General features: G+C 35.0%; 61 protein-coding genes, 3 pseudogenes and 1 riboswitch (2 of these 65 running past the window's edge). Of the genes and pseudogenes, 16 read left to right on the top strand and 48 right to left on the bottom strand.

Features of this window, described 5'->3' with window-relative positions; genetic code table 11:
• Positions 1 to 904, bottom strand: partial view of an SDR family oxidoreductase gene (locus tag DN389_RS13335; RefSeq protein ID WP_149237240.1) — the 5' portion only. It extends 122 nt beyond the left edge of the window; only the first 904 of its 1,026 coding nucleotides appear in the window; its start codon is at positions 902 to 904; its stop codon lies beyond the left edge, outside the window.
• 169 nt (positions 905 to 1,073) lie between these two features.
• On the opposite strand from DN389_RS13335, the gene DN389_RS13330 reads away from it, so the two are divergent.
• On the top strand, positions 1,074 to 1,829 hold the full coding sequence (locus DN389_RS13330; protein ID WP_149237239.1) for a CPBP family intramembrane glutamic endopeptidase: 756 nt from the start codon (positions 1,074 to 1,076) through the stop codon (positions 1,827 to 1,829).
• Between the two features lie 183 nt (positions 1,830 to 2,012).
• Here the strand turns inward: DN389_RS13330 and DN389_RS13325 are convergent, their stop codons facing one another.
• From DN389_RS13325 to DN389_RS13310, 4 genes and pseudogenes are all read right to left on the bottom strand, one after another.
• Positions 2,013 to 2,954, bottom strand: coding sequence for a serine hydrolase domain-containing protein (locus DN389_RS13325; protein ID WP_149237238.1), 942 nt, complete (start codon positions 2,952 to 2,954; stop codon positions 2,013 to 2,015).
• A 24-nt stretch (positions 2,955 to 2,978) separates the two neighbouring features.
• Positions 2,979 to 3,869 carry an AraC family transcriptional regulator gene (locus DN389_RS13320; RefSeq protein ID WP_088063850.1) on the bottom strand — a complete coding sequence of 297 codons (891 nt, stop codon included), beginning with the start codon at positions 3,867 to 3,869 and terminating at the stop codon, positions 2,979 to 2,981.
• 48 nt (positions 3,870 to 3,917) lie between these two features.
• Positions 3,918 to 4,388: a GNAT family N-acetyltransferase gene (locus DN389_RS13315; protein ID WP_060487240.1), complete on the bottom strand. Its 471-nt coding sequence runs from the start codon at positions 4,386 to 4,388 to the stop codon at positions 3,918 to 3,920.
• A gap of 17 nt (positions 4,389 to 4,405) precedes the next feature.
• Positions 4,406 to 4,807 (bottom strand): annotated as a pseudogene (locus DN389_RS13310) (DUF3980 domain-containing protein).
• A 96-nt stretch (positions 4,808 to 4,903) separates the two neighbouring features.
• On the opposite strand from DN389_RS13310, the gene DN389_RS13305 reads away from it, so the two are divergent.
• On the top strand, positions 4,904 to 5,371 hold the full coding sequence (locus DN389_RS13305; protein WP_060487241.1) for an NUDIX hydrolase: 468 nt from the start codon (positions 4,904 to 4,906) through the stop codon (positions 5,369 to 5,371).
• 18 nt (positions 5,372 to 5,389) lie between these two features.
• Here DN389_RS13305 and DN389_RS13300 read toward each other — a convergent pair whose 3' ends face one another.
• Entirely contained in the window at positions 5,390 to 6,301 is a 912-nt protein-coding gene (locus tag DN389_RS13300) for a DMT family transporter (RefSeq protein WP_088063852.1), read from the bottom strand.
• Positions 6,302 to 6,426: 125 nt separating this feature from the next.
• Between DN389_RS13300 and pdxR the strand changes: the two genes are divergently transcribed.
• Positions 6,427 to 7,869, top strand: a complete 1,443-nt coding sequence (gene pdxR / locus DN389_RS13295; RefSeq protein WP_149237237.1) for a MocR-like pyridoxine biosynthesis transcription factor PdxR — start codon at positions 6,427 to 6,429, stop codon at positions 7,867 to 7,869.
• Positions 7,870 to 8,099: 230 nt separating this feature from the next.
• Positions 8,100 to 8,540, top strand: coding sequence for a YaiI/YqxD family protein (locus DN389_RS13290; RefSeq protein ID WP_060487244.1), 441 nt, complete (start codon positions 8,100 to 8,102; stop codon positions 8,538 to 8,540).
• Positions 8,541 to 8,626: 86 nt separating this feature from the next.
• Here DN389_RS13290 and DN389_RS13285 read toward each other — a convergent pair whose 3' ends face one another.
• The 9 genes from DN389_RS13285 to DN389_RS13240 form a co-directional block, all read right to left on the bottom strand.
• Positions 8,627 to 8,941, bottom strand: coding sequence for a DUF3892 domain-containing protein (locus DN389_RS13285; RefSeq protein ID WP_149237236.1), 315 nt, complete (start codon positions 8,939 to 8,941; stop codon positions 8,627 to 8,629).
• A 63-nt stretch (positions 8,942 to 9,004) separates the two neighbouring features.
• Positions 9,005 to 10,000 (bottom strand): sensor histidine kinase, encoded by a 996-nt coding sequence (locus DN389_RS13280; RefSeq protein WP_060487246.1) that lies wholly within the window; start codon positions 9,998 to 10,000, stop codon positions 9,005 to 9,007.
• On the bottom strand, positions 9,997 to 10,668 hold the full coding sequence (locus tag DN389_RS13275; RefSeq protein WP_048526234.1) for a response regulator transcription factor: 672 nt from the start codon (positions 10,666 to 10,668) through the stop codon (positions 9,997 to 9,999). The genes DN389_RS13280 and DN389_RS13275 overlap by 4 nt, the downstream gene beginning before the upstream one ends.
• Before the next feature lie 34 nt (positions 10,669 to 10,702).
• Positions 10,703 to 11,689, bottom strand: coding sequence for an alpha/beta fold hydrolase (locus DN389_RS13270; protein WP_060487248.1), 987 nt, complete (start codon positions 11,687 to 11,689; stop codon positions 10,703 to 10,705).
• Between the two features lie 105 nt (positions 11,690 to 11,794).
• Positions 11,795 to 12,619, bottom strand: a complete 825-nt coding sequence (locus DN389_RS13265) for a DUF2785 domain-containing protein (RefSeq protein ID WP_060487249.1) — start codon at positions 12,617 to 12,619, stop codon at positions 11,795 to 11,797.
• 130 nt (positions 12,620 to 12,749) lie between these two features.
• Positions 12,750 to 13,421, bottom strand: coding sequence for a nucleoside/nucleotide kinase family protein (locus tag DN389_RS13260; protein ID WP_149237235.1), 672 nt, complete (start codon positions 13,419 to 13,421; stop codon positions 12,750 to 12,752).
• A 173-nt stretch (positions 13,422 to 13,594) separates the two neighbouring features.
• Complete coding sequence (locus DN389_RS13250; RefSeq protein ID WP_060487251.1) at positions 13,595 to 14,338, bottom strand: metallophosphoesterase family protein; 744 nt, start codon at positions 14,336 to 14,338, stop codon at positions 13,595 to 13,597.
• Positions 14,339 to 14,351: 13 nt separating this feature from the next.
• The gene (locus DN389_RS13245; RefSeq protein ID WP_149237234.1) at positions 14,352 to 15,290 is read right to left on the bottom strand and encodes an aminoglycoside phosphotransferase family protein; all 939 of its coding nucleotides are present in this window, start codon (positions 15,288 to 15,290) and stop codon (positions 14,352 to 14,354) included.
• Positions 15,291 to 15,304: 14 nt separating this feature from the next.
• Positions 15,305 to 16,102: a VOC family protein gene (locus DN389_RS13240; RefSeq protein ID WP_097858961.1), complete on the bottom strand. Its 798-nt coding sequence runs from the start codon at positions 16,100 to 16,102 to the stop codon at positions 15,305 to 15,307.
• A 98-nt stretch (positions 16,103 to 16,200) separates the two neighbouring features.
• Here DN389_RS13240 and DN389_RS13235 point away from each other — a divergent pair, with 98 nt between their 5' ends.
• Positions 16,201 to 17,211, top strand: coding sequence for a sulfite exporter TauE/SafE family protein (locus tag DN389_RS13235; protein ID WP_149237233.1), 1,011 nt, complete (start codon positions 16,201 to 16,203; stop codon positions 17,209 to 17,211).
• Between the two features lie 39 nt (positions 17,212 to 17,250).
• On the opposite strand, the gene DN389_RS13230 is transcribed toward DN389_RS13235, so the two are convergent.
• Complete coding sequence (locus DN389_RS13230) at positions 17,251 to 17,700, bottom strand: GNAT family N-acetyltransferase (RefSeq protein WP_048547765.1); 450 nt, start codon at positions 17,698 to 17,700, stop codon at positions 17,251 to 17,253.
• A 385-nt stretch (positions 17,701 to 18,085) separates the two neighbouring features.
• Positions 18,086 to 18,278, top strand: a riboswitch (Lysine riboswitch).
• Positions 18,279 to 18,390: 112 nt separating this feature from the next.
• Here DN389_RS13230 and DN389_RS13225 point away from each other — a divergent pair.
• From DN389_RS13225 to DN389_RS13210, 4 genes are all read left to right on the top strand, one after another.
• Positions 18,391 to 19,857, top strand: coding sequence for an amino acid permease (locus DN389_RS13225; RefSeq protein WP_001083377.1), 1,467 nt, complete (start codon positions 18,391 to 18,393; stop codon positions 19,855 to 19,857).
• A gap of 113 nt (positions 19,858 to 19,970) precedes the next feature.
• A complete protein-coding gene (locus DN389_RS13220; RefSeq protein ID WP_141524283.1) occupies positions 19,971 to 20,276 on the top strand; it encodes an iron-sulfur cluster biosynthesis family protein in 306 nt (101 codons plus the stop codon).
• Positions 20,277 to 20,309: 33 nt separating this feature from the next.
• Positions 20,310 to 21,080: a DNA alkylation repair protein gene (locus DN389_RS13215; RefSeq protein ID WP_149237232.1), complete on the top strand. Its 771-nt coding sequence runs from the start codon at positions 20,310 to 20,312 to the stop codon at positions 21,078 to 21,080.
• 307 nt (positions 21,081 to 21,387) lie between these two features.
• Entirely contained in the window at positions 21,388 to 22,149 is a 762-nt protein-coding gene (locus DN389_RS13210) for a class I SAM-dependent methyltransferase (protein WP_098190456.1), read from the top strand.
• Between the two features lie 49 nt (positions 22,150 to 22,198).
• On the opposite strand, the gene DN389_RS13205 is transcribed toward DN389_RS13210, so the two are convergent.
• Entirely contained in the window at positions 22,199 to 23,056 is an 858-nt protein-coding gene (locus tag DN389_RS13205) for a PhzF family phenazine biosynthesis protein (protein ID WP_149237231.1), read from the bottom strand.
• 150 nt (positions 23,057 to 23,206) lie between these two features.
• Positions 23,207 to 23,392: an antitoxin VbhA family protein gene (locus tag DN389_RS13200; protein WP_060487260.1), complete on the bottom strand. Its 186-nt coding sequence runs from the start codon at positions 23,390 to 23,392 to the stop codon at positions 23,207 to 23,209.
• Positions 23,393 to 23,617: 225 nt separating this feature from the next.
• On the opposite strand from DN389_RS13200, the gene DN389_RS13195 reads away from it, so the two are divergent.
• Positions 23,618 to 24,241: a CmcI family methyltransferase gene (locus DN389_RS13195; RefSeq protein ID WP_033658741.1), complete on the top strand. Its 624-nt coding sequence runs from the start codon at positions 23,618 to 23,620 to the stop codon at positions 24,239 to 24,241.
• A 178-nt stretch (positions 24,242 to 24,419) separates the two neighbouring features.
• On the opposite strand, the gene lepB (DN389_RS13185) is transcribed toward DN389_RS13195, so the two are convergent.
• From lepB (DN389_RS13185) to DN389_RS13110, 16 genes are all read right to left on the bottom strand, one after another.
• Complete coding sequence (lepB, locus tag DN389_RS13185) at positions 24,420 to 24,941, bottom strand: signal peptidase I (RefSeq protein ID WP_060487262.1); 522 nt, start codon at positions 24,939 to 24,941, stop codon at positions 24,420 to 24,422.
• Positions 24,942 to 25,023: 82 nt separating this feature from the next.
• Positions 25,024 to 27,177 (bottom strand): peptidoglycan D,D-transpeptidase FtsI family protein, encoded by a 2,154-nt coding sequence (locus DN389_RS13180; protein ID WP_149237230.1) that lies wholly within the window; start codon positions 27,175 to 27,177, stop codon positions 25,024 to 25,026.
• Between the two features lie 241 nt (positions 27,178 to 27,418).
• On the bottom strand, positions 27,419 to 28,147 hold the full coding sequence (locus tag DN389_RS13175; protein ID WP_149237229.1) for an NAD-dependent protein deacylase: 729 nt from the start codon (positions 28,145 to 28,147) through the stop codon (positions 27,419 to 27,421).
• Between the two features lie 89 nt (positions 28,148 to 28,236).
• Positions 28,237 to 28,431, bottom strand: a complete 195-nt coding sequence (locus DN389_RS13170) for a hypothetical protein (RefSeq protein ID WP_048547791.1) — start codon at positions 28,429 to 28,431, stop codon at positions 28,237 to 28,239.
• 168 nt (positions 28,432 to 28,599) lie between these two features.
• Positions 28,600 to 29,247 carry a pyroglutamyl-peptidase I gene (pcp, locus tag DN389_RS13165; RefSeq protein ID WP_098191305.1) on the bottom strand — a complete coding sequence of 216 codons (648 nt, stop codon included), beginning with the start codon at positions 29,245 to 29,247 and terminating at the stop codon, positions 28,600 to 28,602.
• Positions 29,248 to 29,262: 15 nt separating this feature from the next.
• Positions 29,263 to 30,225: a DUF979 domain-containing protein gene (locus DN389_RS13160; protein WP_098191306.1), complete on the bottom strand. Its 963-nt coding sequence runs from the start codon at positions 30,223 to 30,225 to the stop codon at positions 29,263 to 29,265.
• A 1-nt stretch (position 30,226) separates the two neighbouring features.
• Positions 30,227 to 30,922, bottom strand: coding sequence for a DUF969 domain-containing protein (locus tag DN389_RS13155; RefSeq protein WP_000593392.1), 696 nt, complete (start codon positions 30,920 to 30,922; stop codon positions 30,227 to 30,229).
• Positions 30,923 to 31,094: 172 nt separating this feature from the next.
• Positions 31,095 to 31,856 (bottom strand): 5-oxoprolinase subunit PxpA, encoded by a 762-nt coding sequence (gene pxpA / locus DN389_RS13150; RefSeq protein WP_149237228.1) that lies wholly within the window; start codon positions 31,854 to 31,856, stop codon positions 31,095 to 31,097.
• A gap of 18 nt (positions 31,857 to 31,874) precedes the next feature.
• Entirely contained in the window at positions 31,875 to 32,864 is a 990-nt protein-coding gene (locus DN389_RS13145; protein ID WP_149237227.1) for a 5-oxoprolinase subunit C family protein, read from the bottom strand.
• On the bottom strand, positions 32,855 to 33,568 hold the full coding sequence (gene pxpB / locus DN389_RS13140; protein ID WP_088122510.1) for a 5-oxoprolinase subunit PxpB: 714 nt from the start codon (positions 33,566 to 33,568) through the stop codon (positions 32,855 to 32,857). The genes DN389_RS13145 and pxpB overlap by 10 nt, the downstream gene beginning before the upstream one ends.
• A 14-nt stretch (positions 33,569 to 33,582) precedes the next feature.
• Positions 33,583 to 34,335, bottom strand: coding sequence for an IclR family transcriptional regulator (locus DN389_RS13135; protein ID WP_149237226.1), 753 nt, complete (start codon positions 34,333 to 34,335; stop codon positions 33,583 to 33,585).
• 462 nt (positions 34,336 to 34,797) lie between these two features.
• Positions 34,798 to 35,631 carry a DNA alkylation repair protein gene (locus DN389_RS13130; RefSeq protein WP_087984559.1) on the bottom strand — a complete coding sequence of 278 codons (834 nt, stop codon included), beginning with the start codon at positions 35,629 to 35,631 and terminating at the stop codon, positions 34,798 to 34,800.
• A gap of 153 nt (positions 35,632 to 35,784) precedes the next feature.
• Positions 35,785 to 36,336 carry a signal peptidase I gene (gene lepB, locus DN389_RS13125; RefSeq protein ID WP_088063882.1) on the bottom strand — a complete coding sequence of 184 codons (552 nt, stop codon included), beginning with the start codon at positions 36,334 to 36,336 and terminating at the stop codon, positions 35,785 to 35,787.
• A 23-nt stretch (positions 36,337 to 36,359) separates the two neighbouring features.
• Positions 36,360 to 37,037 carry a copper homeostasis protein CutC gene (locus tag DN389_RS13120; protein WP_149237225.1) on the bottom strand — a complete coding sequence of 226 codons (678 nt, stop codon included), beginning with the start codon at positions 37,035 to 37,037 and terminating at the stop codon, positions 36,360 to 36,362.
• Between the two features lie 225 nt (positions 37,038 to 37,262).
• The gene (locus DN389_RS13115) at positions 37,263 to 38,408 is read right to left on the bottom strand and encodes a stage II sporulation protein P (protein ID WP_149237224.1); all 1,146 of its coding nucleotides are present in this window, start codon (positions 38,406 to 38,408) and stop codon (positions 37,263 to 37,265) included.
• A 219-nt stretch (positions 38,409 to 38,627) separates the two neighbouring features.
• The gene (locus DN389_RS13110; protein WP_097858943.1) at positions 38,628 to 39,356 is read right to left on the bottom strand and encodes an ArsR/SmtB family transcription factor; all 729 of its coding nucleotides are present in this window, start codon (positions 39,354 to 39,356) and stop codon (positions 38,628 to 38,630) included.
• A 69-nt stretch (positions 39,357 to 39,425) separates the two neighbouring features.
• Here DN389_RS13110 and DN389_RS13105 point away from each other — a divergent pair, with 69 nt between their 5' ends.
• Positions 39,426 to 39,896 carry a DinB family protein gene (locus DN389_RS13105; protein WP_097858942.1) on the top strand — a complete coding sequence of 157 codons (471 nt, stop codon included), beginning with the start codon at positions 39,426 to 39,428 and terminating at the stop codon, positions 39,894 to 39,896.
• 138 nt (positions 39,897 to 40,034) lie between these two features.
• On the opposite strand, the gene DN389_RS13100 is transcribed toward DN389_RS13105, so the two are convergent.
• The 8 genes from DN389_RS13100 to DN389_RS13065 form a co-directional block, all read right to left on the bottom strand.
• Positions 40,035 to 41,183 (bottom strand): acyl-CoA dehydrogenase family protein, encoded by a 1,149-nt coding sequence (locus DN389_RS13100; protein WP_149237223.1) that lies wholly within the window; start codon positions 41,181 to 41,183, stop codon positions 40,035 to 40,037.
• Positions 41,184 to 41,336: 153 nt separating this feature from the next.
• Positions 41,337 to 41,969: a YdcF family protein gene (locus tag DN389_RS13095; protein ID WP_060487279.1), complete on the bottom strand. Its 633-nt coding sequence runs from the start codon at positions 41,967 to 41,969 to the stop codon at positions 41,337 to 41,339.
• Positions 41,970 to 42,298: 329 nt separating this feature from the next.
• Positions 42,299 to 42,886, bottom strand: a complete 588-nt coding sequence (locus DN389_RS13090; protein ID WP_098191316.1) for a GNAT family N-acetyltransferase — start codon at positions 42,884 to 42,886, stop codon at positions 42,299 to 42,301.
• A 465-nt stretch (positions 42,887 to 43,351) separates the two neighbouring features.
• Positions 43,352 to 44,680 carry a YjiH family protein gene (locus DN389_RS13085; RefSeq protein ID WP_098191317.1) on the bottom strand — a complete coding sequence of 443 codons (1,329 nt, stop codon included), beginning with the start codon at positions 44,678 to 44,680 and terminating at the stop codon, positions 43,352 to 43,354.
• Positions 44,681 to 44,792: 112 nt separating this feature from the next.
• The gene (locus DN389_RS13080) at positions 44,793 to 45,671 is read right to left on the bottom strand and encodes an aminoglycoside phosphotransferase family protein (protein ID WP_098191318.1); all 879 of its coding nucleotides are present in this window, start codon (positions 45,669 to 45,671) and stop codon (positions 44,793 to 44,795) included.
• 4 nt (positions 45,672 to 45,675) lie between these two features.
• Entirely contained in the window at positions 45,676 to 46,188 is a 513-nt protein-coding gene (locus tag DN389_RS13075) for a GNAT family N-acetyltransferase (protein ID WP_149237222.1), read from the bottom strand.
• A 166-nt stretch (positions 46,189 to 46,354) separates the two neighbouring features.
• Positions 46,355 to 46,789 carry a ferritin-like domain-containing protein gene (locus DN389_RS13070; RefSeq protein WP_149237221.1) on the bottom strand — a complete coding sequence of 145 codons (435 nt, stop codon included), beginning with the start codon at positions 46,787 to 46,789 and terminating at the stop codon, positions 46,355 to 46,357.
• A gap of 189 nt (positions 46,790 to 46,978) precedes the next feature.
• Positions 46,979 to 48,181 (bottom strand): YhgE/Pip domain-containing protein, encoded by a 1,203-nt coding sequence (locus DN389_RS13065; RefSeq protein ID WP_179955892.1) that lies wholly within the window; start codon positions 48,179 to 48,181, stop codon positions 46,979 to 46,981.
• A gap of 149 nt (positions 48,182 to 48,330) precedes the next feature.
• Here DN389_RS13065 and DN389_RS13060 point away from each other — a divergent pair, with 149 nt between their 5' ends.
• Positions 48,331 to 48,948 (top strand): TetR/AcrR family transcriptional regulator, encoded by a 618-nt coding sequence (locus DN389_RS13060; RefSeq protein WP_149237220.1) that lies wholly within the window; start codon positions 48,331 to 48,333, stop codon positions 48,946 to 48,948.
• 55 nt (positions 48,949 to 49,003) lie between these two features.
• On the opposite strand, the gene ppsA is transcribed toward DN389_RS13060, so the two are convergent.
• Together ppsA and DN389_RS29325 are read right to left on the bottom strand one after the other, a co-directional pair.
• The gene (gene ppsA, locus DN389_RS13055) at positions 49,004 to 51,610 is read right to left on the bottom strand and encodes a phosphoenolpyruvate synthase (RefSeq protein ID WP_149237219.1); all 2,607 of its coding nucleotides are present in this window, start codon (positions 51,608 to 51,610) and stop codon (positions 49,004 to 49,006) included.
• Positions 51,611 to 51,730: 120 nt separating this feature from the next.
• A pseudogene (locus tag DN389_RS29325) lies at positions 51,731 to 51,865 on the bottom strand (YolD-like family protein); the annotation flags it as partial.
• Between the two features lie 205 nt (positions 51,866 to 52,070).
• On the opposite strand from DN389_RS29325, the gene DN389_RS13045 reads away from it, so the two are divergent.
• Positions 52,071 to 52,928, top strand: coding sequence for an MBL fold metallo-hydrolase (locus tag DN389_RS13045; RefSeq protein WP_149237218.1), 858 nt, complete (start codon positions 52,071 to 52,073; stop codon positions 52,926 to 52,928).
• 292 nt (positions 52,929 to 53,220) lie between these two features.
• The gene (locus DN389_RS13040) at positions 53,221 to 53,697 is read left to right on the top strand and encodes a YndM family protein (protein ID WP_149237217.1); all 477 of its coding nucleotides are present in this window, start codon (positions 53,221 to 53,223) and stop codon (positions 53,695 to 53,697) included.
• A 35-nt stretch (positions 53,698 to 53,732) separates the two neighbouring features.
• Here DN389_RS13040 and DN389_RS13035 read toward each other — a convergent pair whose 3' ends face one another.
• Both DN389_RS13035 and sasP read right to left on the bottom strand, forming a co-directional pair.
• Positions 53,733 to 54,248, bottom strand: a complete 516-nt coding sequence (locus DN389_RS13035; protein WP_060487339.1) for a DUF3231 family protein — start codon at positions 54,246 to 54,248, stop codon at positions 53,733 to 53,735.
• Positions 54,249 to 54,542: 294 nt separating this feature from the next.
• Positions 54,543 to 54,755, bottom strand: a complete 213-nt coding sequence (gene sasP / locus DN389_RS13030) for a small acid-soluble spore protein, SasP family (RefSeq protein ID WP_046959866.1) — start codon at positions 54,753 to 54,755, stop codon at positions 54,543 to 54,545.
• Between the two features lie 246 nt (positions 54,756 to 55,001).
• Here sasP and DN389_RS13025 point away from each other — a divergent pair, with 246 nt between their 5' ends.
• Together DN389_RS13025 and DN389_RS13020 are read left to right on the top strand one after the other, a co-directional pair.
• The gene (locus DN389_RS13025; protein ID WP_149237216.1) at positions 55,002 to 56,135 is read left to right on the top strand and encodes a zinc-dependent alcohol dehydrogenase; all 1,134 of its coding nucleotides are present in this window, start codon (positions 55,002 to 55,004) and stop codon (positions 56,133 to 56,135) included.
• Positions 56,136 to 56,370: 235 nt separating this feature from the next.
• Positions 56,371 to 57,225 carry a manganese catalase family protein gene (locus DN389_RS13020; RefSeq protein WP_149237215.1) on the top strand — a complete coding sequence of 285 codons (855 nt, stop codon included), beginning with the start codon at positions 56,371 to 56,373 and terminating at the stop codon, positions 57,223 to 57,225.
• A gap of 65 nt (positions 57,226 to 57,290) precedes the next feature.
• Here DN389_RS13020 and DN389_RS13015 read toward each other — a convergent pair whose 3' ends face one another.
• Together DN389_RS13015 and DN389_RS13010 are read right to left on the bottom strand one after the other, a co-directional pair.
• Positions 57,291 to 57,632, bottom strand: a complete 342-nt coding sequence (locus DN389_RS13015) for a YolD-like family protein (RefSeq protein WP_149237214.1) — start codon at positions 57,630 to 57,632, stop codon at positions 57,291 to 57,293.
• Positions 57,629 to 57,671 (bottom strand): annotated as a pseudogene (locus tag DN389_RS13010) (Y-family DNA polymerase) (it continues 1,223 nt past the right edge of the window). The gene DN389_RS13015 and the pseudogene DN389_RS13010 overlap by 4 nt, the downstream one beginning before the upstream one ends.

Genomic DNA, 57,671 nt, shown 5'->3' with positions numbered 1-57,671 from the left:
TAAAAGTAAGTCCTGCTTTAACAGCTCTCTCAATACTCATAGAAAAACCACCCTTCCACGGCTTCGTCTCACCTTCTAATGAAAAAGTTTCTGGAAGCCATAGTGGCATCTCTGTCCAAGGCTGTACTTTATGTTCATTCATAAATGATTCATCTACCCAAACGAATGCAGCATCACTATTCGTAACCTTTTTACAAGTATTTAATAGCCCTTCCATCGTCAATTCATAATTCGGACCTGTAACATTGAATATACCTACTTTATTATTTTCTGCCATGTTTAGTCCCCAGTTTGCGACGTCTTTTATATCAACTATCTGCACTGGACGGTCTTTTCTTCCTGGAACTAACACTTCTCCTCCCTTTGCTACACGCCCAATCCAGTATGGAAGTCGATCTGTATAATCAAACATCCCTGAAAGGAGTCCTGCTCTTACGTGTAAAACACGCCCCGGCCAATACTTCTCTGCTTCTTTTTCACACAATACTTTCAGCGCACCGTAATACTCATAAGGAGAAACTTCACCATTCTCCACAGCCTTTATTTGATCGCCCGTTGGTTCGGGTTGTAATATATAATCTTCTTTTATATGATGCGGAATCCAATCTTTATAAACGGAAAGACTTGAAATGAATATATAGTGCTTTATATTATCCCGTAACACTTCTCCGACATTTCTAATGTGATGCGGAGAAAATCCACACGTATCGACGACAACGTCCCATTTTCGATTTTCTAAACTTGAAACATCATTATTTCTGTCACCGATTAACTGCTCTATTTCTGGAAAAACTTCTTTATTCGTTCCGCGATTAAATAATGTAACTTCATGCCCTCTTTTTAATGCCTCTTCTACAAAAGCTCTTCCTAAAAATCGTGTACCACCTAGAATTAGAATCTTCATTGTTCTCCCCCATTCGTGATTGAAAATCCTTTCTTTTGTTAAACGATTTTTTGCTGTGTAAAGTTACGGGGTTAGTCTAACTTTTTCTACAAGTTCAACATATGTAATTTCCATTTCATATATAATTAAAATATCGGATATTTGATTAATCACTTATACATGTAAGTAGGTGAAAAATATAAATAGAAACATAGTTTATCTTTCAACATTATGTATGTATTGCCTTACATCGCTTGTATATATCATCTTACTGAACATAGAAAATGGTCGTAATTACTTAGGGTTTACGATGGTTATTCCGCTTTTAGCTGCTATTTTATATCAGAAATTATATAAGAAACAAAAAATAGTTCATACATTTGGAATTTCACGTCCAAAAATAAGAACTTTGATTTTCTCCATTTTATTCCCAATACTTCTAGGGCTATGTCTGCATTTCTATTTTTATATTTATAATATAAAATTCTTATTTAATTATTGTAATGAATTAGGATTTCTCCTACTCATTGGTCTTACAATTGCTGCTTTGTCTGCATTTTTAGAAGAAATCATATGGCGTGGAAATTTTCATTACCATTTACGAAAAAAATATTCATTAAAACAAACAGCAATCATTACTGCATCGCTTTGGTCTTTATGGCATTTACCAGTATCAATCTTTTATAAAAACTATGGATTATGGTTTGTAGGTATATTAAGCTATCTCTCGTTATTATTTATTTTATCTATAATTTTGACGTATACGAGAGAGTATAGCCGTTCTGTGATAACACCTGCAATTTTACATGGCATGTTCAATGTATTTTATTTAACAGATGGAGTAGAAACAAAATGGGATATTAGCCTAATGGAATTAATTAAATTTATCTTGCTGGTAATTGTGTTTGGCATGATGTATCTAATACATCAAAAAGTTAAAAAATAGTTAAGAGTACCTAAACAAATTATAAAGTACTTCAACACCTTGCAATTATTCAATAATCGTATAGGTGTTGAAGTTTTCTAATCTTAGTTGCTCAACTTAGTTAATACAACACTTTTTTCTATCATGAAGAACAAAACAAGTTTAACTAAAACTTTCATTCTTATTTTTATAAAAATAACCATATTAATCTTTTAAATAAGGAAATATGCACTCTTTAATTAACTTCCATCTATCCCCTGCATTCGGTATGACTTCAGAAGCAATCGCCACCACCAGTTCCTTCTCTGGTACGCAGCAAACCACATTCCCACCATCGCCCATTGCACAGTATGAAAAGATTCCATCCTCTTCTCGTAACCACCATAAGTAACCATATTGATTTTGGTTCATTGTTGTCGATCCTTTTATCCATGATTTTGATAGTATTTGTTTTCCATTATGAATACCTTCATTCAAATATAGCTGTCCAAACTTAGCCATATCTTTAACTGTTAACGTTAGTCCCCAGCCGCCTATCGAAATACCATTTGGATCATGAACCCATCCCTTTACATCTTTTCCGAATAAGTCATCAAATCCAAATGCTTTCATATTGTAGTTTGGAATTTCTCTCATGCCGAGTGGCTGAAATAAGTATTCATTCGCAAATTCACGGGCACCTTTTCCTGTTGCGCTCGTAATAATTGCTGATAGTACATGAGCTCCTGCAGATGAGTATTTAAAAGATCCGATTTCTCCGCCATTCCCCATTCTATTAAGTGTATACTGTACCCAATCCTCTTGTGTACATAATTCTTCTAGCGGTTCCTGCCAATCTGCATAAGGGTATGGAGCTGTCATAGTAAGTAGATACCGCACTGTTATTTCAGATGAATTACAATTATAGTCTGGGAAAAATTCTATTATTTTTTGATCAACGTTTTTTATATAGCCCTTATCTATACATATCCCAATTAACGCAGAGATTATCGTTTTTGTAACTGACGCTATATGAAATGCATCATTTGGACCGTGACCGTTATAATAGTTTTCAAAAATAGCATTACCTTTCTGTACTACTAACATACCATTAGTATTTTCATATTCTTCTTTTATAATCTGATCTAACTTTTCAGCAGTTTTCATTATTCATTCCCCTTTAACCCATGATTAAAAAGGTTCGATAGGTACATATATATCAACTATATGTTTATTTTCTGGGTGCTGCCTTGGGTCATTTTTATACATTTCAAAAGGATATGAATCTCTCGGTTTATATCCGCTATTGGGAAGCCACTCACCGTATAAGAAATCCCATGCTCCTTTATATTCATCTTGGAATATTTCAAAATGACCTACTGCATACTTTCCAGAAGGTATTACCATTATTCCAATGTCGCTCGTTTCTACTGCGGATTCATCCGGAATTGTTATACATAAACTAGTTCTTAAATGGTTGTCCTCAGTAAATTCATGATGGTCGTGGTAAATGGTTAATACTTTCGTATTCTCAAATACATAATAGTTTTCCTCCGCTGCGTAATGAAATAATTTCTCTATCATTTTTGGAAAAGCTATCGTTAACTCTTCATATGTACCGATATGTCTTATGTATGCGACGTTTATATCGTCCACTGTTACAATTTCAACATTTCCTCGAACCTTCTTACACTCATTGTATTGAGAAGCTCTCCTTACGTCTTTGCAATTCTTGCTATTATCGTTTCGATATTGCGACGGACTTACTCCGTAATAATTTTTAAATGTACGGGAGAAAACTGCGGAATCTGTGAATCCGAAGTGATACGCAATATGTGTAATTGTCATATCCAAACGGTATGTAAGTAAATTTGTTGCTCTTTCTAATTTTAATCGGTTTACATACCGTGATAATGGCTCCTCTACTATCCCCTTAAAAATACGATGAAAATGAAACTTTGAAAATCCTGCTACATCCGCCAGCTCTTCAATTGAAAGTGAATCATCTATGTGTGATTCTATATAATCTTGTACTTTGTAAATGCGTCGTATGTATTCATTTCTACTTTGTTTACTCTCCATATTATTATCTCCTCACAACAAAAAGGCTAACGTTAAGCTAGCCTACTTTTATACATTTTTTAAAAATAATACTCTACTACCGCCGTTCCCATCATAATTTGTATGTACCGATACACCCTCTACCTCATCATCCCCAGCCTCAATCCGAAAACCGATTTCTTGATGAAACTGTATCGACTTTTTGTTAATTGGTGACGTAATTGCTTTTACAACTTTACGGTTATTTGCACGAGCGGCATCAAAGAAATAAGAATACAATGTCGATGCGATTCCTCTTCTTCTATACTTCGGATTTACACCGATAAAATGAACGTATGCTTCATCTTTATATGTTTGTGAAAAAAATCCACATAAAAAACCTAACGTCTCGCCATCTTCTTCAATGATAAAACTCGTTTCTTGAAAGTGAACGAAGAACAGTTTTGGCAACATAGCAGACATATCTCTCCCGCCCCACCAATCATTTAAAACAGAATTAATCTTTACATAATCTTCCCCTTGGATGTTTCTAACTCGCATATGTTTCTCCCTCTCACTCACTTCATTTTTTCATATATTTTAATGACTGTTTCTACTAATAGGATGAATACGCATATCCCGCAAAATATAAGAACAGACTGGAATATCAATCCAATTATCATAACACCAACTGCACCTGTTATTGAAAAGGATATTCCACCAAGCCCTGGATCCTGTATAAATGCTCCAGCAGAAAAAGGGGTTATAATAGATACTATTAAATAAATAACACTCATTATTTTTAATATTTTTATAGAAAGATACGAAGTTTTTTCTTGCTCCACTTGTGATAATTCGATTTCCCCGTTCGCAATTCCTTTTTGCAAACAGTCCTCACATAAAAATTATTCCTTAATTTTTTTACCACCGTGCAGCGTACCTGTTATCTCTTTACACCTTGAACATTTTCGATTTATCATGTTGTTACCACTCCAATCTATTAAGATTATACTTATACCATTCTGCATTTACCTTAATATTCCTTTTATGTATTTTATAGAGAAAGGTCGTATTTTATGATTTCAAAACTTACGTTTGGCTTGAAAAAATCTACAGCTCATTATGTATTAAGACCTAGTTGTTATGCGATTATTTTCCATTCATCTTCTTCAATGATTGCTGTTATCCAAAAAGGAGACCGTTACTTTTTACCTGGTGGTGGTATGGAAGGTAATGAAACAAAAGAAGAGTGTTTGCACCATGAACTACTAGAGGAATTAGGATGGGCAATTGAAATTGATCAATATATTGGTAATGCGGCTCGATATTTTTATGCAGAAAAGGAAGATATATATTATTTAAATGACGGGTTCTTTTATATTGCGAACATGGTGCAGAAACAAACTGAAAACTGTGAGGATGATCATGTTCTAAGGTGGATGTCTCCCTTACTTGCTGTCGAACTTCTCCTTCACGATCATCAAAAATGGGCTGTTAAACAAACCCTTTTATTACGAAAACAAAAAGGATCTCCTTCTATATGAAAGAGATCCTTTTTACTGTTAACTTACTTTTTTCAAATTGAGAGCTGGCTTTTTCATTCCGCCTTTTTTTACAACATATAGACCCACAAAGATAATAAGTCCGCCAACGAGTTGCATCATATTAATTTGCTCCCCAATTGTTACTGCTGCAAAGATAACTGCGAATAATGGTACGAGATACATATAAACCATTACTTTTGTTGAACCTATTTGACTAATACCGACATACCACATTGCTAGTCCGAAGATGGTTGCAAAGATGATTGAATATGCTAGTGATCCCCAGCTTGGCGTATCTACTGGCCACGTTAAAGAATTTACGTTGAATAAACAGTATATAACAAGTGGTACTATCCCAATTAAAGTAGACCATGATGTGACTCTCATTGCGGAGTATTTTGTAATAAGAGGTTGCGCTAATATTGGATACCATCCCCACGCAATTGCTGCGACTAATCCAATTACATTTCCGAGCCACGCATATTCATAAGTAGCTCCTCCTGTATGTCCTGTTAATAAAACGAATGCTGCACCAATAAACGCTATTATTGAACCAATTTGTACTTTCATCGAAAAACGTTCTTGTTTGTGTAATACTGCTAATATCCCTGTAAATATAGGTGACATCGCAATTAATAATGAGGCGTTCGTTGCTGAAGTATATTTCACAGATAGCATAAACATCGTTTGATACATCGCCGTACCAACAATACCGACTGCTACTAATCGTAACCAATCTTTTCTTTCAATACGTAATGAACGTTCCATCATAAATGTAATAAGTAATAATACCGGAGATGCTACTAAAAATCGTAAACTATTAAATTGAATGGATGACATATATGCCACGCCATATTTTCCAATTGTATAATTTGCTCCCCATACTAATGCTACTGATACTAGGAGCCATTCCATTTGCCATCGTTTCATCCGAATCTCCCCTTCCATATTTAGCATAGTAAAATTGGCTGGATATAACACCGTCCAATTGGCTGTTTTTTTACCCAGCCAATTTGTTATACTTAATTGTATATAAGAGATGCGGAGGTGTTTGTATGGAATGGAAGCTAGATAACGACAGTAAAATTCCTATTTATCAGCAAGTTGTTGACTTTATTGAAAAACGTATTACATACGGAGAACTTCCTCCAGGTAGCTTCCTCCCTTCCGAACGGAAATTAGCTACACAGTTAAATGTAAACCGAAGTACAGTAACGACTGCTTATAATGAGCTACGCGCTATGGGAATTGTAGAAAGTACGACTGGTAAAGGGACACGTGTAAGTACACATATGTGGGGCGTTTCTCCAACATTAACGCCGAATTGGAGAAATTTCGTAGAAGGTGGCACTTTTTTACCAAACTTGCCGTTACTTCGCCATATTCGGGCGGAAGTACAACAAAATGAAAACATTATAGATTTTGCAAATGGAGAGCTCGGTTGTAACCTCTATCCTCACGATCAACTACAAACAATTTTACGAGAACAACCGTTAACGCATTCATTAAGTTACGATCATCCGCAAGGCTATCTTCCGCTAAGACAAGCGGTCGTAAAATATATGAAGGAATATTTAAAAGTTGAAGCAACTGAACAATCCATTATGATTACATCTGGCGCACAGCAAGCACTTCACCTTATCGTTCAATGTTTATTAAATCCCGGTGATGCAGTTGCTTTCGAAAGTCCTTCACACTGTTATTCCTTACCGTTATTCCAATCAGCAGGTATTCGTATTTTCCCGTTACCTGTCGATGAACACGGTATTAATCCAGATGATGTGCAAGAGTTATATAGAAAACACCGTATTAAAATGATCTTTTTAAATCCAAATTTCCAAAATCCTACAGGAACAATGCTGCATCCAAACCGTAGAAAAAAACTGTTATCACTTTGCGCAGACTTACGAATTGCAATTGTTGAAGATGATCCGTCCAGTTTACTTGCGCTAGAAAAAAAACAACCTTGCCCTACTTTGAAATCTATTGATGAAAACGGAACTGTCATTTATGTACATTCCTTATCTAAAATGATTGCACCAGGTTTACGAGTCGGCTGGCTTGTCGCCCCGCAGTCTGTAGTAGAAAGGTTATCCGACGCAAGACACCAAATGGAATTAGGTATGAGTATTTTCCCACAGTGGCTTATGCAACAATTTTTCGAAACAGTACCATTTCAATCTCATATCGTACCGTTACGAAAACAATTAGCAGAAAAAAGAGACGTTATCGTGCGCGCCTTAAATGAGCAACTTCACGATAAAATCTCTTTTTCAAACCCGACCGGCGGTATATACATATGGGGAAAATTAAAAGAACCGATAAACGAAAAACAACTTATTATGCAAAGTTTAAAACAAGAAATTGCATTTATGCCTGGTAGTATTTTCGGCGCGAAAGATGGTTATATTCGTTTATCTTATGGAAAAGTGGATATTGATCAAATTGAGGAAGGTATTTCTCGTTTGCGAGAAGCTATTTTAATTTGTGGAAAATGACTTTACATAAAGCTTTATCGTTTGACAAAAGAAAAATCTACCATTATTATCAACACGAACCTAGTTACCCCGCATTAACGGGCAATAAAACTCCCAGCTCAAAATTCAGCTGTAACAAAGAAGTTAGGTGGGAGATCAACTGCCCGTAAATGCCCGATTGGTTCAACTAATAATCAGTGGAGGATGAATCCCCCCACTGATTAAAGTTTCACTTTATAGGAGTGGTAAAAATGAAAATTTACGTTGATGCAGATGCTTGTCCTGTAAAAGATGTAATTATTTTTGAAGCTACGAATGCAGAAATCCCTGTAACCCTCGTTACTAGCTTTTCTCATTATTCTAATGCTCAGCAGCCTAAAGGTGTGGAAACAATTTATGTTGATTCCGGAGCAGATGCTGCAGATTACCGAATTATGCAATTAGCTCAAAAAGAAGATTTAATCGTAACGCAAGATTACGGTCTTGCTTCGCTCGCTTTAGCAAAAGGCTGTATCGTGCTACACCATAAAGGCTATAAGTATACGAATGATAACATTGAACAATTGTTACAAACACGGTATTTAAGTGCAATGGTTCGAAAAAGCGGTAAGCGTACAAAGGGACCAAAACCATTTACAGCAGAAGATAAAGAGAAATTTAGAGCGCTCTTTAAAAGTATGATTGCACTTTAAAAATGAACCGTCTATTTGCAAGGAAAACTTCGCAAAACAAAGAAGAGAATATCGAAATGAACATTCTCTTCTTGAGGTTTACCCTTTTAAAATGAAGGTAAATTATCTAAGTTATTTTCCTTTATTCCATCAGGTTCACTACGTATAATATCTCTACCATACTTATGAAATACGTCCACATGAGCTAACTTCCCTGATTTCGCTTCACTAAGTGCAGCCATATAATCTAACTCTCTTCCGCTACTTGTTTTAAACGCTATTAAATCCCCATCATCATTTTTACGAACGGCAACAATTTGTTCTGCTCCTGAATTGACTTCATTGTCTACTTCAAATTGAGCTTGCTCTTCTCCTTGATGTAAGTATTCATTATAAACTTTTTCAAAGTCTTTCTTGTCCATAACATTCACCTCCAACACATTTTATTAGTATGGTTGGGAGGTGTTGGTTTTATGTAATTTGCTCTAAACTTTAGTATTTTCAAATGAAAACATAGTACCCCCACTATTTGATTGTAAAGTGTATTTTATATCGAACATCTTTGCTATATCTTCTATGTTTTTCAAACCAAGTCCCGTACCTTTACTATTTATATCAAACCCAATCCCATTATCTCTAAAGGAAACAATATCTTCATCTATAATAATTTTGAGTCTTTTAGCTTTAGAATGTTTAAGGACATTTTGAAAAACATTATCAAATAACCTTTGCATCCATAACTCATTACTATTCCATATCAACTCTTTATCTTGTGGATTATATACGAATTCAATTTTATGAATGCTATACAAATAGCTCCATTTTTTAATCATATTTTCTATTAAATTATGTATATTAACTTCATCATTCACAATATAAGTATTCTCTAAGGTTTCTGTAGATTGAATATTAAATTCGTTAGTTAAATCACTTATATATTGTATCTGCTCATACATTGATTCAAGTACTGGTGCTTGATCCTTGTACTCACCTTCTAAATAATATAATTGTAATCTGACCGCTGTTAAGGGTGTATTAATATCATGCCGTAATTTATTTAATAGTTCCTTTTTTATTTGTTCCTGTTGTTGTAGTTCTAATTCTCGATAAGTTGTTCTTTCTATAAGCAAGTTCACTGATTTAATCAGCTCTCCCATTTCATCATCGCTTTTAACATTTATTATATTAGGGATTTTTTTATCACTAGCTAAATCTCGAATCGTTTGATTTAATACATTAATTTTATTTAATACTGTGTTAATCGATTTTGAAAATACAAAAGCTAATATTAATAGTGATAATAAAAATATGATTAACATCGTAGGATATGCATAGGATTCGTGAAAAGGAATGTTCTGATTTTTAGTTTTAAAGACAACATTATAAATAACTGATACTAAGATACTAATTGATAACAATAACAGTGGTACGCTAATAATAGCGGAGAATAATAGTAACTGATATTTTTTCTTTAAGTTCATTTCTTCATATAGGTATTTAATCTATACCCTTCTCCATATATGTTCTGAATAATATCACCTGTTTTATCATCAATTTTGGTTCTAATTTTCTTTATATGTACGTTCATGATATTTTGATTTCTATCTTCGAGTTGCCATAGGTAATCATAGAAGTGTTCTTTAGATAAAACTCTATCTCTATTTTCATATAAATAAAAGAATATTTTACGTTCAATTGCTGTAAAAGCAACTTCATTACGCAAATCATTAATAAAAACTCTTTTATATTCTGCATCTATAAATAAATGGTTAATTTGCGTGAACGTACCATATTGATTATCTAACATTTTCTGAATCCTTAACAACAACTCTCTAGGGTCAAAAGGTTTTATCATGTATTCTTCTCCAATGGTCAAACCTTTTAGTTTACTATCCATATCATTCCTTGCTGATAGAAATATAATTGGAATATTTAATCCTAGATTTTTTATTTTCTTTGTAATTTGATAACCATCTTCGCCTGGTAACATAACATCCATTACGACTAAATCTATTTCATGAATTATATCAAGAACTTTCCTTCCCTCTTTCTCCCAACACACATTATACTTCTCACGCTGTAAAATTTTTTGTAATAAATCTCCTATAATCAAATCGTCTTCAACAATTAATATGTTATATACTTTCATTATGTAAGCCTTTCATCGCTAAAGTTACAATTGTTTAGTTCTTCACTACTTTATTCTTAATAAAATCCATAGCAATTTTGTATATTTCATCAGAAGCATATAAATAAATACTATGTGTACCTTCAATTATTTTTACATCAGCTATTAATAACTTGCTAGCAAACTCCTTATAATCTTCGTTTTTTTGCTTTGTATACTTCGAATCTTTATATTGCCTAGCAATCGCATCTATAAATAACATAGGTGTTTCTTTTGGGATCGATAAAGAATTTGATTTTTTACCGTTATTGTAGCTTTGTAAAAGTTCTTGCTTCATATCATCATTAAAAGCCCTCTTATACGTAAGCGCTTTATAAATATCTTTTTCCTGTTCGTTTAAAAAGGATTGACGAATGACTTCGGGATTATAAGTAATAGAGGGAGTTAATCTCTGAAAACCAATTTTCGTTAAAATATTCATCCCTTTTATTTTTAATGAATCAACCATACCTATTTTATTAGTCACGTACTGTTTAGGTAAACCAATATCTAACGCAATAATCCCTTTTACTTCACTTGGATATTTTTGTGCCCAATAAATAGCCTCTATACCCGATAGAGAGTGTGGTACTAAAATGTAAGGTGGTTTATTTCCACTTCGTATAAGCGCTTCTCTCGTTTGTTCTAATATCGTATCAATATCTCTATCATCTTGAAAAACATCACTGTATCCATAACCCGCTCTCTCAATTACAGAAATCTTGTTTTCTTTCGAAAATTCACTATATAGGCCTTTCAATTCATAAACAGGAGCGGCAATTCCAGATCCGGCCATAAATACAAACGTATCCTCCCCGCTCCCCTCATTATAAACATTCACTTTTTTATTATTGAAATTAACAAGTTCGCCTTCATTCTTCATTAATTTCGATTCCATTTTTAATTGATAGTTATGATATATAAATACAACGCCTGTTCCAAAGAAAATCATACTAACACTCATTAAAAATATTATTTTCACTGACTTTAATAATTTTTTCATTTGACACCCCTTTCAACCTATAATGAAAGGGTACAATATAAAAATAAATTTCTAATAAATTTTCAAAAATAATATCTATTCATTGTTTCTAAGAATGGACCATTTTTAATACCTACGCAAATCCTTCAAAGTTTCCAATATATCATCTGTAAAGGCTGTACTACCTTCTGTCTCTAAAACTCTGAAATAAAAACTTCTTAAGAAAGTTCTAATATTTTGTACTAAAATAGCATGCTGCGGATGTCGGATGTCTTCAACAGTTGCTATGCTATGTAGCCAATTGCTCCACTCTTCTCCAGTTAAAATATTTTGGTTGCGTAACGACATAATTGGCTTTACTAATCTCTCATCTTCAAAGTGCACATACACGTAATCACTTAATCGAACCTTCTGACGAACAGCAGCTAATATTGCATATGAAAACTCACGATTTTGTATTGTACGTGCTAACGCATCTAGTGCATCAGCCGCATGCGCCGTAGAGTGTGCCCAGCCTTTTCCTTCTATGTATCCTCTTACATCTTCTTCTAAATATACATATTCCAGCACTTGTTCTGCCACACTGTATAGTTGTTCTTCAGATAACAGTGGTTCTCTTTCATGAACAGATAAAATAAGTGGCGGAATTAATACGGAGAACGCACGTTTAAAAACAGAGTCTGTTCCCTTTTCACCAATTTTATAAAATAAATAATCAGGACTAATTGCTTGTAACATTAATCCTCTTAACTCTTTTTGTCTAAACACATCATTTGTAATCCATGTATGAAGCGTACTATAAATTAAATCATCGCGTAATTCAGCATCAGGTGATCCGATATAATCTAGCATCCACTGTGCATACGGATATGCATCTACGTCTTCTGGTACAGCATAATTATTATTTTTAATTTGTAGTAGTTCTTCTTTTAGTTCTAGTACTTCATTCATTATATTTCCTGTCCCCTTTATACGTTTTTTTATTGCCTTATCCCCCGGTATTCACTTCCTATAAATTAATTTAATTATACGAGAATTATAACTATAAATAAAAGGCTATACATATACTTTTGATTGTGTATTACTTTCGCTCATGAAATATAACTTCTGGATTTTCCAAATCACTATTCCGAAATACAACATCCGCACACTCTTTCGGATTATGCTCATCTATATACATCTTACAGGCCGCATGATACCTATTCAAAAACATCTTCTCTGCTTCTTCATAACTTCCAAAAGCCTCCGTCTCACGCTCTGCACCACGTTTTCTCGCAATCTCAAAATCTGTATCTACCAAAATTTTGTAATCGAATAAATGCTCAACGTCTTTTTTGAATAGAAATGTTCCATCTACAATTAGCACCATATTGGGTTGAGCCAATAGCGGCTCATTATGTACAGGGATATCCGTTTTTAAATTATGGAAAATCGTTTCATACTGTAAATTCCCGTTAGATCCTAAAGGCTTTAATAATCTTTCTTTGAAAGCTGTATAATCGTGTGCATCTTCATAATACCCTCTTGCAGAATCTTTACCTTGTGCATAGCGAATCAATCTTGGATTATGAAAATCGTCAATGCTAGCATGTGTTACTGGTAAACCTCGTTTTTTTATTTCTTCCGCTAGTTCATTTGCAAATGTTGTTTTTCCTGAAGCTGTAATACCACTTACTCCAACTCTTATTGGATGTGTTAAATTTAATTTTAAAATATGATCTGCAATTTCTTTGATTCGTTTTTTTCGGTTCATGATATTTCTCCCTTCATTTAGTTTACATAACAAAATTATAATTAACTTTTCATGTCACTATTTGTCGGTAAATCGATATTTTTTGCCGAATCGTCGGTATATTAAAAAAATCGTTGATATATTTTAAGTTACGATAGATATATTTGAAAAATCGTTGATATATTATGATTAGCTTACTTTCCCTTAAATCCTCGATACAATGCAGTCCGTAATTCTTGTTTGTATTCTTCAATTTCTGGCATATCGAGTTCTTCTGCTAGTCTGATAGCTAATTCAATATCATACGGTACACGTACGAGTTGAATAGAAAAGCTCGCTGCTTCTTTTTCATTATAAGTTCCTTCAAATATTAAATAGGAAGCTTGTGTAATTTCAAGAGGATTACCTACACTACCAGCATTACATAACGTTTTCCCTCTGAAGTTTTGAACGAATGCTTGGTGAACGTCACCGTAGCAAACGACATCGGGTTTTCTTTCCCCTTCTATATTCTCTGTGAGCTCACTATTTTCGAACATACTAATACGCTCTTCTCTTGAGGCATGTGGTTGAATTCTTTCATATAAACTTCTCGGTGAAGCGTGGAACATACGAATCAGTTTGCCGCTCATAAAAAATTCGATTGAAAATGGTAAGCTTCTTAAATAGTCATTTTGTTCTTCTGATAATTGTTTTTGATGCCATTTTAACGCTTCAAATTCAGTCGGTTTTGTAATGAAATCATCCCAGTTTCCCATTACAACTCCATCACATTCTTTACGAATGATTTTAATCACTTCGCTAGAATGAGGGCCTTTTCCGACTAAATCTCCAAGACAAATGATGCGCTCAATTCCTCTTAATTTAATATCTTGCAGCACAGATTCTAAAGCTGGAATATTACCGTGAATATCTGAAATTACCGCTATTTTATCCATATGAATCCCTCCATTACTTATTGTTTATTATATCCTCATGTTGTAATTGATACCATTGTGGAATATAGGATGAAAAATTGTTATGATCTTCGATAATTCGGTTTAATCTCTCTTTCATATCATTTACTAAATGTGGCGTGCTTCGGTTTGTCCATACGATATCAGCTGGGAATGTCATTGCTGCATATAATGAATACAGTTGCCAAAAATGAAGTGACGGTTCTCCCCCGCAATAACCGTGAACTTGTCCAACCGCAAATGGTTTACTTATTCTTGTAGTAAAGATCGCTACGTTATAAAAATCATGTATTGGATCGCCAAAATCATATCCACCAAAATCGATAACGATAAACTCCTTATTATGAATCATACTATTTGCTGGATGGAAGTCATCGTGTAAAAATGTGATTGGGCGATTTTTCAATAATTGTTTATGCTCCCCTACAAAACTTAATACTGGCTTCAAATCAAGGAAGTCTATTTCATAGTTTGCTAACGCTTCTACGTATCTTTCGTATTTATTCCATCGAACCGTTTCCCATTTATTACTTGCACTTTCTCTTTCAATTGAGTGGATTCTCTTTAATACTTCTCCTGCTTTTCTTCCTGCATAATACTGTTCTTCCACCGATAGTTTCCCTAAACCTTCTTCACCATTTACACCTTGGATCCATTCAAATACTTGAATACATTTATTTAAATCCTCCAGCTTTATAAAATGAATTAACTTAGGCGTAGGAATATGTAATAACTCTAATTGTTTCATATACGTATATTCTTCTTGTTTACGTTCAAAATGAACAGCATCACATATTTTTACAAAATATGTCACTCTATTTTCTAATTCTATTTTATATTTCTCTTCATGTGAAAAACCTTTTGAAATAGCTATACACTTTGTAATACGAGGCCATTCTAGTTTTCTCTCTATCTCTCTAAGTATTTCTTCCACTATGTTCACCTCTATCAATATATGTACAAACTACCTAACACTTCATGCTCTCGTTTATTTTCCCCATTACACTCCACTGCAAATGGATATTCGCCATGATGATTCAAACGTTCTAGTACTAACCCTTCTCCTTTTGGTTCACAAAACTGCACATGAACATCTCCAAATGATACGCTTTGGCACTCTGCATTCCATTCTTCATTTTTAACGACCTGGCTCGCAGTTAGCCCCATTACTTCTTTCCATTTTCGTACTGTTTCTCGAACATTTTTCACTGCGTAATGAATCGTTTCAATTTGTTGTACTTTGTTTTTATGTTCAGTGATCGTCCCTATGTTACGTAAATCGTTTCTTCTTTCTTCATCCGTTTCATTCCATTGTATAAAGAATGGTAATTTTGGTCCGTTTTCCTCTTGCTTTACAAATAACATTTTCCATTCTAAAAGGCGGCCATCTTTTCTCATACGTTTCCCTTCAAATGGTCCTATCGTATGTAAACCTTGCTTACTAAACTTAACTGCTAGGTCTTCAATGGCATCTGCTCGAATTGCGATTTGTAGCATTCCTTCTCCGTCTTGTAATTTCACTACTGTTTCTTGTACTAATGGATTGTCTGCTTTCTTCGCTTTTTCTTCATGCTGAATTGCTAAAAATTCTATATAGGATAAATCAAAATAACATAAACTATTCCAAGTACCCCAGGTCGTATGCTCTCCGCCTAGTGCAGTATGAAATCCACGCTCCTGCATTTGTTTTGCCGCTTCCTCCGGTGTACCATGTACTGCGTGTACGAGATGATCAAATCGTAACATGTCTTTCTCCCCTTTCTCTCCATCCTTTTATTGTATATTTTATTTTTCTTTCATTCAATTCAAAAAACTTTAAAACCCAGTTGATTTATACGATTAATATGTATTATAATGAAACAAATTTAATTATTGCTGATTGGAAAAACCAAAGGCACTTTTCTCATACGGGAAAAGTGCCTTTTTCATTTATTATTACAGGGGGATTATTTATGCAGAAATTAATTGTCTTTGCTATTATTGGATTTTTCGCTCAATTGATTGATGGGGCGCTTGGAATGGCGTACGGGGTAACATCTACCTCACTATTATTAATGTTTGGTATCGCACCGGCTGTAGCTTCCGCATCTGTTCATTTAGCTGAGGTGGTTACAACCGCCGCTTCTGGTGCATCTCACCTCAAATTTGGAAACGTTGATAAATATACCGTTTCCAGGCTTACATTGCCAGGAGCAATTGGCGCATTTATTGGAGCATGTTTTTTAAGTAATTTACCTGGCGATGTAATTAAACCGTACATTTCCGTATTTTTATTTACTTTAGGGGTTTATATTTTATTACGATTCCTCATTCAAAAACAAATTGTTACTTCAAATAAGCGTATGTCTGCTAAACAGCTTGTTCCGCTTGGCTTATTTGCTGGATTCGTTGATTCAACTGGTGGTGGTGGCTGGGGTCCGATTACGACACCTGTGCTTTTGGCAAGAGGAAATGAAGCTAGAAAAGTTATCGGATCTGTAGACACGAGTGAGTTTCCTGTCTCACTCGCTGCAACAATCGGCTTTTTCATTTCTCTTGGCTGGGAACAAGTAAGCTGGGTTTGGGTATTTTCTCTTATGCTCGGTGGTATCGTTGCGGCACCGATCGCTGCATGGTTAGTGCGCATCGTTCCTTCTCATTTACTTGGCGTATTAGTTGGCGGCCTTATTATCTTTACAAACATTCGTACACTGCTTACCACATTTAAAGTTGATCCAACTATTATTTCACTTTCTTACGTGGCAGTTGTTCTTGTCGTTATTATTTCTATTTTCATTGCTGTTCGCAATCATTCCAAGCGTTCTAACGCATCGACAGCTGGATATCCGAATGATCAAAAACAAATGCTACCATAACGATAAAAATACCGCCCGATATACTTCGAGCGGTATTTTTTATTGTTCTATTTTCCAATTAATCATCGTTTCTGTAGTGCCAATTCTCTTCATATGTAGTTTCTCTAATACACGAATCGAGCTAATATTTTCAAGAAGTGTCTCTGCAATAATCGTTTCTACCTCTTCTGTTTGAAAAGCCCAATTTATTAGCTCTCTTACAGCTTCTGTCGCATACCCTTTATTCCAATATTTCTCAATAAATCCGTAACCAATTTCTACTATATGTTCCTCATTTGGTTTCCCTTTAAACCCTATATCACCTAGAACGATGTCATCTTCTTTTCGAATGACATACCACGCCCCCCAAGGTAATACTTCCTTATCTTTTTTTACAGTTTCTACATGTCCTACAATATGTGGACCACTATCATATCCTTGCTTGCTCGCAACGTGCATCCTCTCTTCTGTACACGGTACTATATAGAGCCTTTCTGTTTCTAATTTCATGTTGATTTCCCCTTTTCAATTAAACAATACTTCAATTTTACCAGAAATAAAAAGAATATTCATTCTATTTATCAGATTTATACTTATTCTTTGAAACGAATTTAAGGAATAATCCTCTTTTGATACTTATGTCGAATTATATTTTCTGAATTTTCTTTTAATTTTAGAGGGTTTTTCAATATTTTTTGCGAAACATTTGTATAACAATTTTTTCTTTGCTTATTGTTACATAATAGTAGGTTCGAGTGGAGTTTTGCAAGCGTTTCCTATACAATAACCGATATTTTTTGACTTTTCCTAACAAAATATCTTGCAATATATTCAGAAAGTCATTACAATTGCCATATATTAAAAATCTTAGCAATATATCAAATCCTCATCAATCCGATGAGGTAGAGGTTGCGACTTTTATGAGTAAAACGGACGAGACACAGAGAATGTCACCGACTCCGTTTGAAAGGAAAAGTTGCCGAAGTTTATATTTCTTCTCTGGAATTATGAGCTGGGTCTGTCTCCGAAAGGAACAGAACTGTCACGTTTACAAAATTACCGTGTAAACGTGGGGTGCTATCTTAACGGAAGGGTATGATGGGGTGGTTATTTGTGAAACGTTCCGCCAAATTCCTTTGGCGGTTTTTTGTATTTTTCTCCCCCGTTCCTTCCTATCTTACAAGAAAAGGAGTGTTGAACATGAATAGCGCAACGAATCAAGCTACCTCTAAAACGCAAACTACACAAGGACAAGGTGAATTAAAACGCGGATTAAAATCTCGTCACCTTACGATGATTTCTCTCGGTGGTACAATCGGTACCGGACTATTTCTTGCCAGCGGTGGTGTCATCCATTCAGCTGGGCCTGGTGGCGCATTAATTGCATACGCCGCAATTGGGATTATGGTTTACTTTTTAATGACAAGCTTAGCTGAACTCGCAGCTTACATGCCTGTTACTGGATCTTTTAGTACTTATGCAACAAAATTTGTTGATCCGTCCCTTGGCTTTGCACTTGGATGGAACTATTGGTATAACTGGGCCATTACAATTGCTGCTGAACTCGCTGCTGTAACATTAATTATGAAATTTTGGTTCCCAGATACCCCTTCTCTTATTTGGAGTGGATTATGTTTAGCTATTATTTTCCTTTTAAACTATTTATCTGTTAAAGGGTTTGGTGAATCTGAATATTGGTTCGCACTTATTAAAGTAGTTACTATTATTATCTTTTTAATTGTCGGCTTCATGATGATTTTCGGAATTATGGGCGGCGAATCTGTTGGCTTTAAAAACTTCACTGTTGCAGATGCACCATTTAATGGCGGCATTATGGCAATTATCGGTGTATTTATGGCTGCTGGGTTCTCCTTCCAAGGAACTGAATTATTAGGAGTTGCTGCTGGTGAAACTGCTGATCCAGAGCGTAACATTCCAAAAGCAATTCGTTCTATCTTTTGGCGTATTCTTTTATTCTATATCCTTGCGATTCTCGTTATCGGTTTATTAATTCCTTATACAACTGAAAGCCTTGCCGCAAGCGATGTTACAGTAAGTCCGTTTACACTTATTTTTGAAAAAGCGGGCGTTGCCTTTGCTGCTTCTGTTATGAACGCTGTTATTTTAACGGCAGTACTATCTGCTGGTAACTCTGGAATGTACGCATCAACTCGTATGCTTTGGGACTTAGCTCGCCAAGGTAAAGCACCGAAGTTTCTTGGTAAATTAGATAGCCGCGGTGTACCTGTTAACGCATTAATCGTAACGTCAATTGTTGGTAGTATCGCTTTCATTGCTTCCTTATTCGGTGACGGTGTTGTATACATTTGGTTATTAAATGCATCTGGAATGTCTGGCTTTATCGCATGGGTCGGAATTGCAATTAGTCATTACCGTTTCCGTAAAGCATATATTGCTCAAGGTAAAGATTTAAAAGACTTACCATATAGAGCAAAATGGTTCCCGTTCGGTCCAATCTTCGCATTTGCACTTTGTGTCATCGTAATTTTAGGACAAAACTACGGTGCATTCATGGGCGAAGCAATCGATTGGAACGGTGTACTCGTTTCTTACATCGGTTTACCACTCTTCTTAGTACTATGGTTAGGATATAAATTTACGAAGAAAACGAAAGTGATTCCACTTGATAAATGTGAATTGAAATAAAGTGAAACGAGCAAACAAATATGTTTGCTCGTTTTTTATTCCAATGCTTCTCCCTTTATTATTGCTCCTGTTTTTGCAATAATAAAGGAAATATACATAAAGGTTGGGATACCATGAAAATTCGCATTACTGATGAAGCAAAAGCAGCTATACATAGATTAGAACGTGAAGACAAAAAAATCATTCGCATTAGAGGAACAATGACAAACTCTTGCAGTATTTTCGTTGATGTTGATTTAATTTGGGATACATATGATGCAGATGATGTTGTATATGAAGATGCTGAGTTTATCGTACAAATGGATTCATTTACGAAAGACTATACTGGTGATACGGTGACACTTGATTATAAAACGACAGGTTTTAGTATTACGACTCCGAGTGAGACTTTAGTTTATGGGTTGTCGATTAAAAAATAAAAATTATTTTCAGCTGATCAATGAGGTGAAAAAATGGGTAATTATGTTCCGTTAAAATTTTTATTTAATGAAGAATTAGCAGAAATAATGGCTGATTCTATCTGTAAACACGACCCTAATTTCTCTAAAAGAAACTTCGTATCTTCCGTAACATGTAAAGTTGAAAATTTAGAGTTAAAGCAACGTATAGAAGTAATAGCAGATGAATTACACGATGCATTACAAAAAGATTTTAATGCAGCAATACATATTTTACTGAAAACATTGGGGCCAGAAAACACAACAGAAGTAGGCACATTTACAAACGGATATATGTACATGCCTATTGCAAAATACGTTGAAAAATATGGGCTTAACGATTTTGAAACCTCATGTAACGCCATGTATGAAATAACAAAAAGGAATACTGCTGAATATGCCATTCGGCCTTTTCTCGAAACATACCATGAAGAGACACTACACATATTACAACAGTGGATTCATGACGAAAACAGCCACATTAGGAGATTGGTTTCCGAAGGTACAAGGCCCAGACTTCCTTGGGCTAAAAAAATAGGAGCTCTGAAAGGTGACTTTAAGAACAATTTACAGCTTCTTGAACCATTAATGAATGATTCTTCTAAATATGTCCAAAAATCAGTAGCCAATCATATTAACGATATTACAAAAGAAGATAAAGAACTCGTTTTTCAATGGTTGCAGCAGTTACGTGATAAACAGTATCCGGTTAATCCTTGGATTATAAAACATGGGTTAAGAACGGTGATAAAAAGTGGTAATTTGCCAAAAGATTTTTCTTTTTAAGTACTTTATACAAAACCGCTTATACTTCATTTTTGAAGTATAAGCGGTTTTCTCTTTCAAACATTACCCTTGTCTTAAAATATTTTGAAACATTTTTGGCTTATTTCGTTTAAACAACTACCTTCCCTAATAACTTCAAAGGAATTCCACTCGGTTATCCCGAATATATAAATAACCACTCTAACAAGGAGCGAATGTATATGAATCTATTTGAACACGAAACGTAAAACCGTTCCCCTTTAATAAGAGGTCCTCCTTTTTTCTTTTCTCATCATATCATTTACTTACAAAATAGGAGGATACAATTATGAAACGTGATTTATTATTTTTAACTTTATTAGAAAGTGCTAATACAAATTTTAGCGGTTGGGATTTTTCTTTTATTTCAGAAACGGGTCGAATGAAGAGCGAGCCTTTATCGTGGTCATATGGCAGTACAGCTTTCCAACTTATGCAGCATGCAGAATCAATGGTAGATATGGGCACTGGCGGTGGAGAGTTTTTATCTATGTTACAACCGTTCCCATCAACCATTTTTGCGACTGAGGGCTATGCTCCAAACGTGCCGATTGCTCGGAAGAAATTAGAACCTTTAGGGGTTACAGTTATAGAGGTAACAGATGATACTGCTTTACCATTTCAAGATGGTCAGTTTAATTTAATCATAAATCAACATGAATCATATGCTGCTTCTGAAGTAAAAAGAATACTTTCTCCTAATGGAATATTTTTTACCCAACAAGTTGGTGGTCTCGATTGCGCGGAACTGAATGAGCAGTTTGGCACACCGCTAAATAGCGAATTTGCAAGCTGGTCGCTTGAAGCGGCATGTTGTGAGTTAAAGGAAAATGGATTTACTATTTTAGAAGAAAAAGAAGAGTTCCCTTTTCAACGCTTTTACGACATTGGCGCTATCGTCTATTATTTAAAAGCGATTCCGTGGCAAATTCCTGATTTTACTGTCGAAGGTTACAATGAGGAATTATATCGTATACATGAAATCATCTTACAAAAAGGTTATTTTGATGTGAAGCAACATCGTTTTATGATGAAAGCGATTCGCGGTTAATCATGGAGCATATGAAAAAGAGATGGATCTACCATCTCTTTTTTTATTTTCACTCAATATTTTCTATATTTAAACACTTCGTTTCACAGTAATAGCCTTTGCCACCAACATAAACTTTTTCTATTTTATTCTCGCTATCGGTTGCTAATTTAACTAATATTTCGGAAGGCGAGTGTAAAGAATAACCTTGTTCAAATACATAGACTTCTTTTTGTAAGTAGCGCTGTTCATAAAGGTAGCTAGCTAATGCACCGTTTGAAGTTCCAGTCGCTGCTTCTTCATTGATGTCGTATAGCGGAGCAAAGTTTCTGCATATAATTCGATTGTCATTAAAAGTATATAGATGCATCCCGACAACATTATAATACTTGCTGATTTCTTTAATTTTTTCAAAATTAGGTTGCATTGTATGTAATTGTGTTTCGCTTTTTATAGGAATTAAAATATCTTTTAAGCCCGTGGAGACAATTTGAATTGGGTATGTATTGTCTATATCTTTAATGTCAAAGCAGTCGATAAACTCATTCGGAGATATAACATCATAGAATATCGGTTCGTTTTGTTCCATGAATATGATGTCATCTTTTATGGTAATAGTAAGAACACCGCTGTTCGTTTCAATCGTATAGCGATTCTTGAAAAGTTTATTTACATGCATCAGTATCGCGAAAGAGCCAATTGTGGCATGACCACATAAATCAACTTCCTCTTTTGGTGTAAAATACTCAAATTTATAATCAGCAATTTCGGACTCTGATATAAATGCAGTTTCCGCATAGCCCAGTTGTTTGGCTATTGCCATTTTTTGAGTAGTGGTCAATGTATTCTCCATAAATACCACTCCTGCTTTATTTCCGCCTTTATGATCCTTGCTAAATGCACTTGCAACATAAACAGATATTTTCATAAGACACCTTCCTTCCTCACTTATAGTAAATTGTAGCATAGAACGTACTACGTATATATATTGTTGGATAAATTTTCTATAAAGCAAGAGACAAACTATTTTTTTAGTATCTGAACTCTTCAAAAATAGTTTGTAGCGGCCTCTAGTTCGTTAAGTAAGTTCGCTTCTCCCAATCGCATCAGCTAATGTAATAAGTTGCTCGTGCGTTATCTTTCCGGCTAACTTTTCTTTTATAACTTTTTCCATTTCTTTTGTAATGGTCATACCTTCTATTTCTAGGCTCGCTTTAGCTGCCTCGAAAGCTTTATTCAGTTCTTCCTCGCTTTTGAATGCCATAATTTAAGTTATCTCCTTCACATCATTTTCATTTCCTTTTCTAATGAAGCAAATTGTGTACTTATACATACGTCCATTTCCTTCCCTTTACACATGAGTTATTTAGCTTATTTTTAAGTAAAAACACTCGCCTTACAATTCCTTATCACATAGTATATAGTACAACTTTCATACGTAAACACTTTACGTAAAGCGAAAGAATCCTTTTTAGAAAGGAGAATTAATATCGATACTATAAGCAATGAATTTCTAAAACTTTATTACGACAGCAACGTTTGGTTGCATGATACACACTGGCTCGGGGTCCCCATTTTCAAACTTCCTTCTGATCTTTTTTTGTATCAAGAAATTATTTACGAATTAAAACCCGATTTAATTATTGAATGTGGCACTTGTTATGGTGGTAGCGCATTGTATTTAGCTTCTATATTAGATTTAATTGGAAAGGGTCACGTTGTTACTATTGATATATTCCCTCAACCAAATCGTCCATCCCATGACCGAATTACGTATGTAACAGCTTCTTCTGTTTCTGTACATGCCGTTCAAACTATATTAAATATGCGCAAACCTGATGATGTGATTTTAGTAATTTTAGATTCTGATCATAGTAAAGAGCATGTATCAAAAGAACTTTTACTTTATAAATCTATCGTTACTACTGGTAGTTATATTATTGTAGAGGATACATCTATTAATGGAAATCCTGTTTCTCCCGATTGGGGCCCTGGCCCAATGGAAGCTGTAGAAGAGTTTTTAGCTAAAAACAACAACTTCATAATCGATGAATCTAAACATAAGTTTTTCATATCATTTAATCCAAAAGGTTTTTTAAAGAAGATAAAGTGAAACTTTAATAAGTGGGGGTTCATCCCCACTTATTATTAGTTGAACCAATCGGGCTTTTACGGGCAGTTGATCTCCCACCTAACTCCTTTGTACAGCTGAATTTTGAGGTGGGGGCTTACTGCCCGTTAATGCGGGGTAAAGTGAAACTTTAATAAGTGGGGTTTTGTATATCCCCCACTTATTCTATGATCTTCATTTTTGAAAAAGGATAATATACAAATTCCACTTTGCCTATTATATTATCTTCTTCAATATATCCTAAGCCATTTCGACTATCTCTACTAAGTTCACGGTTATCTCCCATTACAAATAATTTATTTGGCGGGATTTTCGTCTTTTGAAAGTTATAAAACACTTGCGTATTATTGAATAAATCTTTATTTGTATACGGTTCTTCTTGCTTTTTATCATTCACATATACTGATCCATTCTTTATGTTAATTACGTCACCAGGAAGTCCTATTACTCGTTTTACATAATATTTCGACTCATCCTCTTCCTTTATAATGACAATTTCTCCGTGCTCTAAATTTGAAAAATGTACTGCTGCTTTATTTACAAATACGTAGTCTTCTTCATATAAAGTCGGTTGCATCGATTTCCCTTCCACTTTACATAAAGTAAAAGAATGATAGGCTACTACCAAAACAAACACGAAGAGTATGTATTTCCCCCAGCCTCTTTTAATCTCCTGTTTCATATCCATTCCCACCTTATTTAAACGCTTTTTAACTCAAAAAATATATCACTGCACAATATGTCTCCATGCAGTGATACTATTTTTACTGGGTCTTGTTCGGCTGTTCTACTGGGACTGGATTTCCACCCGCTCTTTTCGTTTTCAATTCAAAATACGCATCCAAAATCTCTTTACCAATCGCGGAATTAATTCCTGATTTGTCATCATTCACCCAAGGTACAACAACTGAAAAAGCAACTTCCGGATCTGCATCATATGGTGCATAACCGGCAAGAGTTAAATTATAACATTTTTTTCGGTTATAGTTTTCATCTCTTCCAATATCACTTTCTCCACCATATACAGTCTCAGCTGTTCCTGTTTTTCCAGCTGGTTTATACGGTAATCCTTTAAACGTTGCAGTACCTGTCCCGTCAGTTTCTTGAAAAACTCTTCTAAATCCTTCTTTTACATGATTAATATATGAAGTGTCCATATCCACTCGATTTAAAATAACTGGTTCAATAGACCGAACAACTTTTCCAACATCCTCTGGTTTATGTGGTTGCTCTCTCACCTCTTGTACAATTTGTGGTTTCATTCGGTAACCGCCATTTGCAATTGTTGAAATATATTGAGCAAGTTGCAGCGGCGTATATGTATCGTACTGTCCAATCGCATAATCAAGTAAGAAACCAGGTATGTTATCAGTTCTCCCCATTTGACCAATCGATTCATTCGGCAAGTCAATTCCAGTCGGTACACCTAATCCGAACTGTCTAAAGTAGTAACGCATTTTATTAAATGTCTCTTTTTTAATATCTAACGGATTGTTTGGCACATAATTAATACCTGCCATTTTTAATGCTGTATTAAACATATAAACGTTTGATGAAACTTGTAAAGCTCTTAAATCATCAATATCACCAAAGTCTTTCCACGATTTCTTTGGCTTAGCACTTCCTTTAAAATACATTGGTGCATCAAAGAAATGCGTATACGGCTTTATTGTTTCAGTTTGATATCCGGCTAATAACGTCGCCCCTTTCACAGTTGACCCTAACTCATAAGAACTTGTCATCGTTCCTAAAGCGAAGTCTTCTATTTGCATGCCGCCATCTTTATTTACAATTTTCTTTCCAGCCATTGATAAAATTTGGCCGTTTTTCGGGTTCATCATTACAACGAACGCGCGATCCATCATCGGCTCTGCAGAATGAAATGCTCGTAAATTCTTTTCAAGACTTTGCTCTACTTTTTTCTGTAACTCCATATCTACTGTTAACATTAAATTATTTCCGCTTTTTCCTTCGGTCACTTTTTCAGTTCGAATAATATTTCCTGCTTTATCCGTAATGTTTTTAGACTGTTCTTTCGTTCCATGTAATGCATCTTCGTACTGTTTCTCGATGTAACTCTTACCAATGCGATCATTTCGGTTATAATCACGCACTAAATAATAATCTAACTGTTCTCTCGGCAAGCCCTCATTTTCAGTAGAAACGCTACCAAGTATGGAACGAAGTATTTTATCATTTGGGTATTCACGTTCCCAATCCACTGTCGTATCCACTCCTGGCAAAATTGCCAATCTTTCACTTACAATTGCATATTCATTTTGACTTACATCTTTTTTAACAATTTGCGGCGTCATTTTATATCCCGCATTCATCCTACTTTTAATTGCTAGTACTTCTAAATCCTCTTTTGAAAGTTCGCTTAATTCTTCTTGCGTAATTCTTTCACGGCGCAACTCTTCAACTTTTTTATCTAATTCTTTCCCCTCTATCTCTTGCTTCCTAAATGCACTCTCATCTTCTTTCGTTACTTTTTCTGCTGCTCGCTTTTCATTTAACTGCATCCAAAAATCTTTTTTATCTGTTTCTGTCAACTTATCTATATCTTCTGGTGACATTTCTATTAGCTGAGCTAATTGTCTTGCGACTTGTAAAACTTCTTTCGAATCTACCCCTTTCATTTTCGTATAAGTAACGGTTCGTAGCGGTTTGTTATTTACAATCACTTGACCTACCCGATCAAACATTTTCCCTCTAGGAACAGGAGTGCTTACCGTTACATCTTCCTTTTTGTTTACTTCATTTCTATACGTTTCTCCATCAATGATTTGTACTTTACCTAATTGAATTATAATAGCTGAAAATAAAAGAAAGACGATAAAAAATAGTACATTTAACCGAAAAGGAATATGAGTCTTTTTCTTTTTCGATTGTTTCTTCTGCTCCTTTTTCTGTCTCATTTCGCTCCCTCGCTTCATTCTATTAACATTTCTACATAGAACCATTATGTATCAAATTTATTTATATGATATATATAGAATTTTATATTAATTACTAAAGAAATAAAAGATTTAATTTTCAGTTTTTTGATTTTATGTCCTATTTATTACCATTCCCCTTAATTCGTCATAACATGAATTTTATTCAAACAAAAAACTGAGGTGTTCTCTATACACCTCAGTTTTTCATAAAAATAATAACTTATTTAACCGACGATACACCTTCAACAAACTCACCAATCTTATTTTGAAAAACAAAATCAAAGTTATATTCTTGCCCTGTTAACTCTTCATTTACTAAAATTGTCGTTGCCCCTATTTCCCTCTTTGCGATTTGCGGGAATGAAGCGACGGGTTGTACTTTTAATGACGTTCCCATAACGATAAGTACATCTGTTTCATATAAACGTGTTATCGCATTTTGATATTGCGGCAATGTATCTCCGTATAAAACAACGTCTGGATTTAAAATGAAATTACACTTCCCGCAGCGAGGCACTTCATGATCAATCACATACTTCAAATCATATCCCGCTTTACACTTCGGACAATGTGCTGTTTGAAGTGTTCCATGTAGATCAATGACATGTTTACTACCACCTAATTGATGTAAACCGTCAATATTTTGCGTTAAAATCGTAATATCTTTCCCTTGTTCTTCTAATTGAGCTAAAAAGTGATGGCCACGATTTGGTTTATATTGATGAAACGTTTTAATTTGAAAGATTTCTTTATAATGCTTCCAAAACTCTTTCGGGCTTCTATTATAATATCCTCTTGATAAATACATCTCCACATTCGCATCAGCATACAATCCATTTGCTGAACGGAAATCTGGGATACCACTTTCCGTACTTGCACCAGCGCCTGTTAACACTGTAATTTTCTTCGCTTTTTCTAAAATTGAACGTACTTCTTCAAATTGTTGCACAAAAATCACCTCTATGTATTTTCCTATACTTATTATACCAGTTGTTTACAGGAGGTGTTGTCTTTGTATAAAGAACTCTTTAAACTTCCTTATTTTATATAGTTTTTCTTGATGATATCTTTTGCATTATTGTACAGGAATACAAGGAAGATAACTGCTAGGATACCATTTACCCAGTAATATGTATTTCCAGAAGTAAACCTATTATAAAAGGATTGAGCATTATAATATAATAGCCCCGCTGAAAGTACAGTAGAGAATACTAACATACCAAAACTTTTCAAGATATCCACCTCAATTTCAAAAATTCCAATTTTCACAATAATCATACATGAAAATGGGCGAATTTAAAATATGCAATGTACCCTATCATTATCAAGTTAACGATATACCCTTCCTCCAAACAAAAATAACAACTACATACGCACTTCGGTACTACCTCAGAATCTTACTTAATGCGTCGTACCCCCAATTTCCACAATATCGACCTCAACTGTCGTCGTTACCTCAACTGCCAATTCTATCCCTTTACTAATCGTAGAAAGTGACATACTCGGTTGGCCTGGATAGTTACTCGCTTGTTCTGGTAAGAACGGAATATGAATAAATCCGCCTTTTATTTTCTTATCCTGTTTCTCTAGTTCATGCATGAGACCATAGAATAAATGATTACAAACGAATGTACCTGCTGTTTGTGAAACGGAAGCTGGTATACCTTCTTTTTGCAGTCTTTTTACAATTGCTTTCATCGGAAGTGTAGACCAATAGGCAGCTGGTCCTCCTTCTACAACCGGTACATCTACCGGCTGATTCCCTTCATTGTCAGCAATTCTTGCATCATCAATATTAATTGCGACACGCTCTATCGTAATGTCTGGTCTGCCTCCAGCTTGTCCAATACATATAATCATTTCAGGGTTTAGTTCTTCTATATACTCTTTTAATACTTTTATTGATTTATGAAATACCGTTGGGACTTGTTTGCTAATAATCTTGTACTCTCCAATTGTTTTTTCATGTAAACTTTTTGCTACTTCCCAAGCTGGGTTGATGCTTTCTCCGCCGAACGGATCAAATCCTGTTAGTAATACTGTTTTCATAGTTTTCCCTCCTAATTAGAAACGATATACAAGGCCGTACATAATAAACATATTTATGATAAAGATTGAAAGAGCAATTGGTACTTGTGCTTTAATAACTGCATTTTTATCTTTTAGTTCTAAAAGCATCGCCGGAACAATATTAAAGTTTGCTGCCATTGGCGTAAGTAGCGTTCCGCAATATCCAGCAAACATACCGAGCGCTGCCATAATTGCTGGATTTCCGCCGTGCATTTGTACAATTAAAGGTAATCCAATTCCCCCAGTAATTACGGCAAACGCTGCAAATGCATTTCCCATTACGACTGTAAAGAGCATCATTCCTAAACAATACGCCATAACAGCAACGAACGGATACTCTGTCGGTAACACTTGTCCGACTAAATCAGAAACGACTTGTCCAACGCCAGACTTTGCGAAAATACCGCCAAGTGCCGCTAACATTTGCGGTAAAATAACAGCCCAGCCGACAGCTTGTAATAATCTGCTTCCTTCTTGAACAGGCGTTGTTATTTTCGATTTTGTAATACGCATCGCTGCAATGAATGCAAGTAATGCTCCTAGTGCTAATGCTACTAGCGTTACTTTATCTGGATCAACAAGGGAAACATTTCCCCATTTGATTTTGCCTAACGTTAACGTACCGATAATTGTAAAAATAGGGATTAAAAGTGCAGGCATAAAAATTTTATTTTTTAATTTCTCCGCATGTTTTACACGTTCTTGCACTGGGACTTCCTTTTCCTGAGACTTTGTTACTTTATTTAATGAAGCTAATACGACCATAGCAAGCACAATACAGCCAACGTAAAACGAAGGAATTACATTTCCGAATAAAAATGTAACTGCAAACAATGCCCAAAATAAACTAGAACCGAATCGATTTGGATGCTCACGATCGAATGCGATACGAACAGCGATAAAAGCAACGATTATCCCTAATACATAATAGATTGTATCCATTGTGATGATGTTCATATTAAATTGCCTCCTTCTCTTCTTTTCCTTCTGCCTTCATTGTTTTCTCTATATATTTATCAAACCTTCTAAATCTAATCCAGCTTACAATAAGTGCAGATATTGCAGTTGGAATACCCCAAAGTGCCATATCCCATACACCGACATGCATACCTACTGAATCGAAGAATCCTTTCATTAATAAAATGGCACCAGTTGCGATAAAAATGTCTTCTCCGAAAAACCAAGCTGTATTTTCCGCCGCTGCTGCGTTTGCTTTAATCTTCTCTCTTAATTTTTCAGGAAGTTTACCGTATTTACCTTGCGCAGCCCCTTCTGCCATCGGTGCAACGAGCGGTCTTACTGTTTGCGCATGACCACCAATATTCAGTCCAAGTGCTGCTGATGATTCTCTTATCGTAAAATATGACATTAATACTCTTCCAGTTGTTGCACCTTTTGATTTCGTTATAAGTGCTTCTGCTCTTTCTTTTAAACCGTAACGCTCTAAAATTCCGATTACCGGTAAAGTTAATATAATTGGCATAGACATATATCTATTTTCTATGAAAAATTTACCGAACATGCTGATCACATCATAAAAGCTTAACCCTGAAACCATACCAGTAACAATACCTGCTACCATAACTACTAAAAGTGTATTTAATCTAAATAAAAAGCCCACCGCAACAAGTAATATCCCGATTAATTTAATCATTTCTAGCACTTCCCCCCATTTTTTATCCCGCATTAACGGGCAGTAAAACTCCCACCTCAAAATTCGACTAAGGAAAAGAAATTTAGATGGGAGATCAACTGCCCGTAAACGCCCGATTGGTTCAACTAATAATCAGCGGGGGATGAACCGCCCCACTGATTAAAGTTTCACTTTATTTCGGTGCACAAATAGAAATACCATTAAGTTCGAATGTTCTGTATATTGCCCCCGCAAATTGCACTGCTTTTTCTCCATCACCATGTAAACAAATTGTTTTCGCTTGAACTGCTACTTTCTCTCCGCTCACCGCGTTTACATACCCTTCTTTCACCATTTGAAGCACTTGCTTTATCGCTTCGTCTTCATTTTTTATGAGCGCATTTTCTTCTGTCCGGCTCATTAACGTTCCATCTTGCTTATACGTACGATCTGCAAAAGCTTCTTGTACGAGAGTTACATTATATTTTTCCGCAGCCTGTATAAACGCCTCGCTATTTGCTAATCCGTAAAGTAATAGATTGGGATTACTATGATAAATTGCCTTCGTGATTGCATCTGCAATTTCCGGATTTGTCGCCGCCATATTATATAGGGCACCGTGCGGTTTTACATGATGCATTTTCCCTCCTGCCGCTTTCACAAAAGCATCTAATGCGCCGATTTGATATAAAACGTAATCGTATACTTCACTTGCTGAAACATTCATGTTTCTTCTTCCAAATCCAATTAAATCAGGAAAACCAGGATGCGCGCCAATTGCTACGTTATGCTGCAGTGCCTTTTCGACCGTTTTCCTCATTACAGTCGGATCACCCGCATGAAAACCACAAGCAACATTTATAGAGGAAACGAACGGAAGAATTTCATCATCATTCCCCATTTTATAAGCTCCAAAACTTTCTCCTAAATCACAGTTTAAATCGATTGTCGTCACGATGTTTCCCTCCCAATGTCAGCTTCGTAAAGCGATGAATTTCTTTAATAGATTCATATTTACTTCTTGTTCTATGTACAATTGTTCCGCTTCTTCAAGCGTAATTTTCTCAAATGAAACATAGTCCCCCGGTTTTAGCTGAGCAAGAAGAGGTAAATCTACTGAAATGATATTTCCCATTCTCGGATAGCCACCTGTCGTTTGCCTATCTGCCATTAATATAATCGGCTGTCCACCGTTTGGCACTTGAATCGTTCCGAATGTAACGGGACTCGATAAAATCTCTTTTTCTTCCACTCTATTTAAAACTTCTCCTTCAACTCTATAACCCATACGGTCAGCGTAATTAGATACTTTATACTCTTTCGTAAAAAATGCCTGTATACTTTCTTCTGTAAATTGATCATATTCAAAGTTAGTTATGACACGCAGCTTAGGATACTTCTTATACTTTGGCAGTACGCTTTTGCTAATTGCCCATTTCGTTTTGTTTCGCTCATCGTTTTGTAAGTTTTGAATGCAATGACTCGCCATTTCTGTGTGCGTTCCAATTTGAAAATAATCTCCCTTTTTCAGCATTCTTCCTTCAATACCACCAATTGCAGCACGTATGTAAGTATTTTTGCTTCCCATTATGCGATCAATCTGTATACCACCTGCAAAAGTCACATACGCTCTGCAACCGCTTTTCACTTTCCCAAAACAAAGCATACTACCTTCTTCCGCTAAAATGGGACGCCATAATGGAATACGCTTCCCATTCAGTAACGGCTCCATATTTGCTCCACCAATCGCGAGTAAAGTCGTTTTCTTTATTAACAATTTAGGCCCCATGATCGTCATTTCGAGTCCCGCTTCATTCTCTTCATTACCGACTAACATATTGATCATCCGAAGTGCACTTTGATCCATGGCCCCGCCAACTGGTACACCGTATTGTTGATAATGAGATCGCCCTAAATCTTGGACTGTTGTAAACATTCCTGCATGTAAAACTTCTACATCCATTCTTTAGCCCCCTCAAGTGATACGTACTCTTCCTTCGTTATTGGGATAAATCGTAAATACATACCGCTTTGAATATAGGTTGGTGTTTCTTCTTCTGGATTAAATAACGAAATAGGAGTTCGGCCGATAATATTCCATCCTCCTGGTGTTTCAAGCGGATAAATACCTGTTTGATTTCCGCCAATTCCTACTGAACCAGGAGCAATTTGTAACCGCGGTATTTCTTTTCTAGGTGTTTCTAGTTCTTTTGATAGTCCTCCTAAATACGGGAACCCTGGTGTAAAACCTAACATATACACAAAATATGTTGTTTCACTATGTATTCGAATGACATCTTCTACTTGCAAACCGTGATAATGTGCGAGCTCTTCTAAATCAGGTCCATATTCTCCTCCGTAGCAAACTGGTATAGAAATATGTTTCACATCTCGTTTCAGCTCTTCCTTATACGTATCGAACATTCTTGTTATGTATTGGCATACGTAATCATACGGTCTTATCTTTCTATCATTTCCCTTCCATACTTCATATAAATTGTAGTAAACAGCTAATGAAGTAAACGACGGAACGCATTCAATCATTCCTGCAAATGGATGTTGCTGTAGTGCTTGAAATAGTCGTTGTACTTTTCCGTATACATCCATCCCAATTTCTTCACCAAATGTAACAATAATTGCTTGATCCCCTAACGCAGAAAATTTCATCCTACTCCCTCTTTCTATGCCAAAAAGCCGAGTTCTTTCGAAATACGATTCGCTGTTTCTTTCACCTTCGCAATAAAATATGCAATGTTACTTTCGTTATACTCAATTGCTAATCCCGAAATACTAATACCTGCTACAACCGTTCCATCGCTTGCGAAAATGGGCGCTGCTATAGCCGCTGTATGATTTTCTAACTCAGAGTAGCTAATTGTATGTCCTTCCTTTTTCGCCAATTGCAACACTTCTAGCAATTGTTCCTTATCCACAATTGTTCCATCTGCAAACTGTTTTAAATCCGTTTCCTCTATGTATTTCCGTTTCTCTTCCTTAGAGAAATACGATAGTAAAATTCTCGGACATGCACCCGCATAAAGTGGCGCTCTTCTTCCAACTGCCGTATACACGCGTACAGGCTGAACGCCTTCCATCTTTTCCACATAAATCGCGTCATTACCATCTTGTATAATTAAATTAACTGCCTGGCCTAAACTATCTCTAAGCTCTTTCATATATGGAATTGCAATATTCCTTACTGATAATCTTTGTGAAACAAGTTGACCGAACCGTAAAAATACGACCCCTAAACGATATTTCCCCTTCTCGTTTTTTTGTAAAAACTCCATTTCTTCTAACGAGCCAATTAAACGATAAACAGATGTTTTCGGCATACTCGTAAGCTGAACCATCTCTGTTAAACTTAGCTCTTCATACTCATAAAACAACTCTAAAATATCCATTGTCTTAACTGCCGTTTTATTTATACTCATTCTATCTCCCCCTTGTTCCGAATTTCGGAATTTAAATTCCGTTTTTTGAAACGAACATATAATTTAAAATTATAAAATATTCTTTCAATTCTATCAATATTTTTTTCACATACATAATCCGATATATTTTGTCCGCTATTAAAAAAACACAAATAATATGTGATTTATATTGGAGTGATTCGCTTCCTGACAGTGAATATAAAATTAACTTTAGAAATCACGACGGTTCAATTTCCAAAGTTCACATTGCTACAAAATTATTAGAATAAAAGTTACAATGAAAAAGTACAAAAGTTTAGATTTGAACTAATATTTGATCACCTTTCATTAATAACACTAATATAAAAGGAAATATAAAGAGCATGTATTGATTAATACATGCTCTCCTCATAGTTATTCGAAATATTTTTTTAACATGATTGATTGTTCCTTCGTACAACTAACAAGTCTATTAGTTACATATTACTTATTTTTCAAAATCGTTCTTTTAGCTTTTTTAATAATTCTACTCGTTGATTTTATGTCAGTATCCTTTGCCCATTCTTCACACAGGTTCATTACCCAATCCGGTTTCGTTTTACTTGCATCATTTAACCAGTTTCCAACCGAATCTTGTACATATTTTGATGGATCTGATTTAAGTAAATTAAGAATGGGAAGTGCTTTTTCAGGTTCTTGTTTTAATATTTCAATATGTTTACTCCATACACCTCGAGGACGAATAGATTCTACAGAGAATCTACGAATATTCTCATCTTCACTTTTTGCCCATTCTACTAACAATTCCACACTTTCTTCTATATTTTGTGAAAGATCTTCTCTAATAGACATCCAAGCGATTTCTCGAACACCAAAATGATGATCCGCCGCAAAAGGTCGAATGTACGTTAATGTATCTTTTAATGTGTTATTTGATTTTTTATTCATAAATGCTGCCCAACATCGTACACTATCTGAAATATGATCAGATAATTTTAACAGTACATCTTCCTTGTTCCCTTCATTCTCTTTGAGTATAATTTCATCCAATAAAGCTCCTGTTATTCGTATGACTTTCATTCCTGTTTCAACGTTCTGTTTTTCTAATTCAGCTACTATACATTCCAAACTATTCTTGAGTCCTATTGAAGGTAAGACGTTTTTAAGTAGTTCAATATGATTTATAGCTAACCATTCTGTTAGATTAACACTTTCTACTTTCCCTTGCTGTAGTAATTGTAAGACCTCTTTAGGGATTTCGTTTACTTTCCTGGCTCCTTTCCTGTTTAAAATAACTTCTGCTTCTTTCGTTATCATTTAAATTCCCTCCTTGCAATACTATCTTCAAATAAACAGAGGCCATTTTGAAAAATAATAATCAAAATGACCTCTGTCTTTCTTAAATGAACATTCAGTTTTACAAAAAATGTGATTTAAATCCACCAGAAGAATATTTCTCCCATACTTGCTTTATAATGCTCTTACTTGCTTCAACGGCCAGAAAACAGCTTGGCCTTTTCCGACAATTTCATCTTCTGAAATAAATCCGAACATTCGACCGTCTTTCGAAACTTCACGATTATCTCCTAAAACAAACACTTGGCCTTCTGGCACTTTCGTTTTTCCAGTGATTTGTTCTAACGTAAAGTCTGGAGTTAATACACGGCCTGCTGCTTTTTCTTTAAACTCTTTTAAATATGGTTCTTCCATCGCTGTTCCGTTTACATATAAAACATCGTTTTTATACTCCACTGTATCGCCTGGTAAACCAATCACTCGTTTTACTAAATCGTATCCTTCTTTTCCGTGGAAGACGATAATATCAAAGCGATCTAATCCACTTATACTATAACCAATCTTATTCACAAGAACTCGTTCGTTATTTTCTAAAGTAGGCATCATCGATTCACCTTGTACTAATGAAGGTGTAAATAAAACACCGCGAATAATAGCAATTAATACAAGAGTAAATCCTATCGTTTTAGCCCATGAGAATAATTCTTTCTTCGTATTTTCCTTCATCGTTTCTCCTCTTTCTTAACTGTTTATTGTATGATTTGAACTAATTCTTGTACTAAATTAGGATCAATTTCAGAAAAACATGATTTCCCTTCTCTAACCGCTGTACCGACATGAGCTTGCGAAATTCCAGTTTCATCTAGCAATTGCTTTATATTTTCTTTTGTCACACCAGCTCCAACTACAAGCTGAACTTGACCACCGCTTACCTTTTGCATTTCTGCAAGCACCGGAATATTCTCTACTATATTTCCTTGTCCACCTGAAGTTAAAACGTGAGTCACTTTATGAAACTTCTTTAAAGTTTTCATCGCTTCTACTGGATTCTCTATATCATCTATCGCTCGGTGATACGTTACATTTATTCCATCTACAACAGATAGTAAATTCGCTAATTTCTCTTCATCCACTTCATTTCGTTCGTTTAATACACCTAATACAACACCAGCTGCACCTAACTTCTGCGCAATGATAATATCTTCCTTCATCATTTCAATTTCTTCTTCCGTATATGTAAAAGACTTCGCATGCGGACGAATCATAACGTGAATCGGTATATGTACTGCTTCTACCGCTTTTTTAATAAATGCATAACTCGGCGTTAAACCGCCTTCTGTATAAGATGTAATTAATTCAATTCGCTTCCCGCCAGCTCGTTCAATTCGTTTCACATCTTCTAAACATGTTGCAATAACCTCTAGCATGAGATGACCTCTTTTCGTGCTTTTTTCTTATTATACAGTAGCTGAAATAAGAAACATAGCATTCTCCTATAAAACTGTAAAAAGAAGAATGAAAAGAAAGATTTTTTTTATTGATTGCCTTCATTGTTAATATTATATTCTACTAAAAAAGGAGTAACCCCTAGAACTTCTGACTAGGTGTCACTCCTTTTTATTTTACACAAATACTAGGTTTCCCCTATACATTTAGTTATTTTTCTTAGTTACTTCATTATAATAGTGGCTAAATGCTTCTACTAATGCGTCAACTGACGCATACAATTCTTCTGGTGTATTATCTACCCCTCCCATTTCAATAAGTAATGCATTGGGAGAAAGGTCTTGATTATATACTCCGTTCCCGCTTTTACGATCTTTAATAAAAATCCCTCGGCTTAAACCGTAATACTTCTCATCTAAATATGAATTTATTGCCGTTACTATTTTTTTATTTTTTTCATAGTTAGGATTTTCTCGTCCTAAAATAAAATAAAGCCGAGCATAATTCTTTCCGTTAATATTTTTTGTTGTAATATTTTTTCGTGCATCGTCTCTATGAAGGTCCATTGGAAACATAATATTTTTATCTTGTGCTAATTTATCTTGTAATATTTGACGGGATCCTTTGTAAGATTGGGCCCAATTTAAATTTTTATTTCGCAGAAAATCCCTCATATTTGTCGTATCATGTGAAACACCTATTCCTTTTTCTTCTAACTTTTGTTTTAAATAGTTTCCAACAAACGTAATATTCACTTCATTATTTGTACTGGAAGCATCATCGGGCACAGTAGCACCTGGAATAAGAGGAATAAACGCTTCCCAACTATGTGTATGATAAATAAAAACTTTATTTTCACCGTTATTTTGTGTATTTGAATTTTCACCAGTAGAATTGTTTTCTTTCCCACTCTTTGGGCGCTCAATAGCAGTACCTTTATCTTTAATTTTATCTAAAGGAATACTGGATTCTTCAGGAATGTTCGTATAATCTGTTCCTTCCCCAGCAATTAATATTTCCGAATAAAATTGATTCATATTAGGAAGTTCTCTAGTTAATAAACTTCGGAGATCATTTACATTAATGTTTGTAGAAAGTGACAGTAAAAAAGATTCCAAAGACGCTCGTCCTTTTTCTTTATGAAATTCTTCTGCAAAATAACGATTTTCACTTCCTATCATATACATAAGACCTTTAGTAGAATTCGTTCCTAACAACTGATTCATATAAAATGATTTAAATACGCTGGAATTACTAGAAATGAAGAATGAAGTGAGGATACATATAATAGTGAATAAAATACATATCACTACATATCTTACATTTAATACTTTCAATTTAATTTTATTCATTTTATATCTCCCTTCATTTACTATATTCTTACGCTTAATTTTCATTGAATATGATTAATAATTTAATAGAACTGCCTCAAACTACTATGTTTTCATTTAACCTCTTTCTGTAAAGCAAATGAGGTTAAAGTTGCCATATGCAAATATCATCAAAGATTTTAAAACAAATCAAATAACCTGAGTCTATATAAATATAGAACTCAGGTTATTTGATACTGTTTACTCGATAGGAGGCACTGCATTTTGATGGACTTTTTTATTTTCCATGTCAATGCCTAATTGGTCTTTCAATAACTTCATACCTTTTTTTGTAAGATGGACGGCTCTATTCTTATCTGTTTTTGTAATCCATTCCTGTTCAAAAAATAGTTTTGCTATCGCAGATCCTAACCAACCAGAAATATGGTAGCGTCGTTCACTCCAATCAAGACAAGGTTTTGCAAATACCCTTCTCTTTATATCTGCCGTTTCAATATTTATTCCAAAATTCAGAAACCATTTCTTACCTTGTTCCGTTACAATGTATTCTCCTTCCTTTAAAATTATAAATTCCCTATGCAGTAATTTTTCAGTTATCTCTACACCGAGTCTGCCTGCAAGATGATCATAGCAAGTTCGAGCATAACGAATTTGTTTTAATTGATCCGATTGTTTTAAAGACCGAACTTGGACTGATGGTGCAATTGTTCCTAACTTTTCAAGAACTTCTGCTACCTCTTGATTAGCAAGTCGATAGTAACGATGTCTACCATGTTGTTCAACTGTAAGTAGATTCCCCTCTACTAATTTAGAAAGATGAGAACTAATCGTTGGATGTGACACCTTTGCCATATAAGCCAATTCGCTAGCAGGTAGTGCCTGATTATTCATTAGACAATCTAAGATAATTGCTCTTGTAGGTTCAGCAATTAGTTTAGCTATATATGAGATATTCGGATATACATTCATATTTCGATGATACCCTAACTATTAAACTGATACAATTATTTTAAGTTTAATAGTAAAGGAGAATGTATTATGAATGCAATTAATCTTAGTATATTAAATTTGAAAGAAACGAGAAGACGCTCAGAAAAATTATGGAATTCTCTTCCCGATAATTTTCTTAATTGGAAGCCTGATCATGAAGCTATGTCCTTTGGTGAGATGATTCGTCATGTATGGAGCTCAACTTTTTACTATCATATGATTTTAAAAAACAACGGCTCAATAAATGATATACATTTCCCGTATGATGACGAGCCAATTACTTGTGTAAAAAAAGAAATTGAATTGGCACAATCGTACTTTACTGACTTCATAGAGTATGTTCAATCCATAAGCATAGCTGAGCTAGATTCAACCCTTATTGATCGAAGCGATGTTGGCTATCAAAGATATTTAGGCGACATGCTATTACGAATTGCCTATCATGATGCGGTCCATGCTGGTCAATTTTTACAATATTTACGAATGATAAACTTGGAAAGACCTTTAATATGGGATTAGATACGACAAATGTTTACAATGCTTCGTTTTAAACTAGTATATTAAACACATAAAAAGCACGTGTTTGATTACTACTCAAACACGTGCTTTCAAAACAACTATATTACTCATAAACAATAAAATACAAGTTTAAAATTACTACGACCGAAACGCCGCATCCGCCAGCATAGATAGTGTTGCATCATCCATCGGCGGATTGTGCAATCCTGCTCTGACGTTTAAATAGTAACGATGAAGCGGATTTTTTTCTGATAAACTTTTTGCTCCTACGATGCGCATTGCTTTATCTACAATAGATATTGCCGCATTTGTTACAGCATATTTCACTGCTGCTAGTTCGGCTTGCAATGATAGTTTATCCTCTGCCTCATCGTACTTTTTCGCAATTTGATATAAAAAGACGCGAGCTTGCATAAGCTCAAGTTCTAATTCTCCAACTAATCTTCTAACATTCGGCAATAAACTAATAGAATGATTTAAACTATTTGGCTTGTATGATCCCGCAAACTGAACTGCATAATTTCTTGCTGCTTGTGCAATTCCTAAATAACATGCTGGTATATGTAGCAACCAGCCAATACCCTTTTGTTTCACTTTCCCGCCCTTTACATCTGTAAAAAAGCGATTTTCTATCTCTACATTTTGTAAGACAAGGTCATGACTAGCAGTCCCTCGCATCGCAACGCTATCCCACGTTTCTTCAATGGATACACCAAGCATATTTCTCGGAATGACAAACTCTCCAACTTCTTCTCGACCTTCAATACTCGCTGAAATAATAAAATAATCAAGTATTGGCGCCATCGTTGTAAAAGTTTTTCTTCCATTTATAATCCACTTCTCGCCTTGTTGAACCGCTATTGTTTCTGGCTTACCACCACGCGTCGGACTCCCTGTTTTTGGTTCTGTTGCTGCCCGATTAAAGAGTGCACCGTTACGTACTTCTTCGCAAAACCATTTGAACATCTCATCATTCCAAGAGTGATTTTCCGTTAGCTCTTTCACAATGCCAATATGCCAGCCAATCGATAACGCAGTAGCTCCGCAGCCTTCCGCGATTTTCTCTTGAAATAAAACAAAGTCATATAAAGAAATCGCACTACCACCAAATTCCTTCGGTAACGTTAATTTCGTATATCCGATATCTTTCAAATCACTTATATTTTCATACGGAAATGATCCTAATTCACTTAGTTGATGCTCTCTTTCCATGAACTTCGGAATCAATTTATTTATTTGTTCAATAATGAAAGATTGTTCTTCTGTTTCAACAAATGAGAGTGCCATACTATAATCTCCTTTATGTTCGATTCATCAACCGCTCACTTTTTCATTATGATTATATGAAGCTACCTCTCTATTGTTTCACTATTCCGATAAAAATACAATGTTTTTGACCAATAAGAAAAGTTCCCATTTAAAATAGGTTCTTTTCTTATATTAGTCTCCCTTCAATGCCTTTAACGGCAAAGAGGTTACATATCCAATGTACGAGAATAATTCTTTAAAGAAGAATGGTATTTCTGTGTCTAACGTTTTATATGCTGATGTCGGCGTTGGTGAAGCATACGCTTCAATATTAATATGTTTTGCGATTCTCATTGCGCGTTTCATATGAAGTGGATCACTTACAATCGTGTATGTGCGTATTCCGTTCTCTATTCCAACTTCCTTCGCATTCTTTAAGTTTTCTTCTGTGAAAAGGGATTTTGTTTCAATTAAAATATCTTCCTCTTTTACACCTTGTTTCATTGCATATACTCTTGCAGTACGCGCTTCCTCAAGTTCTGCCTCGAACTTTGTACCACCCGTAAAAATAATCTTTTTAATGTTTCCGTTCTTATATAAAGAAATCGCATGATTAATTCTTTCTTTAAATACAGGGGATGGTTTTCCATTCCAAGAAGCCGCTCCTAGTACGATACCAGCATCCGTTTTCATACTATCATCTGTTTTAAAACGATAGCTCCAAATATCGTAAGCTGCATAACTTACATATAAAATAGCAGAACAAATCATTAGTAAAAATACTTGAAAGATTCGTCTTTTCTTACTTTTCTTATTTTCTTTCATTTGTAATTGCCTCCGTACATCATCCATACTTCTATAAAAAACATTTATATCAAATCGTTTTGTTTGAGTTTATTTAAAAGAAGGAACTTTACTTGTTATTTATATATAAAAGGGTTTTCATTTAAAATTGAGGATTATCAATTCATTTTCATTTGCGGTTTTCATTACATGTTTTAAATTCATAAGTTTATTACCATACAACTACATTGTAACGAATTTTTTCTCAGAAGGGAACGATGAAACAAAAGTAATTAAAATAAAGTAGCATTTTGTAAGAAAAAAGGTATATTTTTCATACATCGCGAACAATATACCTTTCAAAACACGAATTATAACTTTTCTTTATACAACTCTAATTTTTCCAATAAACGAGCTTTCACTATTGGCCATTCGCTTGCAATAATACTATACACAACTGCATCTCTCACATGACCACTTGGTAATTTTCTTTCATTTCTAAGCACACCTTCTTTAACTGCTCCTAAACGTTCAATTGCTCGTTGTGCTTTTTCATTTTTTGCATCCGTCTTAATTTGTACTCTCAGCATATGCAATTTTTCAAAAGCATAGTGAAGAAGCATATACTTACACTCTGTATTTATACTCGTACGTTGTACACTTGGATGATACCAAGTCTGCCCTAACTCTACTGTTTTATCTTCTACTGAAATATTATATAAACGTGTACTTCCTACAATCGTATTCGTCTGTTGATCCACTACAACAAAAGGTATTTGAGTACCATTTCCATAACCCTGTATCGCTTTTTGCACATATTGCTGCATATCTTGCGCACTATCCATTTTAGAAATTAAATACGCCCAAATATCCCGATTCCCTTCTACAATCGAAAACAAAGTTTCGACATCATCACTATCTATTATCCGTAACTTTGCTCTTTCGTGAATTATTTCCATTTGAAAGCCCCCTTTGTTGTTACTATATCATATGAAAAGAAAACGTTTTATAAGAATAACAGAATGTATTTAAAACAATTCCTTTTCAAATATATTCTTCTCGTATAAGGCGGGAAAGCTCATCACTAACCTTTAAAAAGTAAAATTTTGATAATTACCAATAAATGCTATATAATGATAAATGGGAGGGGATGAAAATGCTAGATCAAATTACTTGGGGAACACCAGGCAGCTTATTATGCTTAGGTTTCTTTTTTGCAGGACTAGGAATCTTCTTAAGAAGCATGACGTCATATTCAAAAAATAAATAAAAACATCAAAAAAACAGAAAATAGTATATTTTCACGTTTTAGGATATTTGATTTTCTTAGCATGATAGTGATGTGGGAATACCCCGATTTTAAACAAAAGAAGCCTTCCTTTTACAGAAGACTTCTTTTGTTAGAGATTTATCTTTTTAAAACTTTAAAGTAACAAATAAGCAATCGGCGTAATAATAAGTAATGTTAATATCGTTCTTTGTACGTAGAGAATAATAAGTTCCGATACTTTTAACGGAATGTCTGTCGATAAAATACAAGGAATGGAAGCTGAGAAGAACAATATAGATGATACCGAAACAACCGCAATGACAAACTTTGTCACAAGTGGTGCACTTACTACTAATAATGATGGCAAAAACATTTCCGCAATACCAACGGATACCGCTTTAGCAGCTAGTTCTGCTTCTGGTAATTGTAATATCCATGTAAACGGATAGAAAATATAACTAATCCAATCAAATATTGGCGTGAATTTCGCTAAGACGATACCAATTAATCCGACTGACATAATGGATGGTAAAATTCCCATCGTCATGATAAAACCGTCTTTTAAGTTCACTGCAATATTTTTCATAATACTCGGTGCAGACTTTGATACTTCTAACGCATCTTCCCAAGCTCGTTCTAGCATTTTTTCTTTATAAACAGGCTCTGGGAACCCTTCTTCTGTTACATATGTATCTGGTTTTCTACTAAGGGGTGGGATTCTTACGGTGATAGCAGTTACGATGAATGTTACAACGAGAGTAGTCCAAAAATAAACATTCCATAAATGCATAATGTCTAATGTTTTTGCGATGATAATCATAAATGTTGCGGATACTGTAGAAAAGCCTGTAGCTATAATAGCTGCTTCTTTTGTCGTATATTTTCCTTCTTTATACACGCGGTTCGTAATTAATAACGCCAATGAATAGCTCCCTACAAAGGAAGCAACCGCATCGATTGCTGATCTTCCCGGTGTTTTCCATAACGGTCTCATAATCGGACGGCAAAATGTACCAATAAATTCCAGTAATCCGTACCCGACTAATAACGCTAAAAAAGCTGAGCCAATTGTAACGAGTAAACTTACCGATATTACTAGTTTCTCATACAAAAACGGCCCTACATCTGGTGCAAAGAACCAAGCTGGTCCTACTTTCAAGCAATATAATACACCAAAGACAACACCAACTACTTTTAAACTAGAAAAACAAATGTCTACGATAGATGCATTCCATTTTTTTGTATAAAACGGATAAATTGCACCCATTATCATAACGAGTAGTGCGTAATAAGGTACGACGCTCGGAACCGAAGTCCTGATCCATGATACGATATGATCAATCATAATGGACGAAGCACCATTTATCGTAACTGGTACGAAAAACATAAACAGCCCAACTAGACTAGCGAGTATAAACCGAAGAATGATCCTCTTCTCACTCCCTGTCTTAATTACATTCCTTTTTAATTCAATTTCACTCAAAATTCGACACCTCCTATTATCTAAATATTCTGTATAATAACGTTACATTCCTTCTTTCGATTTCTAATATTTATTCATATGAAAAAGCCTATTTTAAAATAGGCTTTTTCTACTACCTCTCATAATCATCCACAATAACTTGAATAACACGATACGATTCTTCTGCCACTATTTTATTACTAGTCTTATTCGCATCATATGTAATTAACGCCTTCCAAAGTGCCCATCCTCTCGCTCTATTCCACGTTTCTTCATCTATGCACAATACTCCTTTAAATACGTTTCTGCTACTTTTATCAAAAAATGTCCATGCCATCGCTGCATCACAAGAAGGATCCCCTACTCCTAAAATCCCAAAATCAATTACGGCGCAAAGCTTTCCGTCCTTAACGAGTAAATTTCCTGGTGCAACATCCCCATGAATCCAAACTGGCTTACGCTTCCATGTTGACTGAAGTGCTAAATCCCAAAGATGCTTTAATACTGTTTCATCAAAAACGTCCTTATTATTCTCGATAGCACCTCTCGCTTCTTCATCATATACAGATATAAGCCCGCCTCGGTAAAAATTATGTGCTCCAGCTATCGGTCCATTACTCGCATCAATGGATTGCAATTCTACTAAAAATGCACCTAAGTCCGCCGCAAATTCATTTAAGTCACGAATATTTTGTTTCGTAACTGTTTCGCCCTCTATCCATTTATTAATAGACCAAGGCCATGGATACGATTCAGACGGATTACCTTTCGCAACTGGTGTAGAAATCAGTAAAGAAAGCCCCTTACTTAATATCGGTAACCACTTATTTTCTTTCTCTACTTGTGGTGCATATGCCGCATCACTTGGCAACCTTACACTCATCTCATCCCCTAGATGAAACGTTCTATTATCATGCCCACTAAACTTTACAGGTCTCACTTCTAAATGTGCCCATTCAGGAAACTGTTCCTCTATCAACCTTTTAACTAAAGCAGTAGGAATTTGATTCATCCACTTATCCCCTCCTCTTTTGAAACTTACTAAGTCCTTCTGTACTCCCAACATATTCAAAACCATTTCTCTTATAAAAATCATTCAACGTTCGATTATGTCCCACACAATCTAGCTTCAAAAACTCTTTGTCACATTGCACATTCTCGTCTATCCATTGTAAAATCCACTCTCCGATTCCATTCCCCTTATACTTCCGTTTCACTGCAAATCTATGAATGTATAAAGAATTAGAAACTTCCTCTTTACCAAAAATACGCTCATCCCATTCATTTTGTTTAGGAGATACAGTAACAGTACCGACAATTTCATCTTCTTCCGTAACAACGTACGTATATTTCTCTCTTATACATTCTAGTATTTCAGCCGTTGCTTCTTCTCCTAAAAGATACTGCCACTGATTTACTTCCTTATGTTGTAGCCACTTTGCTACTTCTTTTAATAGAGTAATAATGCTATCGCTTTCCGCTTCTGTAGCAATTCGAATTGTATATTCTTTAACTGTAGTTCTCTCCATATTACGTTTCCCCTTTCATATACTTACTTCTCTCTTTACTAATTTTCATTTTATACATTATATACCAAAACTAACTAATACACCTTCAAGATATCTATTTTACAGCTTGTTTTCCACAAAAAAAACCGTCTCACTACTAGTGAAACGGTTTTAATTTCTTAAGCATTCACTTCGTCTTCACAAAATAATATAAAAACCACACCGCATGATTTTGTTCATCGGCAGCTATTCTGCGCAATAACTCTTTCATATGTGCATCCGATGCTTCATCTGAAATTTCCAAGTAAAAATCTACTGTCTTCTGTTCATCTTGTATTGCGAATTCTAATCCTTGTAAGTACGTATTCGGACATTCTTCTGTAATTTGTGGTTTTGGCTGCTGACCAGTTAAGTTTGTATAGATCTGTACAAACTGATGAAAATGCTTTATTTCATCATTACGAATTTCAAGAATTTGATTTCGTTCCGCCACATTTGGAGCCATATTAGCTAATTTCGCATAGCAATTTATAGCACTAAACTCTCCATTAATTGCTTTCTCAATATCACGAATCAACTTATCATTTTGCCTATACCAATCATAATAATTCGAATTATACATCTTATCCCCTCCATTATTTCGCATTACATTTTATGCAATTTGAAATAGTAGGAGCATGTATACAAAAAGCACCGCAAATCCGAACTCTTCTATTCTCCTTAAAATATAGAAAAACCTATCTTGCTGGATTTCTCTATAGGTTAATAAAAATCAAAAAACGCTTCACTCTTAGTGAAACGTTTTTATCCTTTATGCGTGTAATTCTGTTATATGTTCCTTTATTGCACTACGTTTGAAAGCAGTCGCTAAAATAATAGCCATACTTACCGCACCAATCCAAATGAGCACAGTAACAGGTGTACCCCAGCTTAACCCTTTTCCGAAGAAGAATATTTCTCTAAGCCCTTCAATCATAAATCGCATTGGTAACCATGCGTACACCCAATCTTGATAAAACGGAGACAACATTTCCGGTGCTAATGATAATAACGGTGCCCCAAAGAAAAGTAAGAGTGCGAATACACCAATTCCTTTTAGTCCAACTAGTGAAAGTACTGCTGATATCATTAAGAAGAAGCTAAAGGACGTAATTGATAAAAACAGTGCCGTATCCGTGAAATTCGAAATATTTAAACCTACCATACCATCCGCGATCCATGTGAGGCCAAATCCAATTACAAGTGCCACGACAGCCCCTGTTATGATTTGTTTTAGTTTTAATACGAAGTTTTCTTTTCTTGTACCTACTCGCATTTTACTTATCGCAATAAAAATAAGTGCTGCGCTCGCTAAACTTGCAATCCATAACGGTTGGAATAAAGACATTGGCGAGTTACCGTTCGCACTATTTTTGCCGATTTCATTTACATTTGTCACTTTCTTCGTAATAGGTGTTACTAATTTCGCAGCTTGGTCTGTTGTTAAAGTAGCTCCTTTTGCTTTCAATCCTTCGAGTAGTTGTGTACGAACAGTATTGTTCATATTATCAACGATCCCATTTAACATTTGTCCTGCCATAGTTGAAGCCGCTGTATTCATTCCTTGATTTATGAATATTTCTACTTCTGGTGAAGATGGCTGTGGTGTTCGTAATGATGCTTGTTTTGTACTAAAGTCTTTCGGAATAACTAATGCTGCGTAATATTCTTGATTATTTAAGCCTTTTTGAACTGCTTCTTTATTTTTCACTTCTACCCACTTCACCGCAGGTTCTTCATCTGATTTTGATGTCTTTTTCATATTATCAACAATCGTTTGCCCCATATTCATCTTCGGTTGATTCGGAATTTCTACTCCTTGATCCTCATTTACAATTGCGATTGGCAAGTTTTTCGGCTGAGGTTGAACAGTTGGAAATAACGTTAATGAAAAAATAAAAACAACAAGTAGTGCAATAACTGGTGATAACAATAAAAGTTTATTTTTAAACATTTTCTTTTTTCCTCCTATCATTTGATTTATAATAACCAACAACGTGTTGTTTATTTATATTTGAATTATATGTTTGAGTTGATCCTTATACAATAATCAAAAATCGTGAATGTGTCGGTTATAAGACACATCTTTGAAATGTGTTGGCTAAAATGGAGGAGGAACATACTTTGCGTGATAGTAATTTAGATTTACGAGTTATTCGTACGAAAACTGCCATACGAAATGCATTGGTGGAACTAATTGAAGAAAAAGGCTTTGACGCCATTACAGTGAAAGATATTACAACGAAAGCAAACATTAATCGCGGCACTTTCTATGCGCACTATCAAGATAAATTTGATTTAATGACGAAATGCCAAGAAGAAATTATGTATGAGTTTTCTAGCATTGCCAAACAGAGATTGCCTGAAGTTATTGCTGATCTTGGGTCAAATCCTTCCCCAACAATGCCGTTTATACTTATCACTTCTATTCTTGAATTTCTAAATGAAAATAGTGATTTTATGAAAGCTGTACTTAGTCCAAAAGGAGATTTGTCTTTCCAAACAAAACTGAAAGACTTTATGTGGAAAACACTATTTGAAGATACGAATGGTGCGCTCATTAATAAGAAGAATTTACTTGTCCCAAGCCAATACTTAACTTCATATATGGCATCTGCTCATATAGGTGTCATTCAGCAATGGTTAAATAACGGGCAAAAAGAAACACCTGAGGAAATTGCTCGTATTTTATCAACAATCGCAGTTCATGGACCTTTTTATGCGGCTGGCTTAAAAAAATAAGTCAGCTATATAATAAAAGATCATCCACTATAATAGCGGATGATCTTTTATTTCATTACAACACTTCAATATACCCTTCAGTCCCATGTACCCGAATTCGTTGCCCATCTTTTATTCGTTTCGTAGCATTCTCTACCCCGACAACTGCTGGTAATCCATATTCACGTGCAATTACTGCTCCGTGCGTCATAAGTCCGCCAACTTCGGTGACTAACCCTTTTATAGACACAAATAACGGTGTCCAGCCCGGGTCAGTAAAAGCAGTAACTAATATATCCCCCTCTTCTAAATTCGCATCTTCCATGTTTAAAATAACGCGAGCTCTTCCCTCAATCACTCCTGAAGAAACAGGCAAACCTACAATCGCGTCAGCTGGGAGGTTTTCTCGTTTATATTTACCTGTAATGATTTCTCCATCAGACGTCATAACGCGGGGAGGCGTTAGTTTTTCATATAATTTGTACTCATTTTTTTGTTTATGAATAAGCGCGTAATCTAGTTTATTCGTGCGAACAACTTCGTGAAGTTCTTCAAAGGTTAGATAGTATATATCATCGATTTCATGAATGACACCGCTCTGTACAAGTTGCTCAGCTTCTTTTAATAATGCCTGTTTATATATGAAATAACGATTAATCATGCCGTATTTTGGATATTCACGATAACCGATACAATTACGGATGTTACGAATCATTCGCTTCGTTTCTTCTACTTTTTGTTTACCCTCCGGCAAATGTTGCAATCGATCTACTAACTCTTTTTCTTTTTTCAAAGCTTCTTGCAACCCTTCTTCAAACTTCCGTTTACTAGCGCCAGCTTCAAAGTCTCTTATATTATTTAAAATCATTGGGATAATGATTGTTGGCTTTTCACTCCAGCGCGTTTTCGTAATGTCGATTTCTCCGCTGCATCTCATTCCGTATTTATTTAGAAAAGTTAGAATGGCATCTCGAGTTTTTTCTCCGCCTTTAAATTGAACTAATTCATCTAAAAAGTTATCATTTTCTACATGTTGTAAATACGCAATAACTTCTGGATATGGCCGAATCACATCAGCAACATCGAGTAATGCTAGCCCCATTTCAGACGTAATATTGTTTTGTACGGATTGAGAAAGTGTGTCCGCTGCATTCTTTTCGCCTAGCCATTGCTCCATCTTTTCATTGATCCATGTTGAAGCATCCATACCTGCCATAATGACAGCCATACTTTGCGGATGAAATAATATTTTCTTTAATTGCTGAATATCTTCCAAAATAAAATCAAGTACATTCACCCCTGATTTTGTTTGCATGTTTCGTTTTAACTCTTCAATTGATGCTTGATTCATTTCTATTAAATCCGTAACGATTGCTGGTTTGTTTTCGACTTGTGGTTGCGAACTTGTAGGTGGTCCACTTTTACCCACACTCTTTTCTTTTTCTTCATCTGGTAACAATGTAATAAAATCATCTCGCTCGACTACAGTCGTTAATGCATCTTTAATAAGCGGTTCCGAATTCCCTATCATATTTAATAAAAGTTCTCTACTAGTAGGCGAAGCCAATCTTTGTGCAACATCAACAAACAACCTTCCTCCAGCTTGAAACCTCTGTCCAAAAGATGTTAACTGGAATAAAGACATTCCTAATGGCTTTAAGGGATCGGTCATCATTTGCTGGTGACCAACCGATACATACACATGATTTTCCCCATCATTTACTTCTGGTATTGGATATAAAGTCGTGATTGGGCGACTTTGGACAATATAAAATGTATCATTCACTAAACACCATTCAATATCTTGCGGACAACCAAAATAAGCTTCAATCTGTCTTCCAATCTGTGCTAGTTGTAAAATTTGTTGTTCAGACAATGTTTGAATTTTTTGCTGAGCCGGATCAATCTGTTTCGTCTCCGTTCCGCCCTCTTTTAAAGCATAAATAGCTAATTTTTTAGTTGCTATCATCGTTTCGGTAATTTTGCCTTCTTTTACTTTATAATTATCAGCAGAGACCAGTCCTGATACTAATGCCTCACCAAGTCCAAAACTGGCATCGATTGATAACACCTTTCGGTTAGAAGTAACCGGATCAGCAGTAAATAAAATTCCCGAAGCCTCAGGGAAAACCATTTTTTGAACGACAACACATATAGAAACTTGATTATGTTCAAAATCATTTTGCATGCGGTACATAACTGCTCGCTCTGTAAATAAAGAAGCCCAGCACTTTCTTACATGCTGCAAAATCGCTTCTTTACCGATAATATTTAAATACGTATCTTGTTGACCAGCAAATGAGGCATACGGTAAATCTTCAGCCGTAGCACTAGAACGCACGGCATACGCATGTTCATTTCCAAAACGTGAGAGATAATGAGCTACCGCTTCCACTACTTCAGAAGGAATTTCTACTGCCATAATGACTTCTCTAATCTTCTTACTAATTCCATCAATTTGGGCTCGCTCTTCCATTTTCAACTTTGTTAGCTGTTGCAACAAAGTTTGAAGCTCGTCATTTTGCTCGATGGCCTTTTCATATCCTACCGTTGTAACACAAAATCCTTCTGGCACTTTTATCCCTTGAACGCTTGATAACTCCCCTAAATTCAATCCTTTTCCACCAACGAGTGCAAGCTGCGTGTTTTCTATTTCCTGAAAATCGAGAACGAAAGAACTCATTTACCATCTCTCCTTACTATGCATGTGTTCTTGATTGTAGCAGTAGTAAATACGAATAAACAGTCTATTTCGAACTTGATTTACATGATATAATTAAGTTAGGAAGAGATATTGCCCCCTCTAATTCACTTCAACTACATCACCAAACTTAAACATTCTTTGATTACGAAAAGCATCGGTACAAGTAATCGTCTTATTTAATGGATTTATATCAGCTACTGTTATGTAATTTTTATATAAATACACATTAAAATATTAAGATGAATATTTTATTAACTCATCACCCTCCTCAAAAAAAATTGTAGAAACTATTATATAAATTCATATGTCTCCACCTTAATTCTAGGACTTAATTTTTTTTTGTAATCCCCCACTAATTCTTTTTTCAAATGTTCCAAAATGGATTCGAGAAATTAGGGAACTATAATGTCGTATTGAAACATATTAAGGGGGATAAAAGGTGAACAAGGAAATGAATTATGGAAGTGATTACAAGTTTATTCCAGCAACTTCAATTGAAAGTGGTCATGGCCTTGAAGTATTGCCTGATTTATTTTGTTACACGATTCAAATCGTCAACATATGTTTTGTTGGAAATCCGCATACCAATGATTTTGTTTTAGTTGATGCTGGAATGCCTAAATGTGCAAATGAAATTATCTCCGTTACTGAGAAGCGATTTGGTACAAATAGCCGCCCAAAAGCAATTATTTTAACTCATGGGCATTTTGATCATGTTGGAGGAATAATTGAACTCATTAAGTATTGGGATGTTCCAGTCTATGCCCATCAAATGGAGATACCGTTCTTGACTGGACAACAAAGCTATCCTGAACCAGATCCAACAGTTGAAGGTGGTATGGTAGCCAAAATGTCTCCCCTGTTCCCTAATGAACCGATTGATTTAGGAAATAGCGTAAAAGCACTACCTACCGATGGAACTGTTCCCCATATGCCAGAGTTTAGATGGATTCATACACCAGGGCATACTCCTGGGCATATTTCATTATTCCGAGAAAAAGACCGAACTTTAATTGCTGGGGATGCTTTTGTTACAGTGAAACAGGAATATCTATATAAAGTATTTACTCAGGAACAGGAAATAAGCGGCCCCCCTCGTTATTTAACAACAGACTGGAAAGCTGCTAAAGAATCAGTCATTAAATTAGAAAAAGTAAAGCCTCTGGTCGCTATTACTGGACATGGGATACCAATGTCCGGTGAATTGCTATCAACAAGCCTCAAAACACTCGTTCAAGAATTTGATAAAATCGCTGTACCCAATTATGGAAAATATGTAGACAAAAAGATACATTAAACATAAAAATACTTTTTCTTCTTATATTTAAGAAACAAAATCAAAATAGAAAAAGTTATTAAGTTTAATATAAAAACACTGTACTTAGGCAACATCTCTATTATAAGAATGGAACTACACCTTGTGAATAAAACTTGATACTCCGCAAATACTATACGTAGTATAAGCCTGCTTCTTACCCAGGTTGTACTTCTTACCATTAAAGGGTGATTAAACGGGTTACGCTATATAGCATAACCCGTTTTTTATGAAATATTTTATTCCATATACGTTTAAACAATGGAGGAAAATGATGAAACATATTGTTGCTTTATTAATTAAATACACAGCGATAACTGCAGTATTATTAATGGTACTCGGTATCTTTCAAGGCATTTCGATTCCTAGAGTATTACTCATTTCTCTTTTCCTAACAGGAGCTGCCTATTTAATCGGCGATCTCTTCATTTTACCTAAATACGGAAATATGATTGCTACAATGGCAGATTTCGGCTTAACCTTCTTCGGAATTTGGCTTTTAACATCCTTATTTACGAATTTAGATGCTACTCGTAATATTGGACTTTCTTCATTTATAGCCACATTAATTATTGGCGGAATAGAGGTTTTCTTCCACATTTATATGAAGAGGTTAGTACTGCGTAACGACGATGAATTAAGAAATCACACTCATATTCATCATGATAAATATGCTATGGAAATGTCAGATGAATATATGGATTCTTCTACAATAAATAAATCCAAGCCTGAGGATACATCTAAAAAATAAAAAAGTGGCCAACGCCACTTTTTTATTTTTGTTTATTAAGCTTGATCTGAATTTCTTACATGTAACGGAGGTGGAACTACCCACCCTTTTTTCTTACTTAGACGCAGCAAAGTTACACCTGCTTGCGCTTTTTTCATATGAAATTGTCCGAATAGCATCCCTACATCTTCTCGAAGACATTTTCCCATCACTTGACTACATGTCACAAGTCCAGCTGCTAATCCTGTAGCAACAGCTGCTGCTATTTCAGCATCATTAATACGCGCTCCTGGAGGAATATCTTCGATAGATGCAACTGGTCGTTCTGGAGGAGCAGGAGGTAAAGCTACGCCATTAACCTTTAAAAGAGTTTTTAACTCTTCTATTTCCGAGTTCATATCATTTTCAATTAAGCTTTCTAAAAACTTCTTCAAATCTTCGTCACCTGTGTGATTTATAAATACTTGATGGCTTGCAATTGCACCTTGTGCAGCGAGAAGATAACTCCAAATATCAAATACTTCTCCGTAATGTAACGGTTCATTTTGAGGATTTCCACTTAATATACCCATTTTTAAATTCCTCGCTTTCGAAAATATCATAATAAATATTGATTTCAATATTGAAATCAAATTTTTAAGTATGCTTTTTCCTGCAAAAGATTTTCTACTATGCATGGAAAACACCTTTCCAACACCGCGTGTTTATTGTTTAGGAAAGTAGTTTACAAATAAAATACTCAAAGATTATGAAAGAAGATTATCAATAATCTTTGAGTGAGAATCCATTTACTATAAGGGTTTTTATTTTTATACATATACAAAAGAAATTGATTTACATATCTGCTACATTGTATTTCAATTTACTTAGCGGTTAGCTCTACCACCAAGTTGTTGTTCAGCCATTGCTACTAAACGTTTTGTAATTTCACCACCAACAGATCCGTTTGAACGAGCTGTTGTATCTGCACCAAGTTGTACACCAAACTCTTGTGCAATTTCATATTTCATTTGATCAAGAGCCTGTTCAGCACCTCGAACTAACAATTCATTACGACTTCCACTATTATTGTTTGTCATATCGTTTCACCTCCGATTTTTTTAATATGCTACAAATTATGAAATAATAATTATCCTTTTTGTGGGAATTAGATTATGAATAAATATTGAGTTTCTTCTTAAAATAGGGCAAAAGATATAAGAAAGAAGAGTTGCTATAACGTACTTTCATAACAACACTATGTATAGATTTCTCTTTACTAAAGATTTCTGTTTTGCCAAGAGATACATATAAATTATGAAAAATGATTCCTAAGGAGATATGTGATGAAAGCTGTAACCTATCAAGGACCAAACCAAGTACAAGTTAAACAAGTTGATGATGCAAAGTTAGAGAAAAAAGATGATATTATTGTAAAAATTACTTCAACCGCTATTTGCGGTTCTGATTTACATTTATATCAAGGTAACATGCCGTTACCTGAAGGGTACATTATTGGCCATGAGCCAATGGGAATTGTTGAAGAAGTTGGTCCAGATGTTACGAAAGTAAAAAAAGGCGATCGTGTTGTTATCCCCTTTAACGTTGCTTGCGGACATTGTTTTTATTGCCAACATGAAATGGAAAGCCAATGTGATAACTCCAATCCTCATTATGATTCTGGTGGATACTTTGGTTATACAGAGAAATTTGGTAACCATCCAGGCGGACAAGCAGAATATTTAAAAGTTCCTTTTGGAAATTTCACTCCATTTGTTATACCGGAATCATGCGAACTTGAAGATGAATCCCTTCTCTTTTTATCTGATGTTTTGCCAACAGCCTATTGGAGTGTAATAAATGCAGGTGTTAAGCGAGGTGATACTGTTATTGTCCTTGGTTGTGGACCTGTTGGATTAATGACACAAAAATTTGCTTGGATGAAAGGTGCTAAACGCGTAATTGCAGTCGATTACTTAGATTATCGGATAAATTATGCAAAAAAGATTAACAAGGTTGAGGTATTTGAGTTTACAAAGTTCCCTGATATGGGAGAATATTTAAAGGAAATCACACATGGCGGCGCCGATGTAGTTATTGATTGCGTGGGCATGGATGGAAAAAAATCGCCCCTGGAATTTCTGGAACAAAAATTAAAATTACAAGGCGGAACGCTCGGTCCTATTCAAATTGCTACGAAAGCCGTAAGAAAATACGGAACAGTTCAAATGACTGGCGTTTATGGTGGCAATTATAATGCATTCCCACTCGGGGCATTTTGGGTTAGAAATATTAATCTTAAAATGGGACAAGCACCTGTTATTCATTTTATGCCGGAACTGTTTGAAAAAATAATAAACAAAGAATTCGATCCAAAAGAGATTATTACACACAAAATCCCCCTTGAAGAAGCGAGCTACGGTTATCAAATTTTCAATAATCGTGAAGATGATTGTATAAAAGTCATTTTAAAACCTTGAAGATACAATTTATTATTCTTCATGAAAAGGTAAGATTACACTCCGTAATCTTATCTTTTTTATTACATGCTAAGTAGCTATTCCCCCACTCTCATCTCATATCGAAAATAGTTATTTCAAAAAGACTTTGCATTTTACGGTAACGATTTATTGGTAAAAAAATGAATTAAAGTATTAAGTAACCAATTAGCGGACACGATAACAATGTTAACTAACTTAAAAAGAGGTGTCCTTCATGTTTTATTATAAAGAGGAAATAATTAATATGATTAAGCCGGATAAACCAGACCCAGCTGCTGCAAAAGTTTTACAAGAAATATTAGGCGGGCATTATGGTGAAATGCGTACAATGATGCAATATTTCTTCCAAAGCTCAAATTTTAGAGGTAAAGAGAAGCAATATCGTGATTTACTTCGAGGTGTTTTTTTAGAGGAAATAAGCCATGTAGAACTTGTACAACATACAATTAATCAGCTATTAACTGGATCTGGTGAACCTACGCCAGGAAATGCTGGTATTGACAAAGCACCGCTTGATGAAGCGGTTAAACATGCAAACCCTCACCATTTTATTGTAGGTGCTCAAAGTTCATTGCCTGTTGATGCAGCTGGCAATCCTTGGAATGGATCTTGGGTATATAGTCATGGAAACTTAATTAGCGATTTACTAGATAATGTAGTACTTGAATCTACAGGTGTACTTCAAAAAACTAGAATTTATGAAATGAGTTCTAATCAAACATTTAGAGAAACTCTTGCATTTTTAATTGTTCGTGATAATGCACATCAAAATGCTTTTGCAAAAGCTTTAGAGACATTAGGGGTTGAATGGGGAAAACTCTTCCCTGTGCCGAACTATGATATCAATAAATATCCAGAGTGTAGAAAGTATGTAGACATGGGATTCCATAATGCACAATTTAATTTCAGCTTAGATTCAACAAGAATGGGAGAAATATTCCAAGGTGAATCTCCAAGTAGAAACAAAGGAACATTAACAGTAACTGACCCACCAAAAGGTTTTCCTGTACCAGAACTTCCTGAAATGCCAAATGAGCATAGTCCCGGATTAAAAGATATGGATCTTTAAGATCATTATGGCCAACTATTTATTCATGGTTGGCCATAAACCTTTATATGGATTCCAGTCACACTTTACTCCACTTCCATTACATCATCAAACTTAAAGATTTTTTGATTACGAAAAGCATCGGTACAAGTAATCGTCTTATTTAATGGATTTATATCAGCTACTGTTATGTAATTTTTATATAGATAGCCATTTTTATAATATGTAAGTAAAACCTCTTCTTCACCTAAATATGAAATTAACAGCTTATTTTCAATCCTTTCTTTTGCATCTTGCGTTAAAATTGGACGCGGGATTTTTGTTTGCTCCTGTATCATGTCTTTAATACAGATGAACTGCTCTGGCATACTAGCAAACGGTTGCCACTTTACCATTCCTCTTCCTTTTGGCATATTAGCATTCTTCACGATTTGTGCCCTCCTAATAATGTGTTTCTGTATCTTGCT

Origin of the sequence: Bacillus sp. AY3-1 (assembly GCF_008368785.1) — a bacterium.
In the GTDB taxonomy this organism is placed as follows: Bacteria; Bacillota; Bacilli; order Bacillales; family Bacillaceae_G; genus Bacillus_A; species Bacillus_A wiedmannii.
The sequence above is the reverse complement of the archived record's forward strand: the minus strand, read 5'-3'. Positions and strand labels throughout refer to the sequence as shown.

Bases quoted from the DNA above. Each gene is read 5' to 3' on its own strand.
- DN389_RS13325 (WP_149237238.1), bottom strand. From the start codon at position 2,954: ATGAAAACTGCTGAAAAGTTAGATCAGATTATAAAAGAAGAATATGAA.
- DN389_RS13320 (WP_088063850.1), bottom strand. From the start codon at position 3,869: ATGGAGAGTAAACAAAGTAGAAATGAATACATACGACGCATTTACAAA.
- DN389_RS13315 (WP_060487240.1), bottom strand. From the start codon at position 4,388: ATGCGAGTTAGAAACATCCAAGGGGAAGATTATGTAAAGATTAATTCT.
- DN389_RS13305 (WP_060487241.1), top strand. From the start codon at position 4,904: ATGATTTCAAAACTTACGTTTGGCTTGAAAAAATCTACAGCTCATTAT.
- DN389_RS13300 (WP_088063852.1), bottom strand. From the start codon at position 6,301: ATGAAACGATGGCAAATGGAATGGCTCCTAGTATCAGTAGCATTAGTA.
- pdxR (WP_149237237.1), top strand. From the start codon at position 6,427: ATGGAATGGAAGCTAGATAACGACAGTAAAATTCCTATTTATCAGCAA.
- DN389_RS13290 (WP_060487244.1), top strand. From the start codon at position 8,100: ATGAAAATTTACGTTGATGCAGATGCTTGTCCTGTAAAAGATGTAATT.
- DN389_RS13285 (WP_149237236.1), bottom strand. From the start codon at position 8,941: ATGGACAAGAAAGACTTTGAAAAAGTTTATAATGAATACTTACATCAA.
- DN389_RS13280 (WP_060487246.1), bottom strand. From the start codon at position 10,000: ATGAACTTAAAGAAAAAATATCAGTTACTATTATTCTCCGCTATTATT.
- DN389_RS13275 (WP_048526234.1), bottom strand. From the start codon at position 10,668: ATGAAAGTATATAACATATTAATTGTTGAAGACGATTTGATTATAGGA.
- DN389_RS13270 (WP_060487248.1), bottom strand. From the start codon at position 11,689: ATGAAAAAATTATTAAAGTCAGTGAAAATAATATTTTTAATGAGTGTT.
- DN389_RS13265 (WP_060487249.1), bottom strand. From the start codon at position 12,619: ATGAATGAAGTACTAGAACTAAAAGAAGAACTACTACAAATTAAAAAT.
- DN389_RS13260 (WP_149237235.1), bottom strand. From the start codon at position 13,421: ATGAACCGAAAAAAACGAATCAAAGAAATTGCAGATCATATTTTAAAA.
- DN389_RS13250 (WP_060487251.1), bottom strand. From the start codon at position 14,338: ATGGATAAAATAGCGGTAATTTCAGATATTCACGGTAATATTCCAGCT.
- DN389_RS13240 (WP_097858961.1), bottom strand. From the start codon at position 16,102: ATGTTACGATTTGATCATCTCGTACACGCAGTACATGGTACACCGGAG.
- DN389_RS13235 (WP_149237233.1), top strand. From the start codon at position 16,201: ATGTATTATAATGAAACAAATTTAATTATTGCTGATTGGAAAAACCAA.
- DN389_RS13230 (WP_048547765.1), bottom strand. From the start codon at position 17,700: ATGAAATTAGAAACAGAAAGGCTCTATATAGTACCGTGTACAGAAGAG.
- DN389_RS13225 (WP_001083377.1), top strand. From the start codon at position 18,391: ATGAATAGCGCAACGAATCAAGCTACCTCTAAAACGCAAACTACACAA.
- DN389_RS13220 (WP_141524283.1), top strand. From the start codon at position 19,971: ATGAAAATTCGCATTACTGATGAAGCAAAAGCAGCTATACATAGATTA.
- DN389_RS13215 (WP_149237232.1), top strand. From the start codon at position 20,310: ATGGGTAATTATGTTCCGTTAAAATTTTTATTTAATGAAGAATTAGCA.
- DN389_RS13210 (WP_098190456.1), top strand. From the start codon at position 21,388: ATGAAACGTGATTTATTATTTTTAACTTTATTAGAAAGTGCTAATACA.
- DN389_RS13205 (WP_149237231.1), bottom strand. From the start codon at position 23,056: ATGAAAATATCTGTTTATGTTGCAAGTGCATTTAGCAAGGATCATAAA.
- DN389_RS13200 (WP_060487260.1), bottom strand. From the start codon at position 23,392: ATGGCATTCAAAAGCGAGGAAGAACTGAATAAAGCTTTCGAGGCAGCT.
- lepB (WP_060487262.1), bottom strand. From the start codon at position 24,941: ATGAAACAGGAGATTAAAAGAGGCTGGGGGAAATACATACTCTTCGTG.
- DN389_RS13180 (WP_149237230.1), bottom strand. From the start codon at position 27,177: ATGAGACAGAAAAAGGAGCAGAAGAAACAATCGAAAAAGAAAAAGACT.
- pcp (WP_098191305.1), bottom strand. From the start codon at position 29,247: ATGAAAACAGTATTACTAACAGGATTTGATCCGTTCGGCGGAGAAAGC.
- DN389_RS13160 (WP_098191306.1), bottom strand. From the start codon at position 30,225: ATGAACATCATCACAATGGATACAATCTATTATGTATTAGGGATAATC.
- DN389_RS13155 (WP_000593392.1), bottom strand. From the start codon at position 30,922: ATGATTAAATTAATCGGGATATTACTTGTTGCGGTGGGCTTTTTATTT.
- DN389_RS13145 (WP_149237227.1), bottom strand. From the start codon at position 32,864: ATGGATGTAGAAGTTTTACATGCAGGAATGTTTACAACAGTCCAAGAT.
- pxpB (WP_088122510.1), bottom strand. From the start codon at position 33,568: ATGAAATTTTCTGCGTTAGGGGATCAAGCAATTATTGTTACATTTGGT.
- DN389_RS13135 (WP_149237226.1), bottom strand. From the start codon at position 34,335: ATGAGTATAAATAAAACGGCAGTTAAGACAATGGATATTTTAGAGTTG.
- DN389_RS13130 (WP_087984559.1), bottom strand. From the start codon at position 35,631: ATGATAACGAAAGAAGCAGAAGTTATTTTAAACAGGAAAGGAGCCAGG.
- lepB (WP_088063882.1), bottom strand. From the start codon at position 36,336: ATGAAGGAAAATACGAAGAAAGAATTATTCTCATGGGCTAAAACGATA.
- DN389_RS13120 (WP_149237225.1), bottom strand. From the start codon at position 37,037: ATGCTAGAGGTTATTGCAACATGTTTAGAAGATGTGAAACGAATTGAA.
- DN389_RS13115 (WP_149237224.1), bottom strand. From the start codon at position 38,408: ATGAATAAAATTAAATTGAAAGTATTAAATGTAAGATATGTAGTGATA.
- DN389_RS13110 (WP_097858943.1), bottom strand. From the start codon at position 39,356: ATGAATGTATATCCGAATATCTCATATATAGCTAAACTAATTGCTGAA.
- DN389_RS13105 (WP_097858942.1), top strand. From the start codon at position 39,426: ATGAATGCAATTAATCTTAGTATATTAAATTTGAAAGAAACGAGAAGA.
- DN389_RS13100 (WP_149237223.1), bottom strand. From the start codon at position 41,183: ATGGCACTCTCATTTGTTGAAACAGAAGAACAATCTTTCATTATTGAA.
- DN389_RS13095 (WP_060487279.1), bottom strand. From the start codon at position 41,969: ATGAAAGAAAATAAGAAAAGTAAGAAAAGACGAATCTTTCAAGTATTT.
- DN389_RS13090 (WP_098191316.1), bottom strand. From the start codon at position 42,886: ATGGAAATAATTCACGAAAGAGCAAAGTTACGGATAATAGATAGTGAT.
- DN389_RS13080 (WP_098191318.1), bottom strand. From the start codon at position 45,671: ATGAATCAAATTCCTACTGCTTTAGTTAAAAGGTTGATAGAGGAACAG.
- DN389_RS13075 (WP_149237222.1), bottom strand. From the start codon at position 46,188: ATGGAGAGAACTACAGTTAAAGAATATACAATTCGAATTGCTACAGAA.
- DN389_RS13070 (WP_149237221.1), bottom strand. From the start codon at position 46,789: ATGTATAATTCGAATTATTATGATTGGTATAGGCAAAATGATAAGTTG.
- DN389_RS13065 (WP_179955892.1), bottom strand. From the start codon at position 48,181: ATGATAGGAGGAAAAAAGAAAATGTTTAAAAATAAACTTTTATTGTTA.
- ppsA (WP_149237219.1), bottom strand. From the start codon at position 51,610: ATGAGTTCTTTCGTTCTCGATTTTCAGGAAATAGAAAACACGCAGCTT.
- DN389_RS13040 (WP_149237217.1), top strand. From the start codon at position 53,221: ATGAAACATATTGTTGCTTTATTAATTAAATACACAGCGATAACTGCA.
- DN389_RS13035 (WP_060487339.1), bottom strand. From the start codon at position 54,248: ATGGGTATATTAAGTGGAAATCCTCAAAATGAACCGTTACATTACGGA.
- sasP (WP_046959866.1), bottom strand. From the start codon at position 54,755: ATGACAAACAATAATAGTGGAAGTCGTAATGAATTGTTAGTTCGAGGT.
- DN389_RS13025 (WP_149237216.1), top strand. From the start codon at position 55,002: ATGAAAGCTGTAACCTATCAAGGACCAAACCAAGTACAAGTTAAACAA.
- DN389_RS13020 (WP_149237215.1), top strand. From the start codon at position 56,371: ATGTTTTATTATAAAGAGGAAATAATTAATATGATTAAGCCGGATAAA.